The following is a 44,244-nucleotide window of genomic DNA, read 5'->3' as shown; positions in this document are numbered from 1 at the left end:
AATACAGCAGTTGCTGCAAATACGGCTGCAAAACGTTTTTTCATTGTAAATACCCCTTCGGGTAGATTTAACATCAAAAGGGGGATTTGGGGTAGATGATATGAGTTGAGTCATTGTAGAATAGACAGTTAATATAGTCAAGGAAAAGATGAGTGACCGTAAGGAGTTAACAAGGAAAAAGGGCTATACCAAAGCAAGCTCACCGGGTTTCGTCAGGATAAGAGGATTATCTTACAAAAAGAAGTATGAGTTACTTTAGGTATAGCCCCTATACATGTTAAGGTAGTTCGTCGAGATATGTTTGTAGTTTATCGATACCAATATTTTCAACGGCAGAAATTCTGAATATTTTATGTGCACCGGCCATTCGTAATTGCTCTTCAGCGTAAATATAGTCGTCTTCATGCGCTAATAAATCTATTTTAGTAATAATACCAATAACAGGTTTGTTAAATAGTGAGGTAAAACCTGGGGAATATATCTGCTCTTTTTCTGTAGCGGGTAGGAGAAATCCAATAATATCCGCATCAGAGGAAGTAACAAGCAGGGCGTTGTACATGAGACGATGTTGTACGAATTCTCCTGGGGTATCAATAATAGAATCATGAAACTCTAACGCTTGGGTTTTGACATAAGTTAGATCTACACCGGTTAGCCGTTGGGTTAATGTAGTTTTACCACATCCTATAGGACCTACTAACATTAATTTTTTCATATGTAATCCCTTTCTTATTAGGTAGTAAAGATAAATTTTATTTGTAGATTGAGGATGGGTTAATTTCATTAAACATGTAAACAGACAATTAGTCAATACGGTAAAATTAAATTGAATTGACAAAATACTTTCTACTTTGTATCATCAAGGTAACACAGAGCTGTGTGAAAAAAAGCAACGAGGCTTACTTTAGTAACTTATGTAATAAGAAAGGAGTTTCGTATGCGTATTTACACAGGAACGGGAGACAAGGGAATGACACGGCTTGTTGGTGGAGCGGCTGTTGCAAAGGATTCGGATAGAGTAGAAAGTTATGGAACCATAGACGAGTTGAATTCATGGATTGGTTATGCTGCTACATTTATGGGAAAATCATATGAAGATGAGTATAAAGAAATTGTAACGATTCAAAATTTCTTATTTGATATTGGAACCGAATTAGCCACGCCCGAAACGAATTTGCGAGGACCTGTAATTTCGGAAGAAGCCATATCCTGGATTGAATCACGTATTGATTACTATACAGATGCGGCCCCAGATATTAATCGTTTTATTCTACCCGGAGGTTGTAGACTTGCGGCGCTGTTTCATGTGGCACGGACGATTGCCAGAAGGGCAGAAAGACGTATCATTCGATTAAATACCACGGTGATGGTTTCACCGATAGTGATTACTTTCGTTAATCGCTTGTCAGATTATTTTTATGCGATAGCACGTTATTTTAATTTTCGAGAAGATGTAAATGATGTGTTCTATGAACGAAGCGCAGAGGTATTTCATAAAATTAAGGAGAAAGGATTGTAGTTCTTATAATCTCTGTGACTATTTATAATTATTATGCATAACAAATATTTATATTTCTGTTGACATATGATTTGGTTTGGTATAAATTATAATCATGAAGATTGAGGATGTACAACGGCGTACATGGGTTTTAATGCAATGAAGCTTTTCGCGGGACTGTTTTGTCTTGCGTTAGGCTTCTTTTTTTGTTTTTAGGATAGGAGAACATGTATGCAATCAATAAAGTTCCCTACAAATTTGTGGATTGGTGAAGATGCATTACAGCAGCTTCAAAATAGAGAGGAAACATCCTTCTTTATCGTTACAGATCCATTTATTCAAAAATCGGGCTTATTGGATTTGGTACTGGAACAATTGTCTTCAAAAACAGTAAATGTTTTTTCGGATATTGTACCGGATCCTCCAATCTCAGTAGTGGCAAAGGGAGCTGCACAAATTAATGAGGTAAGTCCGGAGTCTATTATAGCTATTGGGGGAGGTTCCTCCATTGATGCAGCAAAGGCTATGTATTACTTTTCAAAACGAACCGGTGATAGTAAGGCAAACACATTTATTGCGATACCGACTACTAGTGGTACAGGATCTGAAGTAACTAATTTCTCGGTTATTACTGATGAAGAAAAAGGGGTAAAATACCCATTAGTTACTGATGAAATTCAACCGGACATAGCAATACTTAGTCCTCAGCTTGTAAAAAGCGTTCCTCCGGCAATAACAGCTGATACAGGAATGGATGTTTTATCTCATTTAGTAGAAGCATATGTAGCTACTAAGAAAAATGTTATGGCGGATATCCTTGTTGAATATGCGATACAGCAGGTTTTTACATACTTAAAAAAGGCGTATGATGATGGTAATAACCTGGAAGCGCGCCAACAGATGCATTTAGCCTCAAGTTTAGCAGGAATGGCATTTACGACTGTTGGACTTGGATTGACTCATGGTTTAGCGCATGCTATAGGAGGACAATTCCACATCCCGCATGGTCGATTGAATGCACTCATTTTACCACATGTGATTATGTATAATGCTGATTTACCATCGTGCGGGGCAGCTAAATCAGAGGCAGCCGCTAGGTATGCAAAGTTAGCAAAAACGATTGGAGCTTCAGTTATTGATAATCCAAGAGTGGGTGTTCTAGCTTTTATAAAAAAGGTTTGTAGTTTACAGCGCTCTATGAATATGCCACTTACACTTCGTGACTGTGGTGTTAATCAAGCGGACTTTATGGAAGCAATAGATAGTTTAGCTGATGCGGCCTTGGCTGATGCTTGTACATCAACAAATCCCAAGGTTCCAACGAAGGAAGAGGTTGTAGTTTTATTGAAAGGCCTTATATAGTTATAGGAGCCGTGTATGGAAGAAAAGCAGAGAATGATACAAGAATATGTGCCCGGTAAACAGATAACATTGGCACATATTATTGCGAATCCTACGAAAGAAATTTATACCAAACTTGGATTACCGACAGACGTGTATAATGCGTTAGGTATACTTACTATTACTCCGGCGGAGGCTGCTATTATCGCTGTTGATATTGCTACTAAAAGCGGGGATGTAAAGATTGGATTTGTCGATCGTTTTTCCGGTTCGGTTATTATTTATGGTGATGTAAGCTCTGTTGAAACGGCATTGAGAGCTGTGGTAGACGGGTTGAGGAATATTTTACACTTTGCACTTGGGTGCGAGGTGACGAGAACGTAATATAGAAGAGGGGTTCATATGAAAGGTAGAATAGTCATTGTAGACGATGAGCCAATCACTCGATTAGATATAAAGGATATGTTAATCGAGGCTGATTATGAGATCTGTGGCGAGGCTGCCGATGGATTTGAGGCTGTAGAAATCTGCCGTAAGGAAAAACCTGATTTGGTATTGATGGATATTCAGATGCCAATTCTTGATGGGTTAAAAGCAGCTAAGAAAATTGCGCAAGATAAATTAGCATGTAGCATAGTTTTTCTTACTGCTTACAGTGATTCTGATAATACGGAAAAGGCAAAAAAAATAGGTGCTACAGGGTATTTAGTAAAACCTATTGATGAGAAGTCTTTAATTCCAACAATTGAAGTTGCGATAGCTAAGGGAAAGCAAACGCAAAATCTTGAAGCCGAAATAGAAGCATTGAAGAGGCGTCTGGAAGAACGGAAGATTATTGAAAAAGCAAAAGGTGTATTAGGGCAATCATTAAACATTAGTGAGGATGAAGCATATCGACATTTGCGCAAGTTAAGTATGGATAAACGTGCTAAAATGAAGGAAATAGCGGAGTTGATTCTTATGGATAATGATTGATAGGTGTTGCCATTGAGTACTGAATTTAAAGATAAAGTGGTGGAATTGTGCAAGCAATTTACTAGTTTAACTGATGATGAAATTGAAGAGCTTTTAAAAGTAATTTCTTATTGGGAAACCGAAGCGGTCGCTCCTGATGCGGATGTTTTTGTAGATGTATTCAATGAAATTAAGAAAGATGCATTGGTTGTCTATCATAGGACGCCATTGTCAAAGCCATCTATGTATGACCATGCTGTGGTTGGTTTGGATGCACTTATGGAAAATGAGCCGGGAGTGCTACGGACTATGCAACTAGGAATTAATTCTATTGGATTGATTGCTTTGTCTCAGGAAGGTAAGTTAATAAGACAGTCGATTTATCCAATTAAGTATGGCGCAAAGGTTATTGGAACATTAATTATTGAAACCGATGGAAGTATTCCGAGCGATGAGAATGAGACTAGTATTGAGGCTATCATAGATACGAATTATATTACAGATGATTTTATTATTAATCAATTATCTGAAAATGTATTAGTGTTTGATGCAAAAGGGATTTTGTTGTCAGCAAATGCAGGTGCTAAAGAGCTTTATCGTCGGCTGGGATATCGCAATAATATTATCGGAATGTCATATGATAATTTGACCTTGGATTATGTAACTTTTGACTATATTAAGTTTAAAATTGAAAGAGAATCAGGGAATTGGTCTATTGATTCTGAAAGTAAGTATTTACATTATTATTTTGTTATTAAGCATAGTTGGATTGCATTAAGAGAACGCTTAGTCGTTGTAGTTCAGGATGTAACTGAATTTAAACGGAGAGAGGAAGAGCTCGTACTAAAGTCTGTTGCAATCCAAGAGATGCATCATCGTGTAAAAAATAATCTGCAATCCATAGTTTCCTTACTAAAAATACAAGAGCGTAGGGCAAAACATGGAGAGACGAAAAAAGTTTTACAAGATAGTGTGTCTCGAATAATGGCAATTGCCTCTACGCATGAATTACTGTCTAAGCAGATGGAAAATTATACTCTGCTGGAGCAAACACTAACTATGGTTGTTCATAACTTCCACCATATTTTTGCGAATTATAAAGATGTAAAAATATGTTTGCAAGTAGACAGTGAGGTGTATATAACTACTGATCAAGTAGTAGCTGTTTCTGTTATTGTGAATGAATTGTTGCAAAACGTATTTGACCATGCGTATAATGACCGACAAGGTGGAAATGTAACGGTTGTGGGAAAATTGGTCAATTCTACAATATTTATCGAGGTCAGTGATGACGGTAGCGGGTTTGATATTTCTGCTGTCAATGAAGACAGCTTAGGTATGATGATTATTAAGGGCTACGTAAAAGATAAATTGAAGGGAAAGTTAAAAATTGAATCTGATGGAAATGGAACAAGAGTTTCATTTCGTTTTCGATATGATGTAACAATGTAGTTGCATGACAGAAGAGCAAAGGTGCTCAAGTCGATTTGTCGTAGTTTTACGCGATAGGCTTGGGCACTTTTTTGTATACTTGGAGGTTTACGCATGGAAAAACAGGAAGATACGTTGCTGACAGTAGGTATTGATTTAGGTACTTCAACAACTCAGTTAATTTTGTCGGAGATTACTGTTGAAAACTTTGCCTCTGCTTTTACTGTACCACGCATAGAAATTTCTGATAAAAAGGTAATTTATAGGAGTGAAATTATATTTACTCCGCTCATCAATCAACAAATTATTGATGAAATAGCCATTAAAGAGTTTGTAGCTAATGAATATCATAAAGCGGGTATTAGTAAGGACGACATACAAATGGGTGCTGTGATTATTACTGGTGAAACGGCACGAAAGCAGAACTCGGAAAAAGTCTTACAGGCACTTAGCGGTTATGCCGGTGATTTTGTTGTAGCTACAGCAGGACCGGATTTAGAAAGTATAATTGCGGGAAAAGGTGCAGGTACGGAGGCTCTTTCTAAAGCTTATAGTGGATGTATTGTAAATTACGATATTGGAGGGGGAACCAGTAATTTAGCTGTATTTAAAAATGGTGATGTTGTAGATACAGCCTGCTTTGATATTGGAGGGCGACTCATAAAATATGATGTAGATACTAAGAAGATTTTATATATTGCTCCTAAAATTGAAGCCATTATAAGTGAAGAGAATCTTTCAATACATGTAGGCGATATTGTAACGATAGAAAAGTTAGAGCCTATAATATCTATTTTAGTGCAGGTGCTTGCAAATGCGTCGGGTGTAGGTGAGAAATCAATTTATTATGACTTACTAATAACAAACCATGGGCTGTCTAATCCGGAGACGGTGTCATCTGTCACCTTTTCTGGTGGAGTAGCTGATTGCATCAATGATGTGGATTCTTCGTGGGATCGATACGGAGATATCGGCTTACTTTTAGGGAGATCTTTAAAAGAATCGATACTATTTAAAGAAAGGCAGATATTAAAAACAGAGGAAACAATACGAGCTACTGTTGTTGGTGCAGGATCGCATACCGCTGATGTAAGTGGAAGCACAATTAGTTATACAGAAGATACATTGCCGGTAAAGAATATCCCTGTATTGCGGTTGACCCTGGAAGATGAATTGCTGGCTCCAGAAGAAATGAGCAAGAGAATACAGAATAAACTGGAGTGGTTTGTTTCTGACGGAGAACTTCCGCTAATTGCATTAGCGTTACAAGGAGAAAAGGCACCGTCTTTTAAAGAAATTCAACGTTATGCAGAAGGAATTGCGTTAGGTATGAAGCCAATCTGGACGATGGGAAAGCCTCTGTTAGTTATTATAGAATCCGATATGGCGAAAGCCTTAGGAAATAGTTTGTTTACATATTTACCAGAGGGTCACCCTATTATATGTGTTGACTCTATACAAGCAAAAAATGGTGATTATGTAGATATAGGAATGCCAGTAGCAGGAGGTGCTGTGTTGCCAGTAATAATTAAAACCTTGGTATTTAACTAAAAGGAGTGATTTGCGAATGATTTTAAAGACAAGGCTGTTTGGTAATACTTATGAATTTGCTTCAATCAAAGAAGTATTGGCAAAAGCAAATGAAGAAAAGTCCGGCGATAAATTAGCTGGAGTAGCAGCGAACAGTTCTGAAGAACGTGTAGCAGCTAAGGTTGTTTTATCTCAATTAACGTTGAACGATTTGTATAATAATCCAGTTGTTCCTTACGAAGAGGATGAGGTTACCCGTATTATTATCGATCAGGTTAATAAACGTATTTTTGAATCCATAAAAAATTGGACGGTGGAAGAACTAAGAGAATGGCTTTTGTCGGATACTACCACCGATACTGATATTAAGCGAGTATCTCGCGGCCTTACGTCGGAAATGGTTGCTGCTGTTTGCAAATTAATGTCGAATATGGATTTAGTGGTAGCAGCTAAGAAGATTCGTATTGAAAAAACCGCAAATACAACAATTGGTAGACCAGGAACGTTCTCAGCACGTTTGCAACCAAACCATCCGACTGATAATATCGATGGTATTATGGCGTCTTTGATGGAAGGTTTGTCTTTTGGGATTGGCGACGCTGTATTAGGTTTGAATCCAGTAGATGACTCCGTAGAAAGTGTTAGACGTATTTTAACTCGATTTGAGGAATTCCGTTCTGAATGGAATATTCCAACTCAAACATGTGTACTTGCTCATGTTACGACACAGATGGAAGCTATTCGCCGGGGAGCGCCTACAGGACTTGTGTTCCAATCTATTGCAGGGTCCGAGAAGGGGAATACGGCATTCGGTTTTTCCGCAGAAATTCTTGAAGAGGCAAAACATTTGGCTCTCACTCAAGGTCAGGTGACAGGTCCGAATGTTATGTATTTCGAAACCGGCCAAGGTTCTGAATTATCTTCAGAAGCTCACTTCGGCGCAGACCAGGTAACGATGGAAGCACGTTGCTATGGTTTCGCCAAAAAATTTGATCCGTATATCGTGAATACTGTAGTAGGTTTTATCGGTCCTGAATATTTGTATGATGCTAAACAGGTAATTCGAGCCGGCTTGGAAGACCATTTCATGGGTAAGTTGACAGGAATTTCTATGGGCTGTGACGTTTGCTATACAAACCATATGAAGGCGGATCAGAATGATATGGAAATTTTGACAGTTATGTTAGCTGCAGCCGGTTGTACATATATCATGGGTATTCCTCATGCCGATGATGTTATGCTTAACTATCAAACTACGGGATATCATGAAACTGCAACAATTAGAGAGTTGTTTAACTTAAGACCGATTAGAGAGTTTGAATTATGGCTTGAAAAAATGGGCTTTATGGAAAATGGTAAATTGACATCGCTAGCTGGTGATGCATCGGTATTCTTGAAATAAGAGAGGTGATAGGGATGAATGAAGCCGAATTGAAAAGTATGATTGAAGCAATATTACAGGATGTTGTGGCTGGGAAACATTCCAATGTTACCGGGGCAACTAGTGGCGTAGATATGCAGAGTACCCCTAAGGAAAGCAAATCTGTAGTAGAAGATGCGTATATCCCGGACTTATCAGAGCTTGATATTAAAAAGGAGTTATATGTAGATAATCCGCATGATAAAGAAGGATATTTAAAAATGAAATCCTTTACACCGGCTCGATTAGGCTGTGGACGCTGTGGTACACGATATAAAACAAAATCCATTTTACGTTTCAGGGCGGATCATGCTGCAGCACAGGATGCAGTTTTCTCAGATGTAGATCCTAAATTGGTTGAAGAGATGGGTTTTGTACCACTGCAGACTGTTTGTAAAACAAAAGACGAGTATATTACACGACCGGATCATGGCAGAATTTTTGATGATGCAATGGCAAAAAAAATTGCGGATAATACGGAAAAAGGTGCGAAGATTGTCATGATGGTTGGTGATGGTCTAAGTTCGGCGGCCATTGAAGCCAATATTAGAGATATTATTCCGGCAATTAAGCAAGGACTAAAAAAATATAATTTAGATTTCGGTAAGATTTTATTTGTAAAATATTGTCGTGTGCCTGCTATGGACCCTGTAGGTGAAATTAGTGGAGCTGATGTAGTTTGTTTATTAGTAGGTGAACGTCCTGGTTTGGTAACAGCAGAATCTATGAGTGCGTACATTGCTTATAAACCGACTATTGGTATGCCGGAAGCACGTCGTACTGTAATCTCTAACATTCATAAAGGAGGCACACCTGTAGTAGAAGCCGGCGCATATATTGCAGATGTTATCAAAGAGATGTTAGAAAAGAAAAAATCTGGCATTGATTTAAAACGAGCATAGGAGGAATACTAGTGAAAAATGAACGTTTAGGAGCTAATGTGCTCAGTGTCAAGGTTATCCCAAATGTTGATCGTGCACTTTCACAGCAATTGGGACTCACTTCCAGTCAACGTTCGTTAGGTATTATTACATCAGATTGTGATGATGTTACCTATGTTGCTTTGGATGAAGCAACAAAAAAAGCAGAAGTTGATGTGGTTTATGCTAAAAGTCTGTATGCTGGTGCCGGTAATGCACAAACTAAGTTGGCCGGAGAAGTGATAGGAATTCTGGCTGGACCGAGCCCGGCTGAAATTATTAGTGGGTTGGAAGCTGCTATTCAGGTTATCGAATCCGAAGCAAGTTTTATTAGTGCCAATGATGACAATACTATTCCTTACTTTGCACATGTAATTTCACGATCTGGAAGATATTTGTCACAAGTAGCTAATATTCGTGAAGGCGAAGCAATTGCTTATTTAATTGCACCTCCCTGCGAAGCAATGGTCGGCTTAGATGCAGCTTTGAAGGCAGCAGATGTGTCTCTTTGTGCATTTTATGGTCCTCCGTCAGAAACAAACTTTGGTGGAGGTTTGTTATCCGGAAGTCAGTCGGCATGTAAAGCTGCATGCACGGCATTTGCTCAGGCAGTACAAAATGTAGCAGACAATCCGGTTGGTTATTAAGGAGGAATAAATGAGAGCACTAGGCATGATAGAAGTTAGAGGATATCTAGGTGCCGTCAGTGCCGCAGATGCAGCCTTAAAAGCAGCTGACGTTGAGTTAAACAGTACAGAATGTATCAGTGGTGGTTTAACTACAATTATGGTAGTTGGTGATGTGGCAGCGGTGACGGCAGCTGTTGAGGCGGCTGCGGATATTGCCGGAAAGTTAGGGCGATTAAAAGGCAAGCATGTTATATCACGTGTTGATGAAATGACAGCAGCTATGATTGGAGGTAAATTGGCAGGCATGCCAGAGATTAAAGATGGTGAACAGAATAATAATCTGTTGCCTGAGACATCATCTACTGATACTGATGAAACTCTAGAGAGAAAAAGCGAGAAGATGATAGATGAGACTGATCAAGGAAGTATACAGTTAAGTGATAAGAAAGATAAAGTGGAACATATGAAGGAAGAAGCAATTGAATCACTTCCCGTAGATAATGAAGATGAGTTCCTAAAACGCGTTGAAGTGTGGCTTCATAATAAAAAAGTCCTAGAGTTAAGAAAAATTGCTTATCGTATACGGGTTTCTGGTCTTAAACGTACAGCGATTAAGTTTGCAAATAAGAAAACCTTGATCAGGGTTATTATGGATGATGTAAAAAGAGGTGAACGATTTGAACTTGATTGATAAAGATTTACAATCAGTACAAGAAGTCCGAATTTTACTGCGTAAGGCAAAAGCCGCACAGAAAAAATTGGCAGAAATGAACCAAGATCAGATTGATGCTATTGTTAAGGCTGTTTATGAAGAAACTTATAAGGCTAGAGTTATGCTGGCTAAAATGGCTCATGAAGAGACGGGCTTTGGAAAATGGAAAGATAAAGTATTAAAAAATGCTTTTGCGTCACGTGGTGTGTATGAGTACATCAAAAATAAAAAGACAGTGGGAGTAATTAGTGACGATCCTGTTTCCAAAGTTATGGAAGTGGCTGTACCGGTAGGCGTAATTGCTGGTTTAGTTCCTTCCACTAATCCGACATCTACAGTTATTTATAAGACATTGATTGCACTTAAGGCAGCTAATGCGATTGTTTTTTCTCCACATCCAACAGCCGTAAAATGTATTGGAGAAACTGTAAGAATCATAAAAGAAGCACTCGCTTCAGTAGGGGCTCCCGAAGATGCGGTAGCTTGTATGTCCTTACCTACAATGGAGGGAACCTCCGAATTAATGAAGAGTGATGATACCGATTTAATCTTAGCCACGGGTGGATCTGCCATGGTAAAAGCAGCTTACTCTTCCGGTACCCCGGCTTTAGGTGTTGGTCCAGGAAATGGTCCGGCATATATTGAAAGAAGTGCAAATGTTCCTTCTGCTATCAAACGTATTATGGATTCAAAAACATTTGATAATGGAACGATATGCGCTTCTGAACAATCTATTATTGCAGAAACAGTTAATAAAGAGGCAATAAAAAAGGAATTGGTGGCACAAGGGGCATACTTGTTAAATCCTGAAGAAGCTGCACAGCTTTCTAAATTTATTTTACGTGCTAACGGTACAATGAATCCTGCAATTGTTGGTAAATCGGTTCAGACTATAGCTCAATTGGCAGGCTTGACAGTTCCGGCAGATAGAAAGTTATTGGTTGCAGAAGAAACGGAAGTAGGGCCAAAACATCCATATTCTAAAGAAAAACTGGCACCGATTATTGCCTTGTATACAGTAGATAATTGGCAAGAAGCCTGTGATTTATCGATTCGCATTCTAGAACAGGAAGGGGCAGGTCATACTCTTATTATCCATACCGAAAATAAGGAAGTAGTAAAAAACTTTGGTCTCCGTAAGCCTGTATCTAGATTATTGGTAAATACGCCTGGATCTCTTGGTGGTATTGGAGCTACGACTAATATTACGCCTGCCTTGACATTAGGTTGCGGTGCCGTAGGTGGAAGTGCTACATCAGATAATGTGGGTCCTGATAATTTATTCAATTTACGTCGTGTGGCATATGGTGTTACTGAACTAGATGATTTAAAAGCGGCAGAAGGTATTGATTCATTAAAGGACGATAGTGTAAATACTGCATATGACAGTGTAGTAAAAGAAGAGGTAATTCGTTCTATTGTAGAACAAGTTATACAACATCTAAAATAACAGATGTGTAATTATTGCTAATTAATAGGAGGTAAAAATTATGTCTAGTACAAATGCGTTAGGAATGATCGAAACTCGTGGTTTAGTTGGTGCTATTGAAGCAGCGGATGCTATGGTAAAAGCAGCTAATGTTACTTTGATTGGTAAAGAGCAGATTGGGGCCGGTTTTGTCACTGTTATGGTACGTGGTGATGTTGGCGCTGTAAAGGCTGCTACTGATGCGGGCGCCGCAGCTGCAGAAAGAGTAGGTGAATTAGTTTCTGTACATGTAATTCCGCGTCCACATATGGAAGTAGATGCTATTTTGCCGCATGTTGCTGTAGAAAAATAGGTTTCGGTATTTAGGTAGAGAGCACTAATAGGTGCTCTCTACTATACAAGAGAGGATACATATATGAGGGTGATTACCGAAAGAGATCTGTTAACCTTATTGCGGAAAAAGGAAATAGAATATAGAGGGACTTACGAAGTAGAGGTTCCTTATGTAATCACACCTTCCGCAAAAAGCTTGTTGAGGGATAAACAAATTCTATTAGTAGAAAAAAATGTGCCCGATACAAGTCATAACATGGTTAATGAGGTGTCATCTGAAAAGAATACTATAAATGAATTGCCAGATAGATTTGACTATAGTAATGGCATTGAAATACAAGATGCTGTAAGTCAATTAATTCAATTACTATATTTTCCTTTGTTACCGGATGATTTTTTCAGCCCGTTAGTATGGCAATATATAGAGAAACAGCAGGATCAGTTGCGTAGATGGCAAGAATCTGATTTTACTAGTCCTCTTGATAATATTATTTGGTCATATCCGGGAGAAAAGTTTAATTTTAGATGCTGCAGTTGGCGTACTTGGCAGTACTCAGTGGGTGAAGTAAATCGACAAATAAATAGAATCGAATGGTACATGAAAAGCAGGGATTGTAGCAAGACATTTGGAGACTGGGCTAATTCTTATAGAAAGTTTATTAATAATGAGGAGGTGATTAGGTGCAAGCAATAGTTGAAGAGATTGTTCGAGAGGTAGTAAAGCAAATTGAGGATAGAGAAAATACAGTATTAATTGAAGCTTCGGGGCGACATGTACACTTAAATAGAGAAGCCGTAGAAAGTCTTTTCGGAGAAGGCTATCAACTGACTAAAGTACGTGATTTGTCACAGCCAGGACAGTACGTATGTAAAGAACGTGTAACGATTGCGGGTCCGAAGGGACAATTTTCTAATGTTGTTATTCTTGGACCTGAGCGCGGTAAGACGCAAGTGGAAGTATCTCTCACTGATGCACGTATGATGGGGATACATGCTCCAGTACGTGAAAGTGGCGATATCGAAAAAAGTGCTCCTGTAACAATTATGTATAAAGATAAAAGTATTGTATTAAAAGAAGGTTTAATTGTAGCTAAAAGGCATATACACATGACACCGGAGGATGCAAGAAAAAACAATGTGTCAAATGGTCAGGTTGTGAAGGTAAAAACATATACGTCTAGACCTTTAATTTTTGATGATGTTATTATACGTGTTAGTGATAGATACAGTACAGCGATGCACATCGACTATGATGAGGCAAATGCATGTGGTTTTGCCTCAGAAAATAGAGGTAAGATTATTCTGTAAAGGAGTGGTTCTATGACTGTTATTGAGATGGAACAACTCGTTCAGGTAGTAACAGCCCTCTTGTGTCATAGGTTACGTAATACAAATAGTGATTTATGTAAGCAATTAGAGGCTACAGATAAGCCATATCCGATAGAGATAAAATCATTGAGTTGTACTGAGCTCTGTGAAGTTGCCAATTTGACTCCTCGTTCAGAACAGGCAAAAAAAATTGTGGCGGCTATTTCTCGAAAGGAGACAGTAGTCGTTTGTCATTCGGAGTTTGACAGTCGAAAAAAGCCGCGTCAAATGAAGTATGCTTTTTGGAAGACATGTAAAACAGCGTATGATAAGTGCATAGCTTATGGCATTACATTTAAAAATACTACGCCAGAAATTAATACCATCAATTATCATAAGAGTAAAGATAGAAACTCATCAGTTATTAAGGAAGTTATTACCTTATCTAAAGCACAGGTTTTAGTGGCTGAAGGAAAGGATATACCTTTGCATGCTATAGTAACACCTTTAGCATATGATTATATTAAAAAGATGACACGCAGATAGGAGAATAGTCCATGCTGGTAGGAACAGTAATAGGTAGTTTGTGGTCGACAAGAAAAGATGACAAGCTAAATGGTTGGAAATTTATGGTGGTAAAGTTAACTACTGGATCAGGTTTTGTCGGAAGAGACTCCTTGGTAGCAGCTGATAATGCAGGAGCTGGTGTAGGTGATACGGTTCTGGTTTCTGTGGGTGAAGCAGCTAGGATATCAGCAGAGAATACTATGGTTCCCATTGATGCGATGATTGTCGGTGTTGTCGACTCCATAGAAATCGAGGAGTAGGAGGGTATTATAATGAGTATCAATGAAATTATCATGTATATAATGGTAGTATTCATGGTGATAGGCGGACTTGATAAATGCTTCGGAGGTAAGCTTGGTCTTGGAGAAAAGTTTGAGGAAGGCATTATGGCTATGGGGGCTTTAGCAATGTCTATGGTTGGGATCATTACTATAGCTCCCATTTTGGCCCAAGTGTTAAGTCCTATTGTTGTTCCGGTATATACCATGTTAGGTGCAGACCCATCTATGTTTGCCACTACTTTGTTGGCCAATGATATGGGTGGTTTTGCATTGGCAAAGCAAATGGCCTTGGATGAACAGGCCGGCTTATTTGCAGGAGCTATACTGGGAGCCATGATGGGGCCAACCATTGTGTTTTCTATACCGGTTGCTCTAGGAATTATTGAAAAATCTGATCACCAGTATTTAGCCACTGGCGTTTTATGTGGTATCGTTACTATTCCTATTGGTTGTTTAGCCGGTGGATTGGCAGCAGGAATGCCGTTAGGTATGATTTTATCTAATTTAGTTCCAATTGTTATTTTTGCTTTGTTAGTTATCATAGGGCTTTGGCTAATACCGGATACGATGATTAAGTGCTTTACTGTTTTTGGACAGGGAGTGGTTATCGTTGCAGTGCTAGGTCTTATTTTAGGAGCCTTGCAGCTATTAGTAGGAATTACTGTCATTGATGGTATAGCACCTGTTACTGAAGGTATTGAAATTGTAGGTGGTATTGCCTTGACTTTGTCTGGAGCATTTTGCTTAGTAGCATTTATTACGAAAGTATTCAATAAGCCGCTTTTGAAAATGGGAGCCGCTTTGGGAATGAATGAAGTTGCTGCAGCAGGGATGGTTGCTACGTTGGCAAACAATATTCCTATGTTTCAAATGATGAAGGATATGGATACTCGAGGGAAGATTCTTAATGTTGCGTTTGCGGTATCGGCATCCTTTGTGCTTGGAGATCATTTGGGATTTACGGCTGGGGTAGCTAAGGAAATGATTTTTCCAATGATTGTAGGAAAATTAGTGGCTGGTATTACAGCAGTTATGGTTGCTATTTTTATGTCTAATCGTATTTTGGGGAAAAATAGTAAATAAGGAGCCTGTAAATGGAACAAGAAACTAGAAATCTTATAGAAGCTTTAGTACGGCAGGTTATAACTGAAAAGTTTATGCCTTCAAAATCTATAGATAGTAGTGGTATCATCAAAATTAACTTGCCTGTTGTTAATGTAGGGGAAGAAGATAGATTAAACACGGGGAATGTGGCAGATGTAGTATATACAAAGGACTTAGTTTCTTTAAAGGAAAGCCCACGGTTGGGCTGTGGCCTTATGGTAATGGAAAAGACTACTTTCGATTGGACGCTAAATTATGACGAAATAGATTATGTGATAGAAGGAACACTATCTATTATCATTGATGGTCGGACAGTAACTGCTGGCCCTGGTGAGATAATTTTTATTCCGAAGGGGAGTACTATTAAATTTTCCGTTCCGGAAAAAGCTCGTTTTATGTATGTAACCTATCCCGCAGATTGGCAGTCACAAGCCACTGAATAAGAAAAATATTCACTGGTTATCATGCGGTAGGGAATTGGCGTATAGGAGGATTTTTATGGATTTTAAGAAAAATATAACATCGGTACTTGAAGCAGCATATTTGCTGGGATATAGGTATTTAACCATATCTCAACAGGACGGATGCTATGTTACTAAAGGTCTGAAGGATGATACTCCGTTAGCGCTTAACTTTGATACAAACTTTGTACGTAAGCTGGAACAATTAAATTTGTCTGTAGGCGTTTCGGTAGAAATCCGTACCGTATTAGATAATCAATGTGCTGATGAAGTGATAGCTTTGCAAGCATATGAGCAAAGTAGAGATAGCAAGGTAACTCATATACGACATAAGCCTAATGAATTAACTGCTGTGAAGTCTACTGAGGAACAGTATTTACTAACTTTGAATGGAATAGTTAAGACAAATCCAGGAGATTGGATCATTCGCGGTGTTAATGGAGAAGAATATCCGTGTGACCCAGAAATTTTTAAGAAGCTTTACGATATTGTAGAATGATTGTATGTACACAAACTATCTTAGAATTAAGATAGAAAATATCCCCGTATACAGATAGAAGTTTTGTCATAGTTCTTTATGGCAAGCTTGCTGTTGTATACGGGGTATTTTTATGCCATCCAATAATCAATGGCTACGATGCAGGCTAAAAATGTGATGCTGTAAAAGCTAAAGCGCAAAAGGTAGCGAAGGCGTTGCTGGGGTAGGTCATGGGCTACGTATTTATAGGAAATAACACTGGCCATGGAAGCAATCAATGTTCCCAGTCCACCGAGGTTACAGCCGATGATGAGGTCGGTAATGTCTTCGGTGTAACCGGAGAGAAGGAGGGCCGCCGGTACATTGCTGATAAACTGACTCACGACGATAGCAGTCAGCCGTTCGTGACCGGTAATGAGTTGTTGCAGTAAGGTATGAAGGGGACCGAAGGATTTTAGGTTGCCGCTGAGTATGAAGAAAAAGACGAAGGTAAGTAGCAAGGAGTAGTCCAGCTTGCGCAGTAGATCCGGTTGATAACAAAGGATACTGCCTCCTACGATGAGTAGCAGATACCACGGGGAAATCCAATGAACAACGCTGGCTAAGGAAAGCAAAAAGAGAATGCCGTAAAAGAATGCTTGCCGTTGTTTCAGCGGTACCGGCGGTGATATGTGTGCGGTAAAGGAATGAGCGCTGGTTTTCAAAAGAATAAAGATAAAAGAAAGTAGTAATGCGATTGTAGTGTAGGGAAGCATAATCCCCATGAATTGGCTCAGGCTGTAACCGGATAGACGATATAAATATAGGTTTTGCGGATTGCCTACAGGTGTGAGCATACTTCCCATGTTGGCGGCAATGGTCATAAGCACCACGGTAGAGGTAATGCGCGAAGTCAAGTCGGCATTGCGTAGCAGCATGATGGCAAAGGGGACAAAGGTGATGAGGGCTACATCGTTGGTAATGCACATGCTACTGATGAAGCAGAGGAGGACGAGTAGCATGACGAGGTGGCGTTCGGTATGCATATGACGGAGAAAGTAATGGGCAATATGATCGAAGACCTCGGCACGATGCAATCCTTCCACCACGGCCATTAAGCAAAACAGTAAAAGTAATGTATGTAAATCTATGTATTGGATGTACGCCATTGAAGGCGGAACGATGATGCAAGATAGCAGGGCAAGTACAAAAGAAGCGAACAGTACGAAATCTTTTTTTGCCCAGCGATATAGATGATGCATACGAAGAACCTCACTTTCTATACGACATACCTATTATACTTCATGTGGCATTCATCCTCAATTCACCGCAGTTTTAAAAAGGTATCGTAAAATTTTTTGGAAGTGATGAACTTTTTAACCGACGCGTTGTCTTTTATATATGTAACGGTTAAAAATAGCAATAGGGAAATAACTACACGGGAGTAACTACACGTGAGTAACTGCATGGAAATATCTGTACGAAAACTTCTGTATGGAAATGCTTATACGGAAAGAGCCGTACGGGAATCACCGAGGGACTGTTTGAGAAAGAAGGGAGTGATCAGGTGAAGGAGTTGTCGTTAACAGAACATATCAAACGAGCCAAGCAAGGCGATACAGCCTCCTTTGCCTGGTTGGTGAATCGGTATAAATCACATATTGTGTCCGTTGCTTGGGGGATTTTGCAAAACCGAGAGGATGCAGAGGAGGTAGCACAGGATGCGTTTGTAAAGGCGTATATGTCTTTGCGTGAATTGACTCATGAAGAAGCGTTTTATCAGTGGCTAGTCACCATCGTGACCCATTTAAGTTTAAATCGCAAGAAGGCCATTGCCAGGCGTCGCGAAGAGATAACCGAAATGGCGGAGGAGCAAGGGGCCAGTCGATTGGCTGTGGCATCGGAGGAAGCGGATCGCATTGTGACTCGCGAGACGGTGCGGCAAGCCTTGCGGGGGTTATCGGAAGAAAAGCGTACAGTATTAATACTCCGTGAGTTACAAGGCTTTAGTTACGAGGAGATAGCAAAGATACTAAAGCTTCCGTTGGGGACGATAAAGTCTAGGATACATGCGGCACGGAATGAGCTTAAAATACGATTGATAAAGGAGGGCTGGCACAATGACATGTGATACGTGCAGAGCACAATTAAATGCATACTATGATAATGAATTGGATGCAGTGGAACGAATAGCTGTGGAAGGGCATTTGCATGAATGCCTGGGGTGTCGCGATGCATTGGCAGATATTGCGGCTGTGTCGGCTCTGGTGCAGGAGGCCATGCCTTTACCGGAGGTGGATGATGAGTTTACTGCAGCGGTTATGGCGCAGATTGAACAGCTGGAAGCTAAGAAAGACATGGTGCTACCGGCGGCGGAGCGGTCACGATATGTGGGTGCGCTTTCGATGCTCAGTACATGGCTGACGGTGATGGCCGCCGTGGTAGTGGTCGGTTTATTACCGATTGTGATACCCGTAGGAAGTATTGTAGCCGGTGTAGTCGGCGGATTGCTGGGATTAGCGGCCAGTCTGTCATTGGTGGCAGTAACGCTAAATCATGGCTGGGGCCTCATATGGTTGGTTATGGTTCTTGCCGGTGTATATGGAATTCGATATATGAGAAATCATGAATATGTGTAAGCGAGAGGATGTTATATGAAGCTAGGGAAATATATTTGGCAGCTATGTGTTATGGTGGCACTATTGCTTTTGCCATGGCAGTCGGTGGCGGAGGCACATACGTGGACATTACCGAGTTTTGCCAATCATCGCAATGTAGTGCAGTGGCAGGATACGACGGTGCCGGTAGGGTCTTCCGTTCATAATTTGATTGTCATCGGCGGTAATGCGGTTATTGATGGTGTGGTAACGGATAATATCGTGGTTGTTAACGGTGATGTTACGTTAGGTGAAGGTGCGTATGTAAAGGATCGTGTCTTCGTCTTCGGTGGTCACATGACGATGCACTCCGGTGCGGAAGTGGGGAACGGCATCATTCATTTAGGTGAGGATGTGACAACCTTAATCAGTATTCCGCTAGCCGGGCTATTAGCCTTGTTTATGGATTTTGTGCGACTGGTAGGTTTTGTGATACTCGTCGTGTTACCGGCGTTGTTGAGCAGACTCAGCGGTAATGCATGCGAATCGTTGCGGCGGATTACGGATGCGTATTTTGTGAAGAATATCGTCTATGGGTTGTTGTGGTCATTGGTACTCGTTGGGGGCGAGGTAGCGTTGGCCATGACGGGAATCGGTATTCCCATTGCTCTGCTGCTCATGGCGTTACACGGTATCGCTTGTATTGTTGGTATTGTCGGTGTAGCCGGGGCGATCGGTCATCACATTGTGACGGCCATGGTAGACGGAGCGTTAGTAAGTCGCACTAAAATGTATGCGTACGGTGGTTTTGCTTTGGCTTTGGTCACGGCAATTCCTGTGGTAGGTATTTTAGTCGGTCTTGTTTGTACGCTGGCCGGTTTTGGCAGTGTATGTATCGTAGTATCGAGAAGAAAGAAATGAGGACATAAATAATAATGAAACCATGTGATTGGCAAAAGGCATGGGGTGTAGGGTTAGCGGTTATTGTGTTGTATAGTTTGTTCAATTGGGCCTTGGCTGTAACGGATCCGGTGGAATCCAATTATGCGTTGACGGCGAAGGAGATGCTCTTGCGTGGGGATTTTTTAACGACCTACATCTATGGCCATCCATGGTATGATAAACCCATATGGACGTATTGGATGCTGATTGGCTCATACTCCTTATGGGGAATGAATGATTTTGCAGCCAGGTTTCCGTCGGTCATTGCCGCAGGGCTATCGGCAGTGCTCATGTATTACGGGGTGAAACGCATGACCGCGAATAGTCGCATGGCACTGTGGTCTTCGTTGATTATGAGTACCTTTTTAGAGTTTTGGTACATCAGTCACGGCGTCATTACGGATCAATATTTATTTTTATTTAGCTTGGGAACGTTTGTCTTTGCCTTCTTGGCACTGCGTGAGTATTCGGTTAGGTATTTATGTCTGGCCTACGCGATGGCCGGGTTGGCCGTCCTTGATAAAGGGCCTGTAGGCTTGGTGTTGCCCGGTATTATTTTATTGGCGTACTTGATCGGGCAAAAGCAGTGGAAACAGTTGCGCTTGTTGTTCCATCCTTGGGGACTTTTCGTTTTTGCCATTGTGGCATTGCCTTGGTATCTATATATGTATTATGCTCATGGTATGGATTTTGTGGAAGGATTTTTGGGATTGCACAATTACATACGGGCTACGATTTCCGAACATCCGGAGGATAATGTATGGTACTACTATATTGTTATTTGGTTGTTGGGAACTATGCCGTGGGGGCCGTTGGTAGGTTATGGCTTGTGGAAGGCACCGAAAAATAATGTGTACCGGTATGCGCTGACATGGAGCCTGGTAACCATACTCTTTTATAGTGTAATGGCAACGAAGTATATGACATATACCTATATTTCGCTCATCGGATTCTCCGTGATCGCCGCTATGGGATTGGAAGAGATATGGAGTGGAAACGTAGCCTTGCGTCGGTGCAGTTATGGTCTGTTGGTATCTGGTGAAGTTTTGCTGTTAGCCATTATTCTGGTCGGCGCCGGTTGGAAATTCTTGCCGGACAATCATGAAGCGCTGCTTCTCATGCTAATGGCGGTAGTGCTGTTGAGTATAGCCGGATACCGTATTTATTATCGTCACCAACAGGCGGTGACGGCACTGGGCTATGCGGTGGCTGCGATTGTATCGGTGTATACGATAGCGGCATTTTTACTAGCGCCGGTGATGAACTCCCGTTCCGGCGCGGAGTTAGCTAATGCGTATACGATGAAGCAAAGTGATGATGTGTATTTCTACGGTAAATTTTCTGCTTCTTACGTGTACTACTCCGGGCACAGCGCTATGCTGTTAACATATGGCAACAAGCCGATTACCGATGTATGGGCTATAGGGAAAACGGTAATGCCGTCGGAGCATCCGTCTAAATTGGTAGCCGATGTGTATGCCGGTACATACAATGCGGATCATCCGGCCTATATATATGTGCGCACCGGTGATGTGGAGCATTTTAAGCAATATGTGCCGGAAGGGCGATGCAAAGAAGTACAACGTCTGGGTAAGAATTGGGTGCTGTATAAGGCATATTGATTTGTTGGTTTGGCTATACATGAGAGAAGAGAAAAGAGCAGAAGAAACATAGTTAGTATTGGATGAGAGAAAGAGAATAGAACCATCCGTTATCGAGTAACAGCAGGTTGCTTGGTAACGGATGGTTTTTATCGTTTAATAGGTTAGATTTATTTATGAATACATCTAGTAATTGAAGCAAAGTACATTGTATGACAAATATAGTACGGCTTATCACAAAATGTAAATTGTTCTCGCGATTTATTAAAAAATAATGATTGTCAATTATAAAGTAGGGGAGTATACTAACCACATAAACAATAATCAATATTGATTATTGTTTATGGAGTATGAAATAGTTTACGATAAAAAGAGAACAAAAGAACTGAAAAGCAATTAAAAATCTGATTAATGATAGGAAATCATATAGGTAGCTATGTAATGCAGTATCAGAAAATGACAAAGAATAGTAGAGGCTAATTATGAAAGTATCTATATGTATTCTCATTAATCGAGAAAAAAAGGAGGACTTATTATGGCAGAAATGAAATGCCCTGTTACAGGTCATTTCGGACATGGCGTGTCGGCACAGGGAACGAAGAACAGTGATTGGTGGCCGGAACGATTGGATTTGGGGATTCTTCGTCAGAATTCCGAACTCAGCGACCCCATGGGGAAGGAGTTTGATTATGCGAAAGAGTTTGAATCACTTGATCTGGATGCTGTTAAAAAAGATTTACGAGCTTTGATGAAGGACTCGCAAGATTGGTGGCCGGCGGATTACGGTCATTACGGGCCTATGTTTATTCGCATGGCTTGGCACAGTGCGGGGACGTATCGTATGGCGGACGGTCGCGGCGGTGCTTCGGATGGTACGCAGCGGTTTGCCCCGCTTAATAGCTGGCCTGATAATGTACTCCTCGATAGAGCGCGTCGATTGCTTTGGCCGGTAAAACGTAAATACGGTCGTAAAATTTCATGGGCCGATTTAATTATCTTGGCCGGGACCTGTGCATTGGAGGATATGGGGTTTAAAACCTTTGGGTTTGCCGGTGGTCGCGAAGATGTGTGGGAAACGCAGCAGGATGTATACTGGGGCAAAGAAAAGACTTGGCTTGGCGATAATCGTCATGAAAAGGAAAAGCAATTGGAAAATCCGTTAGCGGCTACGCAGATGGGATTGATTTATGTGAATCCGGAAGGACCGAACGGTATGCCTGATGCGGTGGCTTCGGCGAAGGATATTCGAACTACCTTTGCGCGCATGGCGATGAATGATGAAGAAACGGTAGCGTTGATTGCCGGTGGTCATACCTTCGGTAAGGCGCATGGTGCCGGTAAGACTACACATGTAGGACCGGAACCGGAAGCGGCACCGATTGAACAGATGGGCATCGGTTGGAAAAGCGATTATAAATCCGGTAAGGGTGGCGACACCATCGGCAGCGGTATCGAAGGTGCTTGGAAGCCGAATCCGACTAAATGGGATATGGGTTATTTAAAGACACTCTTTGCGTATGATTGGAATTTAGTGAAAAGCCCGGCCGGTGCCTTCCAATGGGTGCCGGCAGATCCATCGGTTAAGACGGTAGTGGATGCGGCAGATCCTACAAAGCGTCATGCGCCGATGATGATGACCTCCGATTTGGCACTTCGCTATGATCCGGCGTACAAGAAAATTTGTGAACATTTCTTAGCGCATCCTGATGAGTTTGCTGATGCTTTCGCACGGGCATGGTTTAAATTGACACACCGCGATATGGGACCGCGTTCACGCTATCTTGGTCCGGATGTGCCGCAGGAAGAATTGATTTGGCAAGATCCGGTGCCTAAGGCTACGTATAAACAAATCGAAGCGGCTGATGTGGATGAGTTAAAAGATAGGCTACGTCAATCTGGAATCAGTCAGCGGGAGCTCATCGTAACGGCGTGGAAGTCGGCATCGACCTTCCGTGGATCGGATAAGCGAGGCGGGGCTAACGGTGCACGCATCCGTTTGGAACCGCAGGTGCACTGGATGGCAAATGAACCGGATAGCTTACTGCCTACGTTGACAGCGTTGGAACAGGTGCGCAGTGCTTTTAATGCGGCTCATCAGAAGGACGGTAAGCAGGTGTCCTTAGCCGATCTTATCGTTCTCGGTGGCAGCGTAGGTATTGAAATGGCCGCTAAGAAGGCGGGCTATGATATCGTTGTTCCCTTTACGCCGGGACGTACCGATGCTACGGCGGAACAGACCGATGCCGCTTCCTTCGGTGTGTTGGAACCGAAGGCGGATGCATTTAGGAATTTCCAAAAAGCAGAGTTTGCCGTTATGCCGGAAGAATTGATGGTTGATCGCGCACAGTTATTAACCTTGACTGCTCCGGAAATGACGGTATTAATTGGGGGCATGCGTGTAATGGGTACTAATTTCGGCGATTCCGATTTAGGTGTATTCACCGAAAGAAAAGGGGCCTTAACGAATGATTTCTTTGTAAACCTTACCGATATGAACACGGAATGGAAACCCAGTGCTTCGGAAAAAGGAATTTATGAAGGCTTTGATCGCAAGACAGGCGAACGTAAATGGTGTGCTACGCGAGTAGATTTAATCTTCGGTGCTCATTCCGAGTTGCGTGCATTGGCCGAAGTATACGGAGCTGACGATGGCGAAGAAAAATTAGTTCATGATTTTGTGAAAGCATGGACCAAGATTATGAATGCCGATCGTTTTGATGTGCGGTAAGACCGATTGTTGTTTTATTTCATACCAATGGCAATGTGGTTGGTATCATGGGATGACAAAAGCAGTGTTTGTGCTGTGGGAACGAAGATGACAGTAATAGATATAAAACGAATGGCATAAAAATAAAATTAAATAAGATAAAATTAAAGTTACATTAAAAAAGTATTGCAAAAGAGTTCGATATAGATTATAATAGGTTCATCGATGAGATAAGTTGTCATTTATTATGAGCCGAATCGTAGCAGAGGGATACTCTTTGTAGTCGTTCGGAGCATAGCGCGTTATATATAGTGTCTGTTCATGGGCTGCTCATGGGTAAGAAGCAGAGTACAAAGTGAGGAGTATGTACTATGAAAACGTTAGATGTAATTAATGCACGTAGAACCTATTATGCTATTAACGATCGGTTGCCGGTGGATGATACGGCGGTGGTTGACTTTGTGAAAAAGGCAACGGAATTGGTGCCGGATGCGTTTAACATGAAGAGCGCTCGTGCCGTTGTCGTCCTCGGTGACAAACATAAACAATTGTGGGATGTTATTTATGATGCATTTGAAGGCAAGGTACTGCGTGAGAAGATTGATAGCTTCAAAGCCGGTTACGGTACGGTCTTGTATTTTACGGATGAACCAACCGTGAAGGCGTTGCAGGATCAATTCCCTGCGTATGCCGGTAATTTTCCGCATTGGGCAGCACAGGCTGTGGGAATGCTTGAGTTTACCGTGTGGACCGGTTTACATGAATTAGGAATCGGTGCATCCATTCAGCACTATAATCCGGTGATTGATGCAGCAGTGAAAACATTGCTTCAGCTTCCGGAAGAATGGCATTTGGATGCGCAAATGCCGTTCGGTGGTATTGTGAGTGAACCGGGTCCTAAGGCAGCGGAAGATATTAATCAGCGCGTGCGTGTTATCAAGTAAATCATGTTGACGCTATAAGCGGGTCTATGTTATTATAGTGGAAAATAAAATAGATATGCTTCCTTCACCACCGGGTGAAGGGTGATAAGCAACCGAAGCTTTTCCGTAGGTACGGCGTTGTTGACGCTATAAGGAAGAGCTGCGGTTGCTTTTTTTATAAGGATTTTTTATAAGGAGGATATACTATGAACATTGCACCGTTTGCTGTAGAAGAATGGATGAATGCTTGGGAAGAGGGCGCCTTATATAACATTGCGGAAACCTGTGTGGATTCTATTTCGTTGACGGAATTGGCAACGCTTATCGGAGAAGCACCGGATGTGTTTGCAAAGGGATTGATGGAGCAGCGTATGACCTATGGACATATTGTAGGAGCGCCGGACTTTAAGGAAGGCATTGCATCGTTGTACAAGACGGTAACGCCGAAGGATATCGTACCCACCCATGGTGCCGCCGGTGCTAACCATCATGTCTTTTTATCGCTGATTAATCCCGGCGATCATGTGATTAGCGTAGCCCCTACGTATCAACAGCTATATGCGATTCCCGCTTCGTTGGGAGCTAAGGTGGACATACTTCGCTTGAAGAAAGAAAATGATTATTTGCCGGACCTCAATGAATTACGTAAATTGATGACACCGCAGACAAAAATGATTTGCTTAAACAACCCGAATAATCCGACGGGGGCACTGATGGACGAAGGGATCTTAGAAGAGATTGTCGCTATTGCCAGAGAGAATAATGCCTGGGTGCTCTGCGATGAGGTGTATCGTCATTTATCACAAAGTGATGAATGGTGTCCGTCTATTGCCGATATGTATGAAAAAGGAATTTCTGTTAGCAGTATGTCCAAAGTATTTTCGCTGGCCGGTCTTCGATTGGGATGGATTGCTTCTAGGGATACGGATGTCATTGCAAATTGCTTGCGTCATCGCGACTATAATTTAATCAGCTGCGGATTATTAGATGAATACATTGCCGGAAAAGCGTTGGCACATAAAGACGTGTTGTTAGCACGGAGTCGTCGTATTGTACGAGAAAATTTAGACATTCTTGATGCGTGGGTAGCATCGGAAACGCATGTAAGTTATGTAAAGCCGAAAGCAGGAACCACTGCTTTGGTACAGTACGATATTGCTATTCCGTCGTATGATCTTTGTGAAGCTATGTATAAAAAGACCGGTGCCTTTGTGACACCGGGGGATTGCTTCGATGAACCGTATTCGTTCCGTATCGGTTATGCATATGGTACGGAAACTTTAAAAAAGGGATTAGCGGCCATCAGTGAATACTTTGCTACTATAAAATAAGTGGGGCATCTACTGAAAAAATAAAAAGTAGAGTTATAGGAGAACACGTAGTATGCTACAGTGCCATGTACGGTATTCCATAATAGGTTTAAGGCTATAAGGATATAATAACAAAAAAGCGAGTATCCTAAGATACTCGCTTTAGCTGGTGCCGGAGGTGGGACTTGAACCCACACGGTGTTACCCGCTTGATTTTGAGTCAAGTGCGTCTGCCATTCCGCCACTCCGGCATATCGGAACGATACTTATTATATCTATAATACGGTTGATTGTCAATATGGGAGATAAAATAAAAATATATGAAATATAAAAGCGAGTATCCTAAGATACTCGCTTTAGCTTGGTGCCGGAGGTGGGACTTGAACCCACACGGTGTTACCCGCTTGATTTTGAGTCAAGTGCGTCTGCCATTCCGCCACTCCGGCACATCGGAACAATAGCTATTATACGGATAATCGTAAGGTATGTCAATACTTTTTTTTATAAAATTCCATTTGTGCTAGAGGGCGGAGGTGGTATAATAACAGAGAAAGTATATGGAAGGAGCCGTAGGATGGAGAAAGCGGAATTTTTACGACCTGTAGCAAATACATATCGACGACGCATTGATTTGAGTGGTTCGTGGTATTTTGCATTTGACGGGGCAAAAGATAGAAATTATGAGAATGGTGTACCGCGCCGTATGACCATACCTGTGCCCAGTGCCATGCAGGATTGCTTCGTGGCTCCCAATGAGCGTTTTTTCTGCGGAACCATGTGGTATGAAACGATGGCATTTGTGCCAAAGGCATGGCTTGGTGACGATGTGTTTCTTCGGTTTGAAGGCATTGGTCAACGGGCAGTGATTTACGTGAATGGCATAGAAGCGGGACGACATGAAGGTGCTTACACGCCGGCTATCGTAAGCATTACCCGACAGTTGCGTTATGGTGAGGAAAATCGCATTGTAGTAAAAGTGAATAATGAAATGTCGATGTACAGCCTACCGGCAGGGCATACGTGCAGTTTGCCGGATGGTCGAAAAGCCAATGTCAGTGATGCGCCGTACGAGGTACCGGCCGGTCTGTTCGGTGCTGTATCCATGTACACGGTACCGACGACGCGTTTAGTTGATGTATTTATTCAAACAACGGAGCTTACACCGGAACGCGCAGTGATTCATTACGTAGCCCAAGTACAGGGGAATTGTCTTGTGACGGTTACGTTGCGCGATCGAGATGGACGCGTGGTGGCTACCGGCGTTGGTGGTAATGCGAAGCTGACTGTAGAGAATCCACATATATGGAGTATCGGCAGTGGCTATTTATATACCATGGAGCTGGAGGTCAGCCGCTTAGGTAAGCAACACGATATGTATAGCGTTCGTTTCGGTATACGGACAGTGGCTGTTAAGGGAGGACAGCTCCTTCTTAACGGTGAACCGGTAATAATAAAAGGTGTTCATGTAAAAGCCGGTTTCGGCGATAGCCTTACGCACAGTGCTCCGCAGGCGAAACAGCGGTTACTACAAATTGCTGCGTTAGGCGGCAATTGTGTATTTAGTGGTGGTAGGCCGCTTCCGGAGAATGTATTGTCTATGGCCGATGAATGCGGTCTTATGGTCATTGATGAAATCCCGGCTGTCGGTTTGGGATTGACATCAGCCAATAATGGGGATGCACACTATGCGCGGGCGGATATGCGATCGCGTGCCTTGGAGGCGCATAAAGAAGCAATCCGGCGTCTCGTGCACCGTGATAAAAATCATACATCGGTTGTATGTTGGTCGCTAATGTATAAGCCGACTTCACTGACGAATGAGGATGCTGCTTATTTTGAAGGAATTTTCGATCAGCTTTTGCAAAGCGATTGGGAAGGGCGTCCTTGGGTGATGACGGTAGGGCAGATGCCGACATCGATTAGCGGCACTATCCTGGAAAAATGTAAGTTAATGATAGTGGCAAGCGGTGAAGATGTTTGGGGGCATGCAGCCGTAGCCGTACAGGATGCATTGTATAAGACGATTATGGAATGGCAAACAAAGGCACCGGATGTAGGTGTGGTTGCTTTGCTTGGCAAGGAAGACAATCGTGGTGCGCATCTTACATGGCAGACACAATCGTCCTTAACGGATATGTATCAAAGTCTTTTGGCGATGTTAGGCGCTATGCCCAATGTGCGCGGGGCATTGGTATACGAAGATGCATTCGCATTGGGGAAAGAAGCGTTAAAAAGTTGGTAACAGACAGCAGTAAGGAGGATGTAATATGGTACCGGAGATTGAATTACTTAAAGGGCTGACGGAAGCGCAGCGCAATTATGTATTAATGAAAGCGGCTAGTAAAAAGGATACGGCCGTTGCTTATTTATGCTGGTTCTTAGTGGGCGTTCACTATTTTTATTTAGGCAAGCCGATTATTAATATTTTGTACTGGATTACCGGCGGTGGTTTCTTGATTTGGATGCTTATTGATTTATTTCGCATTCCCGGAATGGTGCGACGTTATAATTATAAGAAATTAGAGGAAGCCATTGCAGAAGCTAAAGAGCTGTATCCGTCAGAGCATATAACGATCGAGTCGTAAGCAAAGGGGCTGTAACGATACACCCTTACAAATAAGAAGGCGAGTTGAAGATGTATTTGTATCTTCAACCCGCCTTCTTTCCTATGTATATAAGAAAAAGGCCCTTCGGGCCTTTTCTTATTTGTAGTTGATGTAAGGTAATATAGTATCTATCATACGTATTTATTTAAAAAAGCGGCCAATAATTGGCATGCGTTGTCCGTCATGACGATCTAATCCTTTAAGTAGCACCATGATGATTACATAGATGACACCGCCGATGGCTGCACTGATGACCATGGCTAGGAACATCGGCATAAGCGGAGCAATATATCCATAGATGAAGTACATGGCTATGCCCATAATTACGGCGCTGACAATATTTTTCCAAAGGATGGAAATATCAAGAAAGTAACCGGTATAACGCTTTATCCAAATGAGATTGAGTAAAGCGGCTACGCCGATATCGGCTACGGTAGCATACGAAGCGCCGGCGATACCAAGCCAAGGAATAGCCGTTAAATTCCAGTTTAAAATTACTTTACATATGGCGGCAATCCCCATGTTGATTACCGGTAGGGTCGGTTTGCCGAGGCCTTGGAGGATACCGGTCGTTACCTGGTGTAGTCCGAGAAAGAAAATAGCGATAGCCAAAATTTGCGTTGCTTCGGCAGCTTTTGGCGCATTATAGATAACGGTTACTACCGGTTCGGCCAACACGTAGAGCATCAACGTAAACGGCACTGTGGCCATAAAGGTAATGCGCATAGCGCCGGATGTGCGATAGAAGACGCCTTTCGCATCGTTTAGCGACTTGGCATTGGAAATAGCCGGTACCAAGCTGGTAGCTAAGGCAGCAGTAATGATGGTGGCCAAGTTGATAAGAGGCACCGCCATACCGGTTAGATACCCGAATAACTCGGTGGCCTCACCGGTGGAAAAACCGGCAACGGCCAACCGACGAGGGACGATAAACAAATCCAGGTTAGCTACTAAAGGCAACATAACGCTGGCTAACGAAATAGGAATGGCCAGTTTAATTAATCGGTAGAGAATAGAACCGGAGCTTTCCTTCTCGATAACCGGTCGTTGCGAAAGACTGTCGGATGGAGTCATTTCGTCAGTGACTGTGGTGTCTGTATCGTTGTCGGTAGCAGTGGTTTTCTTATGGCGTTCGTTGGCACGTTGTGAAGTGCCGGTGCCTTCTAACGGTGTACCATCGGCCAAGCGTGGTAACTTATAGTAGTAATACATGAGAACGACCAATGCACCAAAGGCACCTATACCGGCTCCTAAGCTGGCCCCGCCGGCAGCGGCAGCCAGTCCGTAAGGCAACAGGAGATATCCGGCGCCGAGCATAACGACTACGCGCAGCAGCTGTTCGATAATTTGACTGATGGCAGTCGGTGTCATTAGTTGCCAACCTTGTAAATACCCGCGATAGCAAGAGATGAGGGTAACAAAAAAGATGGCCGGCGACAAGGCAATTAATGAATAGTATGCCCTGTTATCAATGATGTATCCGGATGAAATTAACCAATCCGAACCGAAGTACATGAGCAAGCTGCACAGTAAGCCGGTGATGAATAATAAATTAAAGGATAAGGTGAATACCTTCTTGGCACCGGTATAATCGCAGCGTGCCACCTTTTCGGCGGTGACAATAGAAATCGCAATAGGAATCCCTGCACTGGATACTTGCAGAGCTAAGAGATAAATCGGAAAGGCCATCTGGTAAATACCAATCCCTTCGCCGCCGAGGACACGGGACAGTAAGATCCAGTTGATGCTGCCGATTGCTTTGACGACAAAGCCGGCAATCGTCAGTACCAGAGTGCCTTGTAAGAATCTGTTAACCATAGAAACTCCCTATAAATATGTAATACTGTTCAGCTTCTTATTGTAGCACAGTTTTTATTCCTACGCATTAGATAAATGAGAAGGTCCGGCGGCACTTTTTGCCCCGGTAGTGACAAAAAAGATGCAGTAACAAAAAGCGCTCCTCGCCGTAACGAGGAGCTTGATAAACTATAACTACTTATGAAATAGCTTGGCAGTATAGGTAATTGTAAAGATAGATAATTTTGCTACGCTGTTCATGGCAGTAAGCAAAATAGTTTGCCAAGCGAGTAGCTTTACTGTAACGCTTGTTTATTATGCAAGGTTACCACATCGTCGGTATTGTCTTCGGTTACCGTGTACTGCGGAGCCGTGCCGACAAAGCGGAGTACAAGGGCGATAATAAAGTTGAGGACAAATAAGCCGGCAAATGTGTATAGTGTAATGTTATAGCCGGAGGTAGTTTCACGTAATACCGAGATCAGCATCGGACCGGCAATACCGGCAAAGCCCCACGCGGTAAGAATGCGACCATGAATAGCACTGAGTGCTTTGGTACCGAAGAGATCGCTCAAGTAAGCGGGCATGCAACTGAAACCACCGCCGTAGCAGGTGATAATCAAGAATACCAAGGCTTGGAATACGAAGGGAGTATCGGTGTTAGCCAGCATAGCGAAGGCGCCGATTTCCAAAAGGAAGAAGAGGGCATAGGTGATACCGCGACCGAGGTAGTCGGAGATGGTGGACCATACAATGCGACCACCCCCGTTTAACAGTCCGATAAGACCGACCATAGAAGCAGCTTGCGTCGGTGTCATGCCTACTACTTCTTGAGCCATCGGCGAGGCAACAGCCAGGAGACCGATACCGCAGGTGATGTTAATAAAGAATACCCACCACAATGCGGAGAACTGCCAGGTGCGCATAGCATCATGGGCGGTCATGCCACGCTGTAACAAACGAGATTCCGGTTTGTTAGCATCTACTGCAGGCGGTTTGAGGTACAGCGAAGATAGGGCCATAACGATGATATAGGCACAACCCAGTACCAAGAAGGTATTAATTAAGCCATAATTGACAGTAAGATACTGCATAAGGGGACCGGCGAGAAGCGCGGCGAAGCCAAAGCCCATAATAGCCAGGCCTGTGGCAAAACCACGATTGCGAGGGAAGTACTTTACCAGTGTAGATACAGGAGTAATGTAGCCAACGCCAAGACCGATACCGCCGATGACACCATAGAAGATATACAAGAGAGTTAAGCTATGCTGCGTTAATGCGTAAGCGGTTCCGAGCATGCCGATACCGAAGAAGCAAGTGGATAGAAGACCGCTTTTCTTCGGGCCGATTTTTTCCGCAAAGCTACCCAGTAGACCGGCGGAGAGGCCTAAAAACAGAATAGCCAAGGAGAAGGTCCAGGTGGTTTCCTTTAAGGACCAACCCATAGCGGCCATGATAGGCCGAGTCAATACACTCCAGGCGTAAACGCTGCCGATGCAAATGTGAATGCCCACGGCAGCGAGGGCGATAAGCCAACGATTTCTCATAATTTCATCCCTTTCTGTACGTCCCTCGAGTGACTCAGATACAAAAAGACCGCCTGAGCTCCTCGAAAGGGTGCCCAGACGGTCGGCAATACAAAGCGGTTACAGTACATGTGGTCAATTCCACTTATCCGTCAGCACTGTAGGCTTACTAATGATGGAATCATTATAACATACATGTATTGCTTGTCAACGTACAAATTGATAATTTTCGATTATCAATGGTATGTATAAATTAGATGTAGTTACTATAGACAATAACTGTAGGCAGTACCTATAGGTAGTAATTACAGGCAGTAACTACAGACAGTAACTACAGACAGTAACTACAGGCAATAACCATAGTCTGCTGTCGCCGTTAACCTAATAGGTGAGCTGGATTGGCATTAAATACGGTTAGACGAACCAAGTACGTCTTTAATCTTATGCTGTACCATACCTTTGATGGCATCACGAGCCGGTCCTAAGTATTTGCGAGGATCGAATTCGCCAGGGTTTTTGGTAAGGTATTCGCGTACGGTAGCCGTCATAGCCAAGCGCAAGTCGGTGTCGATGTTAATTTTGCAAACAGCCATGGAAGCGGCTTTGCGAAGCATTTCTTCCGGAACGCCTTGGGCTCCCGGAATGTCACCGCCGAATTCATTGCATTTCTTTACAAATTCCGGCAATACGCTGGAAGCACCGTGAAGTACGATCGGGAAGTCCGGTAATAATTTACCTACTTTTTCCAAACGGTCAAAGTCGAGGTACGGCGTGCCCTTGAACTTGTAAGCACCGTGGCTGGTACCGATAGCGATAGCCAAGGAGTCAACGCCGGTGAGGTGTACAAATTCGGCAGCCTGTTCCGGATCGGTGAAGATAGCATCGTTGGCAGACACATTCACGTCATCTTCTACGCCGGCTAAACGGCCGAGCTCGGCTTCGACAACAACACCGTGAGCATGTGCGTATTCAACTACTTTTTTAGTAAGAGCAACGTTTTCTTTGAAATCGTATTTGGAGCCGTCGATCATAACGGATGTAAAGCCGCCGTCGATGCAGTCTTTGCAAAGCTCGAAGGTGTCACCGTGGTCGAGATGTAAGGCAATCGGTAAATCCGTATCGGCTAAAGCAGCTTCTACCAATTTAATCAAGTAGATGTGCTTAGCATATTTACGGGCACCGGCGGACACCTGCAAAATTAACGGGGACTGTTCTTCTTTGGCAGCATCGACAATCCCTTGAACGATTTCCATATTATTAACATTAAAGGCACCGATAGCATAGCCGCCTTTATAGGCTTTTTCAAACATTTCTTTAGTGGATACTAATGGCATTTGTTATTCCTCCTTGTAATCACCTAATGTAATGTTCCGCTCACAGTTCGCGTGATGTCGGGATAGATTAGGTACCAGTGATACTGCTTCATGCAGTGTATTCTACTGTTAGTATAGCAAGAAGATGGTAAGTCGGCTACTATGAATTGTATATAAAAAGCACCCGTAATGGGTGCTTACGTTGTAGGCGCTGCGTTGTTGTGGGACTTAATCGTTCCCAAGTGCGCTTGTAATAAGGGTTTCCATGCGTCGGGAATAGGTGCAGTCAGAGAAATATACGCTCCCGTCATGGGGTGGACAAATTGCAGCCCGCCGGCGTGTAAGGCCTGGGTAGTCAGTAAATCCGTAGACCCGCCGTAAATATCATCACCTAAAAGAGGAAAGCCCAGGTGTGCCATGTGAACGCGAATTTGATGTGTACGTCCCGTATGCAATAGGAAACGCACATAAGAAAGGCGCTGTCCGTGGGCCAGGCATTCGATGTCGGTGTGAGCCCATTTGCCGGTTAGTGCGCAATAGCGTTCGATGATGCTGCCGGCTTTGCGATCAATAGGCCAGTGAACGGTTAGTTTAGCAGCAGGAAAGTTACCATCGCAAAGACCATCGTAAATTTTACGGAATGTCACCCGTTTTTTGCTAAAGCTGTGTTGCACGAAGGCATTTTTAGCAATGATAACCAGTCCGGAGGTATCCTTGTCCAATCGGTGTACCGGATGAAAGGCGGCATCGGCTTGATTGGTACTGTCGTAATAGGCGATGACGGCATTCGCTAAGGTATGATACCGTTCATCGGATGTGGGATGCATCAACAGCCCGCCGGGCTTATTGATGACGAGCAGATGTTCATCTTCGAAAGCGATGCTCAGAGGAACGGACCAAGGCTCTATATGGCGCGGTGCTTCCAAGTAGACTTCGAGGCAATCGCCGCAGCTGAGAATCGTATCCCAGGTGCATGGCAAGCCGTTGCGCTGAAATCGTCCGTGTGTTCGCAGACGCCGCCGCATTGCTTGAGAAACGCCATGTTGTTTTACGGCATGATTGATAGAGATGCGCCTTTGATCCGGTGGTATAAAAATGGATAATAAAGGTTTCATAGTTTATACACTTTCTAACTTTTGGTAATACAATGCATACATTGTATCCTATCGCCGTAGCGGATACAAGCGGGAGCATGAAAAATTTTCATATCAATTTAAAAGGGTGTGGCGAATGGCTATTCGGCAATGGTACTTCATATGATATAATATCTGTATTCCGGTATAGTATAGGAATAAGAATTGACTATAGTATAGGAATATACAATGATTACAAAGTGAGGAGGCGTGAGAATGGCAAAGGATTGTTCATTTGACGTTGTGTCGGAAGTCAGCATGCAGGAGGTGGACAACGCCGTCAATCAGGCGAAGAAGGAAATCGGTACGCGCTATGATTTTCGCGGCAGTAAGTCCGAGATTTCCCTCGACGGCGATACCATCAAAGTCGTTTCCGATGATGAGTATAAATTAAATGCAGTAATAGATGTAATAAAAGGAAAAATGGTAAAGCGCGGTGTGGCGTTGAAGAATTTGGACTACGGCAAGGTAGAACCGGCTTCGGGAGCTACGGTGCGTCAGGTGATTACGATTAAAAAAGGTATTTCTAAAGAAACTGCTAAAGAAGTCGTTAAGTTGATTAAGAATATGAAGCTTAAGGTGACGGCACAGATTATGGAAGATCAAGTGCGTGTAGCCGGCAAGGATAAGGATTCGTTGCAGGCTGTCATCGGTATGTTGAAACAACAGGACTTGCCGGTTGAACTACAGTTTGTGAATTTTCGCTCGTAATCACGCATAGGGGGCAGCTCACAAGGGCTGCTTCTTTGCGTAAGGAGGTATAGTTGGACGTAGAAAATATGCGCGGCGGATACACGACCGGGTCATGTGCCACGGCCGGTATGAAGGCGGCATTGTTGGCACTTCTTGAAGAAGAGTATCCAAGTCGCGTGCAAATAGAAAATCCTCAAGGTCAGTGGATTGATGTACCGGTAAAGGCGGTGCGTCGTCTTAGTGATACCGTGGCGGAGGCCACCATCGTTAAGGATGGCGGTGATGATCCGGATGTAACACATGGCACAGATGTGGTGACTACGGTAACGCTTACCGATGACGGTGTTCTGCGGTTTCAAGCAGGACACGGTGTAGGGACAGTGACTAAAGAGGGATTGGCATTAGCGCTGGGAGAGCCGGCCATTAACCCCGGTCCGCGGGCGATGATGAAGCTGGTGTTTGATGCATATTGCAAGGTACCGCAAGGTGTTGTGGTAACGGTAAGTGTTCCCGAAGGCGAAGCACTGGCGAAAAAAACACTTAATGCCACGCTAGGCATTGAGGGCGGCATATCCATTATCGGTACGACGGGGATTGTGAAGCCCATGAGTGAAGAAGGATTTAAAAACTCGTTGGTACCACAGCTGCGAGTCATGTATGCGGCCGGTCATAGAACGGCTGTGTTAGTGCCGGGACGCATCGGACAGGAGTTGGCTAAACATGTACTGGGCATTCCTGTAGAACGCCAAGCAGAGACGAGTAATTTTATCGGCTTCATGTTGGAACAATGCGTTAAGATTGGTTTTACTAAAGTGCTTATTATCGGTCACATCGGTAAAATTATTAAGCTGGCCAGTGGGAGCTTTCACACGCATAACCGCATGAGCGACGGACGTATGGAAACGTTGGTAGCGTACGCGGCGTTAGACGGAGCTTCGCAGAAGGTGGCTCAAGAAATTATGGAGTGCCGTACGACAGAAGCGGCTATGCCTATTCTGGCACGGGAGCATCTGGAAAGCGTCTATCAGCGTGTGGCCGATCGGGCAGCGATGCGATCCGAACGCTATATTGCCGGTGAGGCCAAGGTAGGGATTATTATTGCTACCTTGGATGGAGATATTTTAGCGGTCAATGATACGGCCCAAGCTATCGGAGGTGAAGAAGGTTGGCACATACCCTCCGTATAATCGGAATCGGTCCGGGCAACCCCGACTATGTCGTGCCCATCGGTCTCAAACGAATTGCCGAGGCCAAGGTATTGGTAGGTAGCGAGCGTGCGCTACAGGATTTTGCCCGTGACGGACAACAGTGTTACCCGGTGACAGGCAAGCTCAGTGAACTAGCCTTGTGGATTGAACAGCAGTTAACGCATGATGATGTTGTGGTGCTGGTTAGCGGCGATACGGGGTACTATAGTTTATTGCCGTATTTAAAGAAAAAATTTCCTACCTATCCGTTAGAGGTCATTCCCGGTATCAGCTCGATGACGTTTGCTTTTGCACGGCTCGGTGAAGTATGGCAGAACGCAGATTTGATGAGCTTTCACGGGCGCATTCCACCGGCGGATAAGCTGCGCTACGAAGAAGGACGAACGCTGGGGTTTTTAACGGATAAGGAGCATAATCCGGCAGCGATTGCGCGGATTCTGATGGATGAACATGGCTGGCCGAAGGAAACAACGGCGGCTGCCTGTGAGCGCCTCAGCTATGAGGATGAACGTATTGAACGGGCCACGCTTGGCGATATTGCCGAGTTACCCGGATTTTATCATTCAGTATTGGTGGTGATGGGATGAGACATTTTTTTGGAATTGATGATGACGAATTTATTCGCGGCGATGTACCGATGACGAAAAAGGAAATCCGTGCAATGGTGCTTAATGAAGCCCGCGTGCAGGAGGACAGTAAGGTGCTTGACGTCGGTGCCGGTACAGGATCGATTTCCATTGAAGCAGCTTTGGGTGCACCGAACGGTCACGTGTATGCCATTGAGCGTTTCGCTAAGGGCATCGAGCTTATTAAAGCAAACGCTGCTAAATTTAATGTGCATAATTTGACAGTAATTGAAGCTAAAGCGCCGGAGGGCATGGCTGACTTACCCCCGCTGGATGCGATTATTATCGGCGGCAGCGCCGGTGGTATGGGGGCTATTTTGGATGCATCGGAGCGATTGTTAAAAGACGGTGGTCGTTTGGTGGTTACCGCAGTGACTATGGAAACAGGGCACACGATATTAAAGGAACTAAAAGGGCGACCATTTACGTATGAAGGATTTCAGATGCAGGTAAACCGCTTTCGCAAGGCGGGACCGTATCATCTGCTGAATCCGTTGAGTCCGATTTTTATTGTTACGGCTGTAAAACAGCCACAGGAGGTATAGAGCGTGGCACAGGTACATATTGTCGGCGCAGGCCCGGGAGATCCGGAGCTCATTACGCGCAAGGGATATCGTTTGGTTAGTGAAGCTGATATCGTTATTTATGCAGGATCGTTGGTAAATCCTGAAATTCTGCAGGCCTGCAAAGAAGGCTGTGAAATTCATAACAGTGCTATGATGAATCTGGATGAAGTATTGGCGGTTATGAAGAAGGGCGCTGCCGAAGGAAAAAGCATTGTTCGTCTTCATACCGGTGATCCGGCTATTTACGGCGCCATTCAAGAACAGATGGATGCGCTGGATGAGTTGGGAATCAGCTATGATGTGACGCCGGGCGTCAGTTCCTTCTTGGCTACGGCAGCCGCGTTGAAACAAGAATATACATTGCCAAATGTATCCCAGACAGTTATCATTACACGTATGGAAGGTAGAACCCCGATGCCGCCGAAGGAAAAGCTGGCTTTATTGGCATCCCATGAAGCAACCATGTGCATTTTCCTCAGCGTGCAGATGATTGATAAGGTTGTGGAAGAGCTTATCGGCGGCGGTTACGCAAAAGAAACGCCGGTGGCCATTGTAGTCAAGGCATCGTGGCCGGATCAGCGGATTATCCGTGGTACATTGGAAACTATTGCGGATATTGTAGCCAAGGAAGGCGTACTTCGTCAGGCGATGATTGTTGTCAGCAAGGTACTGGACAGTGACTATGAGTTGTCCAAGCTGTACGACAAAGGCTTCAGCCATATGTATCGGAGCGCTAAGGAATGAGTGTGTTAACGGCAACGGAGACTGATAAAGAAAGTGGTAGCCGGTCACGGATTGCCATTATGGCCGTAACAGCTAAAGGGGCCGCCTTAGGTCAACAGGTGGCGGCACAATTGCGCCAGTCCGGCGATGCGGTGGTATGTTACGAGAAAAGCGGTCGCGAAAGCGGTGATGAAGCCATTGTGTATACTTCACTAAAGCCGATGATGGAGGAAATTTTTAATGGCTATGATCGGTTGCTCTTCATTATGGCCACCGGTATTGTGGTGCGCATGATTGCCCCTTATGTGGTGCATAAGTCATCGGATCCGGCCGTGGTTGTTATGGATGAAGGTGCTCATCATGCGATCAGTCTCTTGTCCGGGCATTTAGGCGGGGCCAATGAATGGACGGCAGAAATTGCGCAGATAGCCGGTGCCGATCCGGTGATAACCACAGCAACGGATGTCAATGGATTGCCGGCGCCGGATGTGTTGGCTCGCAAGCTGGGACTGGCTGTAGATGATTTTACGGATTTGCGTCATGTGAATGCTGCTATTGTAGCCGGTGAGCCGGTGCGCTATTATTTGGATACCTCGCTGTCTGAGTTTGAGACGTATCGCGAACAGGCGATGGCTTACGGCATTAAGGTAGTCCCTTTTGACGGCGCAGCTTGTCAGGGCGACGATTTGCCGAGAAGCAACGGTGATAAGGCAAATCAGATTCAGAGAACAGATAGCGTAAAGAGTACCGGTGATAATGAGTGTGAGATAGCTGTGCGCATTATTATTACGGACCGCATGATGACGGTAGCGGGTACGCGATTGTTTTTGCGACCTAAGACCATGACAGTGGGGATTGGCTGTCGTCGCGATACACCGGCAGAGATGATAGAAGCGGCTGTACTCGACTCACTGGCCAATTTAGGGCGTTCGCCGAAGAGTGTTTACGGAGCTGCATCGGTGATTGTCAAGGCTGATGAAAAGGGGCTATTGGCAGCTATGAAACGATTGGGATGGCCCATTCAATTTTATACGCAAGAAGAAATGAAACCGCTCATTGCAGCGGCTGATATAGAAGAATCAAATTTTGTTAAACAGACGATAGGAGTAGGAAACGTATGCGAAACAACGGCAATGTTACTGGCCAAGAGCCGGGAATTATGGCAGAAAAAAACAGTGTATCCCAGAACCACGGTGGCAATAGCACGGGTACGGTAAAGGTAATTGGCATCGGACCGGGCAATGACGAATATATGACACCGCAGGCGCGGGAAGCTATTTTGGAAGCAGACCGTGTAGTAGGTTATTTAACATACTTAGACTTGATTAAGGATTTGATTGCCGATAAGGAAACAGTGGGCACGGCAATGATGCAGGAAGTAGACCGTTGCCAACAGGCGATTGACTTAGCGTTAGAAGGTCATAAGGTTGTCGTTGTATCCAGTGGTGATCCGGGCATTTACGGTATGGCCGGTTTGGTTATGGAACTGGCTAACAAGGTTGATGCTGATCGCCGTCCGGAAGTAGAAATTATTCCGGGCCTGAGCGCAGTCAATGTGGCGGCATCCGTTTTGGGGGCACCGCTTATGCACGACTTTGCAGTTATCAGCCTCAGTGATTTGATGACTCCGTGGGAGCTTATCAAGAAACGTGCTGATTTATGTGCGGAAGGGGATATGGTTATTGCCCTGTACAATCCGCGCAGTAAAAAACGTGTTACCCATCTTGATGAAGTGCGCGAATTAGTATTGAAGCACCGCGATCCGAAGACGCCGGTAGGTATTGTACAAAAAGCGGGGCGTAAGGGGCAGCATATCGTGATTTCCGATTTGGAACACTTTACTAAAGAAGAAGTCGATATGCAAACGTTGGTTATTATCGGCAACAGTCAGACGTATGTGGAAAACGGTCGTATGATTACGCCGCGTGGTTATAAATTATGATTTGGGTTATTGCCGGTACACTCGATGGACGGCGTCTTGCCGTGACTGTGCGTGAACATACGAAAACGCCGGTCTTGGTATCTGTTGTTAGCCGGTATGGAGCAGAACTGGCGGCTCATGAAGGTATTGAAGTACATACCGGTAGACTGGATGAAGAGGCGATGAAGACTCTGATTCGCGAGAAAAATATTAGTTTGCTTGTCGATGCCAGTCATCCTTATGCAGCAATCGTGACGGCTACTGCGCGCAGTGCGGCGGCGGCTGAAGGAATTCCGTTTGTTCGTTTTGAGCGAGCGGAGGTTCCCTTGCCGGCGTATGATAAATTACATCATGTGTCGAATGAAGATGAAGCGGCTGCTCTGGCAGGAAAATTAGGCGATATTATATACCTCACGACGGGCAGTAAGACAATGCATATTTTTGCCAAGGCGGACGCATTGAAGAATAAAACGGTGTGGACCCGCGTGTTGCCGACGGCAGAGGTATTGACTATGATGGAAGAGCTGGGCGTATCACCGAAGCATATTATTGCTATGCAAGGGCCGTTCAGTTATGATATGAATCGCATTATGTTCAGTGATACCAAGGCCGAAGTCGTAGTCATGAAGAATTCCGGTCTCGTAGGCGGATCCGATACGAAGTTAAAAGCGGCGATGGACCTGGGGCTGCATATTATCGTTATCGATCGCCCGCAGCCTGCAAAGGGGGCTACGACGATAACATCGGCTGATGAATTTATTGATTTATGGGAGGATAGAGTAAATGGACTATGTAAAAAATCCTAAAGCCATTGAAGATAAAAGTATGGAGCTCATTTACCCGTACGTAAAAGACTTAGGTTTAACAGAGGATGAAGTGCGCGTTTATTCGCGTACGATTCATGCATCCGGCGATGTGGAGTATGCGCAGCTGGTGCGCACCAGTCCTGATGCGGTAGCAAAGGGCATCGAAGCGTTGAACAAGGGAGCGCATATTTATTGTGACGTAGAAATGGTGCGCACCGGCATCAACAAACCGGCGTTGGCATTGCGCGGCAGTGAAGTACACTGCTTGATTAAGGATCCGAAAGTAGCGGAGCTGGCAAAAGAATTAGGCGTTACTCGTTCTATTGCGGCTATGCGCACCTTCGGCAAGCAGTTGGATGGACAGATTGTGGCTATTGGCAACGCACCGACCGCTCTTTATGAAGTATTGCGGTTAGCCTTGGAAGAAGGAGTGCGTCCGGCACTTATCGTAGGTATCCCGGTAGGCTTTGTGGGTGCGGCGGAATCTAAGGATTACTTAATGGAAGTATCACCGGTGCCGTATATTACGGTAAAAGGGAACAAAGGCGGCAGTCCGATTGCGGCTTCTGTTATTAATGCGCTTTTATATACCAATGTTAAGCGCGATACGATGTTATTTGTACAGGGAGACGAGAAGAAATAAAATGACCGGAACAGCAAAGACGCGTAATGCGTGGCGTATGACGGTAGTTCTCGTGTTTTTAGGGGCTGCCTTGGCGGCCCTTGTGCTGTCTATGGCCTTTGGTTCGGCGGACATTACCATTGCTAAGATTTGGCATACGCTGTGGAGTCCCACGTTACAGGATACACAGGATATGGTTATCTGGAACATTCGCTTCCCTCGCAACATTGTAGCGGCTTTGGTAGGCGCTAACCTTGCTGTGGCCGGAGCTATCTTGCAAGCAGTGATGAAAAATCCCTTAGCGGATCCACAGATTGTAGGCGTTTCATCAGGGGCCGGCTTGGCAGGCGTTATTATTTTGATTTTATTTCCCAGCTGGGAATATTTGGTGCCGATGGTAGCTTTTGTCGGTGCTTTGGCAGCTGCTCTCATGGTGTATGCGTTAGCATGGCGCAATGGCATCCGACCGACGCGTATTATTTTGGCCGGTGTGGCGGTAGCGGCCTTTTTGGGATCGGGGATTTCGGCGTTACTGGTATTCTACGGTGATCGCGTACAAGGAGCCCTTCTTTGGATGGTAGGCGGCTTATCGGCGCGCAGCTGGCCACAGGTGTATGTGTTGGCTCCTTACACGGTGGTAGGTCTTATTCTTGCCTTCTTGGGCAGTCGGCGGCTTACCATATTGTCATTGGGCGATGAAACGGCCAAGGGATTGGGCTTGCCCGTGGAACAAACTCGCTTTATGATGACGGCTGTAGCCGCTTTTTTAGCAGCCAGTGCAGTCAGTGTGGCGGGCCTAATCGGTTTTGTGGGGCTCATTATTCCTCATATTGCCCGTATGATTATCGGTACGGAGTATCGCTTTTTATTGCCCGGATCTGCATTTTTAGGGGCAGCCGTACTTGTTGTCAGCGATACGCTGGGACGAGTTCTGTTTAGTCCTGTAGAGGTACCGGTAGGAATCATCATGGCCTTTTTCGGAGCGCCATTCTTCTTGTGGTTGTTAAGGAGGGATGCGTAATGCCGAGGACGGAGCCGGTGATTACCGTTGCAAATTTATCGTTGGCCTTTGGTGAAAAACAGGTACTTAAAGAAATCGATTGGACGGTAGAAGGCGGTAAAATTACAACGCTTATAGGGCCGAACGGTTGTGGTAAAAGTACATTGCTTAAATCTATTGTAGGTACCTTGAAGCCACAGCAAGGAACGATCATGCTACAGGGAAAGCCCACATCTTCATGGGCAGCTAAGGAATTAGCCAAGCATATGGCATTTTTACCGCAAACACCGGAAATGCCAAAGGACATTACTGTGGAAGAATTGGTATACTGCGGTCGTTTTCCTCACCAAAATTGGTGGCGTAATACGGCCGGGGAAGATCGTCGTGCTGTAGAGGCAGCGATGGCAGCTACTAAAACATCGCACCTCAAGGAGCAACGGGTGAGTTCTTTATCCGGTGGCGAGCGGCAACGGGTGTGGATTGCTATGGCATTGGCCCAGGAGCCGACGGTGCTTCTTCTTGATGAACCTACAACGTATCTTGACATTAATCATCAGTTTGAGATTATGGAATTATTGCGACGCTTAAATGAAGAGCGAGGCCTGACGGTTGTCATGGTACTTCATGAATTAAATCAAGCAGCACGTTACTCAGATGCTATTGCGGTTCTCAGTGGTGGTCACATGGTAGCGACCGGCTCACCGGATACAGTCATGACAGCAGAACTGTTGCGTACAGTATTTGCCGTGGACAGTACTATCGAACGGGAATCCGATGGGTCACCGTATGTAAAAATTCACGGACTGCTGTAAGTGATAAGTTGTTCGATAACAGACTATGTTTGATAATAGACTATACATAATAAAATCGGTATCTTTGGCGGTGGCCAATCATGTATAGACGCATGATGAGCTGTTGCGAGAGATACCGATTTTTGTTTTTAGTTTACTTATGGGGAGAATCGAAATTGTACTCATCGGTGTGATTATCGGGTTATAGGACAAAAAGTGTGTGTGGATAACTCCAATTAATCCCAATACGTGGGAAGTTCCGTGGACATATGCAATTCATTCCAGGCAATTGCGTCACCCCATTTAGGTATGGTATTGTTCACACGGTTGTTGTTCCAAGTTATTTTCTTATAAATAGCAGATATACTTTCATCTGTAGGCATATCGTTTAATAGTTCTGAAAGAGAAAGCGGTCTTGGCGAATGCATATAGCACCACCAATAGACCGCTTTTAATCG

General features: G+C 43.9%; 45 protein-coding genes, 2 tRNA genes, 1 pseudogene and 1 riboswitch. Of the genes and pseudogenes, 39 read left to right on the top strand and 9 right to left on the bottom strand.

From position 1 onward, the window contains the following. Positions 1–277 precede the first annotated feature (277 nt). Positions 278–715, bottom strand: a complete 438-nt coding sequence (locus tag G344_RS0105695; protein ID WP_028255368.1) for a EutP/PduV family microcompartment system protein — start codon at positions 713–715, stop codon at positions 278–280. A 222-nt stretch (positions 716–937) separates the two neighbouring features. Here G344_RS0105695 and G344_RS0105690 point away from each other — a divergent pair, with 222 nt between their 5' ends. The 19 genes from G344_RS0105690 (at position 938) to G344_RS10785 (ending at position 16,417) form a co-directional block, all read left to right on the top strand. Then, the gene (locus tag G344_RS0105690; protein ID WP_028255367.1) at positions 938–1,519 is read left to right on the top strand and encodes a cob(I)yrinic acid a,c-diamide adenosyltransferase; all 582 of its coding nucleotides are present in this window, start codon (positions 938–940) and stop codon (positions 1,517–1,519) included. 210 nt (positions 1,520–1,729) lie between these two features. Continuing rightward, complete coding sequence (locus G344_RS0105685) at positions 1,730–2,860, top strand: 1-propanol dehydrogenase PduQ (RefSeq protein WP_028255366.1); 1,131 nt, start codon at positions 1,730–1,732, stop codon at positions 2,858–2,860. Positions 2,861–2,875: 15 nt separating this feature from the next. After that, positions 2,876–3,223, top strand: coding sequence for an ethanolamine utilization microcompartment protein EutS (eutS, locus tag G344_RS0105680; protein ID WP_028255365.1), 348 nt, complete (start codon positions 2,876–2,878; stop codon positions 3,221–3,223). Positions 3,224–3,241: 18 nt separating this feature from the next. Beyond that, a complete protein-coding gene (locus G344_RS0105675; protein WP_028255364.1) occupies positions 3,242–3,814 on the top strand; it encodes an ANTAR domain-containing response regulator in 573 nt (190 codons plus the stop codon). 12 nt (positions 3,815–3,826) lie between these two features. Then, entirely contained in the window at positions 3,827–5,245 is a 1,419-nt protein-coding gene (locus G344_RS0105670; RefSeq protein ID WP_038155054.1) for a histidine kinase N-terminal domain-containing protein, read from the top strand. A gap of 93 nt (positions 5,246–5,338) precedes the next feature. Continuing rightward, positions 5,339–6,775, top strand: coding sequence for an ethanolamine ammonia-lyase reactivating factor EutA (eutA, locus tag G344_RS0105665; protein WP_028255362.1), 1,437 nt, complete (start codon positions 5,339–5,341; stop codon positions 6,773–6,775). A 16-nt stretch (positions 6,776–6,791) separates the two neighbouring features. Beyond that, a complete protein-coding gene (locus G344_RS0105660) occupies positions 6,792–8,156 on the top strand; it encodes an ethanolamine ammonia-lyase subunit EutB (RefSeq protein ID WP_028255361.1) in 1,365 nt (454 codons plus the stop codon). A 14-nt stretch (positions 8,157–8,170) separates the two neighbouring features. After that, entirely contained in the window at positions 8,171–9,076 is a 906-nt protein-coding gene (gene eutC / locus G344_RS0105655; protein ID WP_028255360.1) for an ethanolamine ammonia-lyase subunit EutC, read from the top strand. A gap of 11 nt (positions 9,077–9,087) precedes the next feature. Beyond that, positions 9,088–9,741 (top strand): ethanolamine utilization microcompartment protein EutL, encoded by a 654-nt coding sequence (eutL, locus tag G344_RS0105650; RefSeq protein ID WP_028255359.1) that lies wholly within the window; start codon positions 9,088–9,090, stop codon positions 9,739–9,741. A 10-nt stretch (positions 9,742–9,751) separates the two neighbouring features. After that, on the top strand, positions 9,752–10,414 hold the full coding sequence (locus G344_RS12220) for a BMC domain-containing protein (RefSeq protein ID WP_028255358.1): 663 nt from the start codon (positions 9,752–9,754) through the stop codon (positions 10,412–10,414). Further along, positions 10,401–11,885: an acetaldehyde dehydrogenase (acetylating) gene (locus G344_RS10790; RefSeq protein ID WP_051245790.1), complete on the top strand. Its 1,485-nt coding sequence runs from the start codon at positions 10,401–10,403 to the stop codon at positions 11,883–11,885. Before G344_RS12220 ends, G344_RS10790 begins: the two co-directional genes overlap by 14 nt. A gap of 40 nt (positions 11,886–11,925) precedes the next feature. Further along, a complete protein-coding gene (locus G344_RS0105635) occupies positions 11,926–12,216 on the top strand; it encodes a BMC domain-containing protein (RefSeq protein WP_028255357.1) in 291 nt (96 codons plus the stop codon). Positions 12,217–12,279: 63 nt separating this feature from the next. Beyond that, entirely contained in the window at positions 12,280–12,891 is a 612-nt protein-coding gene (locus G344_RS0105630; protein ID WP_028255356.1) for a hypothetical protein, read from the top strand. Then, complete coding sequence (gene eutD, locus G344_RS0105625) at positions 12,879–13,505, top strand: ethanolamine utilization phosphate acetyltransferase EutD (protein ID WP_028255355.1); 627 nt, start codon at positions 12,879–12,881, stop codon at positions 13,503–13,505. The genes G344_RS0105630 and eutD overlap by 13 nt, the downstream gene beginning before the upstream one ends. Before the next feature lie 12 nt (positions 13,506–13,517). Continuing rightward, entirely contained in the window at positions 13,518–14,051 is a 534-nt protein-coding gene (locus G344_RS0105620) for a hypothetical protein (RefSeq protein ID WP_028255354.1), read from the top strand. 11 nt (positions 14,052–14,062) lie between these two features. Beyond that, a complete protein-coding gene (locus G344_RS0105615; RefSeq protein WP_028255353.1) occupies positions 14,063–14,332 on the top strand; it encodes a EutN/CcmL family microcompartment protein in 270 nt (89 codons plus the stop codon). Between the two features lie 12 nt (positions 14,333–14,344). Further along, the gene (gene eutH, locus G344_RS0105610; RefSeq protein ID WP_028255352.1) at positions 14,345–15,436 is read left to right on the top strand and encodes an ethanolamine utilization protein EutH; all 1,092 of its coding nucleotides are present in this window, start codon (positions 14,345–14,347) and stop codon (positions 15,434–15,436) included. A gap of 11 nt (positions 15,437–15,447) precedes the next feature. Beyond that, positions 15,448–15,900, top strand: a complete 453-nt coding sequence (locus tag G344_RS0105605; protein ID WP_028255351.1) for a cupin domain-containing protein — start codon at positions 15,448–15,450, stop codon at positions 15,898–15,900. 55 nt (positions 15,901–15,955) lie between these two features. After that, positions 15,956–16,417, top strand: a complete 462-nt coding sequence (locus G344_RS10785) for a hypothetical protein (protein ID WP_038155052.1) — start codon at positions 15,956–15,958, stop codon at positions 16,415–16,417. A gap of 110 nt (positions 16,418–16,527) precedes the next feature. Here G344_RS10785 and G344_RS0105595 read toward each other — a convergent pair whose 3' ends face one another. Continuing rightward, positions 16,528–17,637: an SLC13 family permease gene (locus tag G344_RS0105595; RefSeq protein WP_038155050.1), complete on the bottom strand. Its 1,110-nt coding sequence runs from the start codon at positions 17,635–17,637 to the stop codon at positions 16,528–16,530. 305 nt (positions 17,638–17,942) lie between these two features. Here G344_RS0105595 and G344_RS0105590 point away from each other — a divergent pair, with 305 nt between their 5' ends. The 7 genes from G344_RS0105590 to G344_RS0105560 all read left to right on the top strand — a co-directional run bounded on the left by G344_RS0105590 (position 17,943) and on the right by G344_RS0105560 (position 26,476). Further along, positions 17,943–18,506 (top strand): RNA polymerase sigma factor, encoded by a 564-nt coding sequence (locus G344_RS0105590; RefSeq protein WP_028255349.1) that lies wholly within the window; start codon positions 17,943–17,945, stop codon positions 18,504–18,506. After that, positions 18,496–19,014 (top strand): anti-sigma factor family protein, encoded by a 519-nt coding sequence (locus G344_RS0105585; RefSeq protein WP_028255348.1) that lies wholly within the window; start codon positions 18,496–18,498, stop codon positions 19,012–19,014. The genes G344_RS0105590 and G344_RS0105585 overlap by 11 nt, the downstream gene beginning before the upstream one ends. Positions 19,015–19,029: 15 nt before the next feature. After that, entirely contained in the window at positions 19,030–19,893 is an 864-nt protein-coding gene (locus G344_RS0105580; RefSeq protein WP_028255347.1) for a hypothetical protein, read from the top strand. 14 nt (positions 19,894–19,907) lie between these two features. Beyond that, complete coding sequence (locus tag G344_RS11480) at positions 19,908–21,536, top strand: ArnT family glycosyltransferase (protein WP_051245788.1); 1,629 nt, start codon at positions 19,908–19,910, stop codon at positions 21,534–21,536. A gap of 514 nt (positions 21,537–22,050) precedes the next feature. Beyond that, entirely contained in the window at positions 22,051–24,243 is a 2,193-nt protein-coding gene (gene katG / locus G344_RS0105570) for a catalase/peroxidase HPI (RefSeq protein ID WP_028255346.1), read from the top strand. 350 nt (positions 24,244–24,593) lie between these two features. After that, on the top strand, positions 24,594–25,166 hold the full coding sequence (locus tag G344_RS0105565; RefSeq protein ID WP_028255345.1) for a nitroreductase family protein: 573 nt from the start codon (positions 24,594–24,596) through the stop codon (positions 25,164–25,166). Positions 25,167–25,351: 185 nt separating this feature from the next. Next, the gene (locus G344_RS0105560) at positions 25,352–26,476 is read left to right on the top strand and encodes an aminotransferase (protein ID WP_028255344.1); all 1,125 of its coding nucleotides are present in this window, start codon (positions 25,352–25,354) and stop codon (positions 26,474–26,476) included. A 146-nt stretch (positions 26,477–26,622) separates the two neighbouring features. Here the strand turns inward: G344_RS0105560 and G344_RS0105555 are convergent. Then, positions 26,623–26,706 (bottom strand) — tRNA-Leu (locus G344_RS0105555). Positions 26,707–26,817: 111 nt separating this feature from the next. Next, a tRNA-Leu gene (locus G344_RS0105550) sits at positions 26,818–26,901 on the bottom strand. Positions 26,902–27,029: 128 nt separating this feature from the next. Between G344_RS0105550 and G344_RS0105545 the strand changes: the two genes are divergently transcribed. Together G344_RS0105545 and G344_RS11475 are read left to right on the top strand one after the other, a co-directional pair. Beyond that, positions 27,030–28,697 (top strand): glycoside hydrolase family 2, encoded by a 1,668-nt coding sequence (locus tag G344_RS0105545; protein WP_028255343.1) that lies wholly within the window; start codon positions 27,030–27,032, stop codon positions 28,695–28,697. A 25-nt stretch (positions 28,698–28,722) separates the two neighbouring features. Continuing rightward, positions 28,723–29,040: a TM2 domain-containing protein gene (locus G344_RS11475; RefSeq protein ID WP_051245786.1), complete on the top strand. Its 318-nt coding sequence runs from the start codon at positions 28,723–28,725 to the stop codon at positions 29,038–29,040. Between the two features lie 162 nt (positions 29,041–29,202). On the opposite strand, the gene G344_RS0105535 is transcribed toward G344_RS11475, so the two are convergent. The 4 genes from G344_RS0105535 to G344_RS10765 all read right to left on the bottom strand — a co-directional run bounded on the left by G344_RS0105535 (position 29,203) and on the right by G344_RS10765 (position 34,812). Further along, a complete protein-coding gene (locus G344_RS0105535) occupies positions 29,203–30,879 on the bottom strand; it encodes a putative polysaccharide biosynthesis protein (protein WP_028255341.1) in 1,677 nt (558 codons plus the stop codon). A 275-nt stretch (positions 30,880–31,154) separates the two neighbouring features. Then, positions 31,155–32,405, bottom strand: a complete 1,251-nt coding sequence (locus G344_RS10770) for an L-lactate MFS transporter (protein ID WP_083963074.1) — start codon at positions 32,403–32,405, stop codon at positions 31,155–31,157. 65 nt (positions 32,406–32,470) lie between these two features. After that, a riboswitch (ZMP/ZTP riboswitch) is annotated at positions 32,471–32,554 on the bottom strand. A gap of 234 nt (positions 32,555–32,788) precedes the next feature. Continuing rightward, the gene (fba, locus tag G344_RS0105525) at positions 32,789–33,718 is read right to left on the bottom strand and encodes a class II fructose-1,6-bisphosphate aldolase (protein WP_028255340.1); all 930 of its coding nucleotides are present in this window, start codon (positions 33,716–33,718) and stop codon (positions 32,789–32,791) included. A gap of 176 nt (positions 33,719–33,894) precedes the next feature. Continuing rightward, positions 33,895–34,812, bottom strand: a complete 918-nt coding sequence (locus tag G344_RS10765) for an RluA family pseudouridine synthase (RefSeq protein ID WP_051245783.1) — start codon at positions 34,810–34,812, stop codon at positions 33,895–33,897. 234 nt (positions 34,813–35,046) lie between these two features. Here G344_RS10765 and G344_RS0105515 point away from each other — a divergent pair, with 234 nt between their 5' ends. Genes G344_RS0105515 through G344_RS0105465 form a run of 11 tightly spaced genes read left to right on the top strand, consistent with a single transcriptional unit; the run spans position 35,047 to position 43,807 of the window. Then, positions 35,047–35,541 (top strand): YajQ family cyclic di-GMP-binding protein, encoded by a 495-nt coding sequence (locus G344_RS0105515; protein WP_028255339.1) that lies wholly within the window; start codon positions 35,047–35,049, stop codon positions 35,539–35,541. A gap of 53 nt (positions 35,542–35,594) precedes the next feature. Continuing rightward, positions 35,595–36,710: a cobalt-precorrin-5B (C(1))-methyltransferase CbiD gene (gene cbiD / locus G344_RS0105510; RefSeq protein ID WP_028255338.1), complete on the top strand. Its 1,116-nt coding sequence runs from the start codon at positions 35,595–35,597 to the stop codon at positions 36,708–36,710. Next, positions 36,689–37,318 (top strand): precorrin-6y C5,15-methyltransferase (decarboxylating) subunit CbiE, encoded by a 630-nt coding sequence (cbiE, locus tag G344_RS0105505; RefSeq protein WP_028255337.1) that lies wholly within the window; start codon positions 36,689–36,691, stop codon positions 37,316–37,318. The genes cbiD and cbiE overlap by 22 nt, the downstream gene beginning before the upstream one ends. Next, the gene (gene cbiT, locus G344_RS0105500; RefSeq protein WP_028255336.1) at positions 37,315–37,902 is read left to right on the top strand and encodes a precorrin-6Y C5,15-methyltransferase (decarboxylating) subunit CbiT; all 588 of its coding nucleotides are present in this window, start codon (positions 37,315–37,317) and stop codon (positions 37,900–37,902) included. The genes cbiE and cbiT overlap by 4 nt, the downstream gene beginning before the upstream one ends. Positions 37,903–37,905: 3 nt before the next feature. Further along, the gene (cobM, locus tag G344_RS0105495) at positions 37,906–38,667 is read left to right on the top strand and encodes a precorrin-4 C(11)-methyltransferase (RefSeq protein WP_028255335.1); all 762 of its coding nucleotides are present in this window, start codon (positions 37,906–37,908) and stop codon (positions 38,665–38,667) included. Beyond that, on the top strand, positions 38,664–39,863 hold the full coding sequence (locus G344_RS0105490; RefSeq protein WP_051245781.1) for a cobalt-precorrin 5A hydrolase: 1,200 nt from the start codon (positions 38,664–38,666) through the stop codon (positions 39,861–39,863). Before cobM ends, G344_RS0105490 begins: the two co-directional genes overlap by 4 nt. After that, positions 39,806–40,588, top strand: coding sequence for a precorrin-3B C(17)-methyltransferase (cobJ, locus tag G344_RS0105485; RefSeq protein ID WP_071838097.1), 783 nt, complete (start codon positions 39,806–39,808; stop codon positions 40,586–40,588). Before G344_RS0105490 ends, cobJ begins: the two co-directional genes overlap by 58 nt. Continuing rightward, positions 40,585–41,373, top strand: a complete 789-nt coding sequence (gene cobK / locus G344_RS0105480; RefSeq protein ID WP_028255332.1) for a precorrin-6A reductase — start codon at positions 40,585–40,587, stop codon at positions 41,371–41,373. Before cobJ ends, cobK begins: the two co-directional genes overlap by 4 nt. Beyond that, on the top strand, positions 41,351–42,016 hold the full coding sequence (locus G344_RS0105475) for a precorrin-8X methylmutase (RefSeq protein WP_028255331.1): 666 nt from the start codon (positions 41,351–41,353) through the stop codon (positions 42,014–42,016). Before cobK ends, G344_RS0105475 begins: the two co-directional genes overlap by 23 nt. Position 42,017: 1 nt before the next feature. Further along, positions 42,018–43,016 carry a FecCD family ABC transporter permease gene (locus G344_RS0105470; protein WP_028255330.1) on the top strand — a complete coding sequence of 333 codons (999 nt, stop codon included), beginning with the start codon at positions 42,018–42,020 and terminating at the stop codon, positions 43,014–43,016. Further along, positions 43,016–43,807, top strand: a complete 792-nt coding sequence (locus tag G344_RS0105465) for an ABC transporter ATP-binding protein (protein ID WP_038155046.1) — start codon at positions 43,016–43,018, stop codon at positions 43,805–43,807. Before G344_RS0105470 ends, G344_RS0105465 begins: the two co-directional genes overlap by 1 nt. 215 nt (positions 43,808–44,022) lie before the next feature. Here the strand turns inward: G344_RS0105465 and G344_RS0105460 are convergent. Then, positions 44,023–44,244 (bottom strand): annotated as a pseudogene (locus G344_RS0105460) (IS256 family transposase); the annotation flags it as partial.

Source organism: Veillonella magna DSM 19857 (assembly GCF_000428745.1).
Taxonomy (GTDB): Bacteria; Bacillota; Negativicutes; order Veillonellales; family Veillonellaceae; genus Veillonella_A; species Veillonella_A magna.
The sequence above is the reverse complement of the archived record's forward strand: the minus strand, read 5'-3'. Positions and strand labels throughout refer to the sequence as shown.

Excerpts from the sequence above, each read along its gene's own strand:
- G344_RS0105695 (WP_028255368.1), bottom strand. The coding sequence starts at position 715 with ATGAAAAAATTAATGTTAGTAGGTCCTATAGGATGTGGTAAAACTACA.
- G344_RS0105690 (WP_028255367.1), top strand. The coding sequence starts at position 938 with ATGCGTATTTACACAGGAACGGGAGACAAGGGAATGACACGGCTTGTT.
- G344_RS0105685 (WP_028255366.1), top strand. The coding sequence starts at position 1,730 with ATGCAATCAATAAAGTTCCCTACAAATTTGTGGATTGGTGAAGATGCA.
- eutS (WP_028255365.1), top strand. The coding sequence starts at position 2,876 with ATGGAAGAAAAGCAGAGAATGATACAAGAATATGTGCCCGGTAAACAG.
- G344_RS0105675 (WP_028255364.1), top strand. The coding sequence starts at position 3,242 with ATGAAAGGTAGAATAGTCATTGTAGACGATGAGCCAATCACTCGATTA.
- eutA (WP_028255362.1), top strand. The coding sequence starts at position 5,339 with ATGGAAAAACAGGAAGATACGTTGCTGACAGTAGGTATTGATTTAGGT.
- G344_RS0105660 (WP_028255361.1), top strand. The coding sequence starts at position 6,792 with ATGATTTTAAAGACAAGGCTGTTTGGTAATACTTATGAATTTGCTTCA.
- eutC (WP_028255360.1), top strand. The coding sequence starts at position 8,171 with ATGAATGAAGCCGAATTGAAAAGTATGATTGAAGCAATATTACAGGAT.
- G344_RS12220 (WP_028255358.1), top strand. The coding sequence starts at position 9,752 with ATGAGAGCACTAGGCATGATAGAAGTTAGAGGATATCTAGGTGCCGTC.
- G344_RS0105635 (WP_028255357.1), top strand. The coding sequence starts at position 11,926 with ATGTCTAGTACAAATGCGTTAGGAATGATCGAAACTCGTGGTTTAGTT.
- G344_RS0105630 (WP_028255356.1), top strand. The coding sequence starts at position 12,280 with ATGAGGGTGATTACCGAAAGAGATCTGTTAACCTTATTGCGGAAAAAG.
- G344_RS0105620 (WP_028255354.1), top strand. The coding sequence starts at position 13,518 with ATGACTGTTATTGAGATGGAACAACTCGTTCAGGTAGTAACAGCCCTC.
- G344_RS0105615 (WP_028255353.1), top strand. The coding sequence starts at position 14,063 with ATGCTGGTAGGAACAGTAATAGGTAGTTTGTGGTCGACAAGAAAAGAT.
- eutH (WP_028255352.1), top strand. The coding sequence starts at position 14,345 with ATGAGTATCAATGAAATTATCATGTATATAATGGTAGTATTCATGGTG.
- G344_RS0105605 (WP_028255351.1), top strand. The coding sequence starts at position 15,448 with ATGGAACAAGAAACTAGAAATCTTATAGAAGCTTTAGTACGGCAGGTT.
- G344_RS10785 (WP_038155052.1), top strand. The coding sequence starts at position 15,956 with ATGGATTTTAAGAAAAATATAACATCGGTACTTGAAGCAGCATATTTG.
- G344_RS0105595 (WP_038155050.1), bottom strand. The coding sequence starts at position 17,637 with ATGCATCATCTATATCGCTGGGCAAAAAAAGATTTCGTACTGTTCGCT.
- G344_RS0105585 (WP_028255348.1), top strand. The coding sequence starts at position 18,496 with ATGACATGTGATACGTGCAGAGCACAATTAAATGCATACTATGATAAT.
- G344_RS0105580 (WP_028255347.1), top strand. The coding sequence starts at position 19,030 with ATGAAGCTAGGGAAATATATTTGGCAGCTATGTGTTATGGTGGCACTA.
- G344_RS11480 (WP_051245788.1), top strand. The coding sequence starts at position 19,908 with ATGAAACCATGTGATTGGCAAAAGGCATGGGGTGTAGGGTTAGCGGTT.
- katG (WP_028255346.1), top strand. The coding sequence starts at position 22,051 with ATGGCAGAAATGAAATGCCCTGTTACAGGTCATTTCGGACATGGCGTG.
- G344_RS0105565 (WP_028255345.1), top strand. The coding sequence starts at position 24,594 with ATGAAAACGTTAGATGTAATTAATGCACGTAGAACCTATTATGCTATT.
- G344_RS0105560 (WP_028255344.1), top strand. The coding sequence starts at position 25,352 with ATGAACATTGCACCGTTTGCTGTAGAAGAATGGATGAATGCTTGGGAA.
- G344_RS0105545 (WP_028255343.1), top strand. The coding sequence starts at position 27,030 with ATGGAGAAAGCGGAATTTTTACGACCTGTAGCAAATACATATCGACGA.
- G344_RS11475 (WP_051245786.1), top strand. The coding sequence starts at position 28,723 with ATGGTACCGGAGATTGAATTACTTAAAGGGCTGACGGAAGCGCAGCGC.
- G344_RS0105535 (WP_028255341.1), bottom strand. The coding sequence starts at position 30,879 with ATGGTTAACAGATTCTTACAAGGCACTCTGGTACTGACGATTGCCGGC.
- G344_RS10770 (WP_083963074.1), bottom strand. The coding sequence starts at position 32,405 with ATGAGAAATCGTTGGCTTATCGCCCTCGCTGCCGTGGGCATTCACATT.
- fba (WP_028255340.1), bottom strand. The coding sequence starts at position 33,718 with ATGCCATTAGTATCCACTAAAGAAATGTTTGAAAAAGCCTATAAAGGC.
- G344_RS10765 (WP_051245783.1), bottom strand. The coding sequence starts at position 34,812 with ATGAAACCTTTATTATCCATTTTTATACCACCGGATCAAAGGCGCATC.
- G344_RS0105515 (WP_028255339.1), top strand. The coding sequence starts at position 35,047 with ATGGCAAAGGATTGTTCATTTGACGTTGTGTCGGAAGTCAGCATGCAG.
- cbiT (WP_028255336.1), top strand. The coding sequence starts at position 37,315 with ATGAGACATTTTTTTGGAATTGATGATGACGAATTTATTCGCGGCGAT.
- G344_RS0105490 (WP_051245781.1), top strand. The coding sequence starts at position 38,664 with ATGAGTGTGTTAACGGCAACGGAGACTGATAAAGAAAGTGGTAGCCGG.
- cobJ (WP_071838097.1), top strand. The coding sequence starts at position 39,806 with ATGGCAGAAAAAAACAGTGTATCCCAGAACCACGGTGGCAATAGCACG.
- cobK (WP_028255332.1), top strand. The coding sequence starts at position 40,585 with ATGATTTGGGTTATTGCCGGTACACTCGATGGACGGCGTCTTGCCGTG.
- G344_RS0105475 (WP_028255331.1), top strand. The coding sequence starts at position 41,351 with ATGGACTATGTAAAAAATCCTAAAGCCATTGAAGATAAAAGTATGGAG.
- G344_RS0105470 (WP_028255330.1), top strand. The coding sequence starts at position 42,018 with ATGACCGGAACAGCAAAGACGCGTAATGCGTGGCGTATGACGGTAGTT.
- G344_RS0105465 (WP_038155046.1), top strand. The coding sequence starts at position 43,016 with ATGCCGAGGACGGAGCCGGTGATTACCGTTGCAAATTTATCGTTGGCC.